Source organism: Haloarcula sp. CBA1129, assembly GCF_008729015.1.
GTDB lineage: Archaea > Halobacteriota > Halobacteria > Halobacteriales > Haloarculaceae > Haloarcula.
The window spans coordinates 1970979-2025110 of record NZ_RKSM01000001.1 but is presented as its reverse complement, the minus strand read 5'-3'; the positions used below and the strand labels follow the sequence as shown (position 1 = coordinate 2025110).

65 protein-coding genes (2 of these 65 running past the window's edge) are annotated in these 54132 nt (G+C 55.6%); 42 read left to right on the top strand and 23 right to left on the bottom strand.

Going from position 1 to position 54132, the window contains the following annotated elements; all coding sequences use genetic code 11:
* Positions 1–236 carry the 5' end (the start) of a Na+/H+ antiporter NhaC family protein gene (locus Har1129_RS10140; protein WP_151100538.1) on the bottom strand. Its footprint begins 1318 nt before the window's first position, so only the first 236 of its 1554 coding nucleotides appear in the window; its start codon is at positions 234–236; the stop codon falls past the left edge of the window.
* Positions 237–566: 330 nt separating this feature from the next.
* Between Har1129_RS10140 and Har1129_RS10135 the strand changes: the two genes are divergently transcribed.
* Positions 567–1319: an IclR family transcriptional regulator gene (locus Har1129_RS10135; protein WP_151100537.1), complete on the top strand. Its 753-nt coding sequence runs from the start codon at positions 567–569 to the stop codon at positions 1317–1319.
* Positions 1320–1425: 106 nt separating this feature from the next.
* On the opposite strand, the gene Har1129_RS10130 is transcribed toward Har1129_RS10135, so the two are convergent.
* Positions 1426–2172: a helix-turn-helix domain-containing protein gene (locus Har1129_RS10130; protein ID WP_151100536.1), complete on the bottom strand. Its 747-nt coding sequence runs from the start codon at positions 2170–2172 to the stop codon at positions 1426–1428.
* 138 nt (positions 2173–2310) lie between these two features.
* Between Har1129_RS10130 and Har1129_RS10125 the strand changes: the two genes are divergently transcribed.
* The gene (locus Har1129_RS10125) at positions 2311–3354 is read left to right on the top strand and encodes a DUF1611 domain-containing protein (protein WP_151100535.1); all 1044 of its coding nucleotides are present in this window, start codon (positions 2311–2313) and stop codon (positions 3352–3354) included.
* Positions 3351–4430 carry a dipeptide epimerase gene (locus Har1129_RS10120; protein WP_151100534.1) on the top strand — a complete coding sequence of 360 codons (1080 nt, stop codon included), beginning with the start codon at positions 3351–3353 and terminating at the stop codon, positions 4428–4430. The genes Har1129_RS10125 and Har1129_RS10120 overlap by 4 nt, the downstream gene beginning before the upstream one ends.
* A gap of 43 nt (positions 4431–4473) precedes the next feature.
* Here the strand turns inward: Har1129_RS10120 and Har1129_RS10115 are convergent, their stop codons facing one another.
* Positions 4474–5592 (bottom strand): polymer-forming cytoskeletal protein, encoded by a 1119-nt coding sequence (locus tag Har1129_RS10115; RefSeq protein WP_191906151.1) that lies wholly within the window; start codon positions 5590–5592, stop codon positions 4474–4476.
* 179 nt (positions 5593–5771) lie between these two features.
* Here Har1129_RS10115 and Har1129_RS10110 point away from each other — a divergent pair, with 179 nt between their 5' ends.
* On the top strand, positions 5772–6617 hold the full coding sequence (locus tag Har1129_RS10110) for a hypothetical protein (RefSeq protein ID WP_151100533.1): 846 nt from the start codon (positions 5772–5774) through the stop codon (positions 6615–6617).
* A gap of 12 nt (positions 6618–6629) precedes the next feature.
* Here the strand turns inward: Har1129_RS10110 and Har1129_RS10105 are convergent, their stop codons facing one another.
* Positions 6630–8090: a trehalose-6-phosphate synthase gene (locus tag Har1129_RS10105; protein WP_151100532.1), complete on the bottom strand. Its 1461-nt coding sequence runs from the start codon at positions 8088–8090 to the stop codon at positions 6630–6632.
* Between the two features lie 329 nt (positions 8091–8419).
* On the opposite strand from Har1129_RS10105, the gene Har1129_RS10100 reads away from it, so the two are divergent.
* On the top strand, positions 8420–9112 hold the full coding sequence (locus Har1129_RS10100; RefSeq protein ID WP_151100531.1) for a 6-hydroxymethylpterin diphosphokinase MptE-like protein: 693 nt from the start codon (positions 8420–8422) through the stop codon (positions 9110–9112).
* 15 nt (positions 9113–9127) lie between these two features.
* Here the strand turns inward: Har1129_RS10100 and Har1129_RS10095 are convergent, their stop codons facing one another.
* Positions 9128–10126 carry a TIGR04024 family LLM class F420-dependent oxidoreductase gene (locus tag Har1129_RS10095; protein WP_151100530.1) on the bottom strand — a complete coding sequence of 333 codons (999 nt, stop codon included), beginning with the start codon at positions 10124–10126 and terminating at the stop codon, positions 9128–9130.
* Between the two features lie 250 nt (positions 10127–10376).
* Between Har1129_RS10095 and Har1129_RS10090 the strand changes: the two genes are divergently transcribed.
* Positions 10377–10709 carry a multidrug efflux SMR transporter gene (locus Har1129_RS10090; RefSeq protein ID WP_151100529.1) on the top strand — a complete coding sequence of 111 codons (333 nt, stop codon included), beginning with the start codon at positions 10377–10379 and terminating at the stop codon, positions 10707–10709.
* 103 nt (positions 10710–10812) lie between these two features.
* The gene (locus Har1129_RS10085; protein WP_151100528.1) at positions 10813–11493 is read left to right on the top strand and encodes a haloacid dehalogenase type II; all 681 of its coding nucleotides are present in this window, start codon (positions 10813–10815) and stop codon (positions 11491–11493) included.
* Between the two features lie 57 nt (positions 11494–11550).
* On the opposite strand, the gene Har1129_RS10080 is transcribed toward Har1129_RS10085, so the two are convergent.
* The 3 genes from Har1129_RS10080 to Har1129_RS10070 all read right to left on the bottom strand — a co-directional run bounded on the left by Har1129_RS10080 (position 11551) and on the right by Har1129_RS10070 (position 14971).
* Positions 11551–13788 (bottom strand): amino acid permease, encoded by a 2238-nt coding sequence (locus tag Har1129_RS10080; protein WP_151100527.1) that lies wholly within the window; start codon positions 13786–13788, stop codon positions 11551–11553.
* On the bottom strand, positions 13785–14216 hold the full coding sequence (locus tag Har1129_RS10075; protein ID WP_151100526.1) for a universal stress protein: 432 nt from the start codon (positions 14214–14216) through the stop codon (positions 13785–13787). Before Har1129_RS10075 ends, Har1129_RS10080 begins: the two co-directional genes overlap by 4 nt.
* Before the next feature lie 101 nt (positions 14217–14317).
* Positions 14318–14971 carry a TrkA family potassium uptake protein gene (locus Har1129_RS10070; protein ID WP_151100525.1) on the bottom strand — a complete coding sequence of 218 codons (654 nt, stop codon included), beginning with the start codon at positions 14969–14971 and terminating at the stop codon, positions 14318–14320.
* Positions 14972–15182: 211 nt separating this feature from the next.
* Here Har1129_RS10070 and Har1129_RS10065 point away from each other — a divergent pair, with 211 nt between their 5' ends.
* Positions 15183–16637 (top strand): APC family permease, encoded by a 1455-nt coding sequence (locus tag Har1129_RS10065; protein ID WP_151100524.1) that lies wholly within the window; start codon positions 15183–15185, stop codon positions 16635–16637.
* Between the two features lie 3 nt (positions 16638–16640).
* Positions 16641–17294 (top strand): TrkA family potassium uptake protein, encoded by a 654-nt coding sequence (locus tag Har1129_RS10060; protein ID WP_151100523.1) that lies wholly within the window; start codon positions 16641–16643, stop codon positions 17292–17294.
* Between the two features lie 128 nt (positions 17295–17422).
* On the opposite strand, the gene Har1129_RS10055 is transcribed toward Har1129_RS10060, so the two are convergent.
* A complete protein-coding gene (locus Har1129_RS10055) occupies positions 17423–18580 on the bottom strand; it encodes a dihydropteroate synthase (protein ID WP_151100522.1) in 1158 nt (385 codons plus the stop codon).
* A 122-nt stretch (positions 18581–18702) separates the two neighbouring features.
* Here Har1129_RS10055 and Har1129_RS10050 point away from each other — a divergent pair, with 122 nt between their 5' ends.
* From Har1129_RS10050 to Har1129_RS10035, 4 genes are all read left to right on the top strand, one after another.
* Positions 18703–19263 carry a GAF domain-containing protein gene (locus Har1129_RS10050; protein WP_225307796.1) on the top strand — a complete coding sequence of 187 codons (561 nt, stop codon included), beginning with the start codon at positions 18703–18705 and terminating at the stop codon, positions 19261–19263.
* A 36-nt stretch (positions 19264–19299) separates the two neighbouring features.
* Positions 19300–20127: an IS5 family transposase gene (locus tag Har1129_RS10045; RefSeq protein WP_151098983.1), complete on the top strand. Its 828-nt coding sequence runs from the start codon at positions 19300–19302 to the stop codon at positions 20125–20127.
* Positions 20128–20161: 34 nt separating this feature from the next.
* The gene (locus Har1129_RS10040; RefSeq protein ID WP_151100521.1) at positions 20162–20401 is read left to right on the top strand and encodes a hypothetical protein; all 240 of its coding nucleotides are present in this window, start codon (positions 20162–20164) and stop codon (positions 20399–20401) included.
* A gap of 858 nt (positions 20402–21259) precedes the next feature.
* Positions 21260–21892: a hypothetical protein gene (locus Har1129_RS10035; protein WP_151100520.1), complete on the top strand. Its 633-nt coding sequence runs from the start codon at positions 21260–21262 to the stop codon at positions 21890–21892.
* 32 nt (positions 21893–21924) lie between these two features.
* Here the strand turns inward: Har1129_RS10035 and Har1129_RS10030 are convergent, their stop codons facing one another.
* Positions 21925–22254: a hypothetical protein gene (locus Har1129_RS10030; protein WP_151100519.1), complete on the bottom strand. Its 330-nt coding sequence runs from the start codon at positions 22252–22254 to the stop codon at positions 21925–21927.
* A gap of 148 nt (positions 22255–22402) precedes the next feature.
* Here Har1129_RS10030 and Har1129_RS10025 point away from each other — a divergent pair, with 148 nt between their 5' ends.
* The 13 genes from Har1129_RS10025 (at position 22403) to Har1129_RS09965 (ending at position 34647) form a co-directional block, all read left to right on the top strand.
* A complete protein-coding gene (locus Har1129_RS10025) occupies positions 22403–24934 on the top strand; it encodes a PKD domain-containing protein (RefSeq protein ID WP_151100518.1) in 2532 nt (843 codons plus the stop codon).
* Between the two features lie 90 nt (positions 24935–25024).
* On the top strand, positions 25025–25231 hold the full coding sequence (locus Har1129_RS10020) for a hypothetical protein (protein ID WP_151100517.1): 207 nt from the start codon (positions 25025–25027) through the stop codon (positions 25229–25231).
* Between the two features lie 111 nt (positions 25232–25342).
* Positions 25343–26098 carry a PKD domain-containing protein gene (locus Har1129_RS10015; protein ID WP_191906106.1) on the top strand — a complete coding sequence of 252 codons (756 nt, stop codon included), beginning with the start codon at positions 25343–25345 and terminating at the stop codon, positions 26096–26098.
* A gap of 105 nt (positions 26099–26203) precedes the next feature.
* On the top strand, positions 26204–27775 hold the full coding sequence (locus tag Har1129_RS10010; protein ID WP_151100515.1) for a hypothetical protein: 1572 nt from the start codon (positions 26204–26206) through the stop codon (positions 27773–27775).
* A 91-nt stretch (positions 27776–27866) separates the two neighbouring features.
* Positions 27867–28598 (top strand): hypothetical protein, encoded by a 732-nt coding sequence (locus Har1129_RS10005; protein ID WP_151100514.1) that lies wholly within the window; start codon positions 27867–27869, stop codon positions 28596–28598.
* Positions 28599–28609: 11 nt separating this feature from the next.
* On the top strand, positions 28610–29425 hold the full coding sequence (locus Har1129_RS10000) for a hypothetical protein (RefSeq protein ID WP_151100513.1): 816 nt from the start codon (positions 28610–28612) through the stop codon (positions 29423–29425).
* Positions 29418–30683, top strand: a complete 1266-nt coding sequence (locus Har1129_RS09995; protein WP_151100512.1) for an ATP-binding protein — start codon at positions 29418–29420, stop codon at positions 30681–30683. Before Har1129_RS10000 ends, Har1129_RS09995 begins: the two co-directional genes overlap by 8 nt.
* A gap of 63 nt (positions 30684–30746) precedes the next feature.
* Positions 30747–31211 (top strand): hypothetical protein, encoded by a 465-nt coding sequence (locus Har1129_RS09990; protein ID WP_151100511.1) that lies wholly within the window; start codon positions 30747–30749, stop codon positions 31209–31211.
* Positions 31212–31407: 196 nt separating this feature from the next.
* Complete coding sequence (locus Har1129_RS09985) at positions 31408–31854, top strand: hypothetical protein (protein WP_151100510.1); 447 nt, start codon at positions 31408–31410, stop codon at positions 31852–31854.
* A 223-nt stretch (positions 31855–32077) separates the two neighbouring features.
* Complete coding sequence (locus Har1129_RS09980; protein WP_151100509.1) at positions 32078–32296, top strand: hypothetical protein; 219 nt, start codon at positions 32078–32080, stop codon at positions 32294–32296.
* 14 nt (positions 32297–32310) lie between these two features.
* Complete coding sequence (locus Har1129_RS09975) at positions 32311–32535, top strand: hypothetical protein (RefSeq protein WP_151100508.1); 225 nt, start codon at positions 32311–32313, stop codon at positions 32533–32535.
* Positions 32535–33035, top strand: a complete 501-nt coding sequence (locus Har1129_RS09970; RefSeq protein ID WP_151100507.1) for a hypothetical protein — start codon at positions 32535–32537, stop codon at positions 33033–33035. Before Har1129_RS09975 ends, Har1129_RS09970 begins: the two co-directional genes overlap by 1 nt.
* An 88-nt stretch (positions 33036–33123) precedes the next feature.
* On the top strand, positions 33124–34647 hold the full coding sequence (locus tag Har1129_RS09965) for a restriction endonuclease (protein WP_191906107.1): 1524 nt from the start codon (positions 33124–33126) through the stop codon (positions 34645–34647).
* Here the strand turns inward: Har1129_RS09965 and Har1129_RS09960 are convergent.
* Entirely contained in the window at positions 34644–35861 is a 1218-nt protein-coding gene (locus tag Har1129_RS09960; RefSeq protein WP_191906108.1) for a site-specific DNA-methyltransferase, read from the bottom strand. The genes Har1129_RS09965 and Har1129_RS09960 overlap by 4 nt on opposite strands.
* A 177-nt stretch (positions 35862–36038) precedes the next feature.
* Here Har1129_RS09960 and Har1129_RS21360 point away from each other — a divergent pair, with 177 nt between their 5' ends.
* The 5 genes from Har1129_RS21360 (at position 36039) to Har1129_RS09935 (ending at position 39033) form a co-directional block, all read left to right on the top strand.
* Positions 36039–36284 carry an Lrp/AsnC family transcriptional regulator gene (locus tag Har1129_RS21360; protein ID WP_151100504.1) on the top strand — a complete coding sequence of 82 codons (246 nt, stop codon included), beginning with the start codon at positions 36039–36041 and terminating at the stop codon, positions 36282–36284.
* A 68-nt stretch (positions 36285–36352) separates the two neighbouring features.
* Positions 36353–38098: a DUF262 domain-containing protein gene (locus tag Har1129_RS09950; protein WP_151100503.1), complete on the top strand. Its 1746-nt coding sequence runs from the start codon at positions 36353–36355 to the stop codon at positions 38096–38098.
* 21 nt (positions 38099–38119) lie between these two features.
* Positions 38120–38341 carry a hypothetical protein gene (locus Har1129_RS09945; protein WP_151100502.1) on the top strand — a complete coding sequence of 74 codons (222 nt, stop codon included), beginning with the start codon at positions 38120–38122 and terminating at the stop codon, positions 38339–38341.
* A complete protein-coding gene (locus Har1129_RS09940; protein WP_151100501.1) occupies positions 38338–38538 on the top strand; it encodes a hypothetical protein in 201 nt (66 codons plus the stop codon). Before Har1129_RS09945 ends, Har1129_RS09940 begins: the two co-directional genes overlap by 4 nt.
* Positions 38539–38586: 48 nt before the next feature.
* Positions 38587–39033, top strand: a complete 447-nt coding sequence (locus Har1129_RS09935; protein ID WP_151100500.1) for a hypothetical protein — start codon at positions 38587–38589, stop codon at positions 39031–39033.
* Here the strand turns inward: Har1129_RS09935 and Har1129_RS09930 are convergent.
* Positions 39030–39605: a hypothetical protein gene (locus Har1129_RS09930; protein ID WP_151100499.1), complete on the bottom strand. Its 576-nt coding sequence runs from the start codon at positions 39603–39605 to the stop codon at positions 39030–39032. The two genes, Har1129_RS09935 and Har1129_RS09930, sit on opposite strands and share 4 nt — an antisense overlap.
* A 186-nt stretch (positions 39606–39791) precedes the next feature.
* Between Har1129_RS09930 and Har1129_RS21200 the strand changes: the two genes are divergently transcribed.
* From Har1129_RS21200 to Har1129_RS20565, 6 genes are all read left to right on the top strand, one after another.
* Positions 39792–39926, top strand: coding sequence for a hypothetical protein (locus tag Har1129_RS21200; RefSeq protein ID WP_255518341.1), 135 nt, complete (start codon positions 39792–39794; stop codon positions 39924–39926).
* A complete protein-coding gene (locus tag Har1129_RS09925) occupies positions 39923–40129 on the top strand; it encodes a hypothetical protein (RefSeq protein WP_151100498.1) in 207 nt (68 codons plus the stop codon). The genes Har1129_RS21200 and Har1129_RS09925 overlap by 4 nt, the downstream gene beginning before the upstream one ends.
* Positions 40130–40325: 196 nt before the next feature.
* A complete protein-coding gene (locus Har1129_RS09920) occupies positions 40326–40625 on the top strand; it encodes a hypothetical protein (RefSeq protein WP_151100497.1) in 300 nt (99 codons plus the stop codon).
* Between the two features lie 251 nt (positions 40626–40876).
* Entirely contained in the window at positions 40877–41185 is a 309-nt protein-coding gene (locus Har1129_RS09915) for a hypothetical protein (RefSeq protein WP_151100496.1), read from the top strand.
* The gene (locus Har1129_RS09910) at positions 41182–41799 is read left to right on the top strand and encodes a tyrosine-type recombinase/integrase (RefSeq protein ID WP_151100495.1); all 618 of its coding nucleotides are present in this window, start codon (positions 41182–41184) and stop codon (positions 41797–41799) included. Before Har1129_RS09915 ends, Har1129_RS09910 begins: the two co-directional genes overlap by 4 nt.
* A gap of 45 nt (positions 41800–41844) precedes the next feature.
* Positions 41845–42000: a hypothetical protein gene (locus tag Har1129_RS20565; RefSeq protein WP_191906110.1), complete on the top strand. Its 156-nt coding sequence runs from the start codon at positions 41845–41847 to the stop codon at positions 41998–42000.
* A 653-nt stretch (positions 42001–42653) separates the two neighbouring features.
* Here Har1129_RS20565 and Har1129_RS09905 read toward each other — a convergent pair.
* Genes Har1129_RS09905 through Har1129_RS09885 form a run of 5 tightly spaced genes read right to left on the bottom strand, consistent with a single transcriptional unit; the run spans position 42654 to position 44562 of the window.
* Positions 42654–43178, bottom strand: coding sequence for a hypothetical protein (locus tag Har1129_RS09905; RefSeq protein ID WP_151100494.1), 525 nt, complete (start codon positions 43176–43178; stop codon positions 42654–42656).
* 2 nt (positions 43179–43180) lie between these two features.
* Positions 43181–43654 (bottom strand): hypothetical protein, encoded by a 474-nt coding sequence (locus Har1129_RS09900; RefSeq protein WP_151100493.1) that lies wholly within the window; start codon positions 43652–43654, stop codon positions 43181–43183.
* Positions 43651–43884, bottom strand: a complete 234-nt coding sequence (locus Har1129_RS09895) for a hypothetical protein (protein WP_151100492.1) — start codon at positions 43882–43884, stop codon at positions 43651–43653. The genes Har1129_RS09900 and Har1129_RS09895 overlap by 4 nt, the downstream gene beginning before the upstream one ends.
* Positions 43871–44290, bottom strand: coding sequence for a hypothetical protein (locus tag Har1129_RS09890; protein ID WP_151100491.1), 420 nt, complete (start codon positions 44288–44290; stop codon positions 43871–43873). The genes Har1129_RS09895 and Har1129_RS09890 overlap by 14 nt, the downstream gene beginning before the upstream one ends.
* Positions 44291–44292: 2 nt before the next feature.
* Positions 44293–44562: a hypothetical protein gene (locus Har1129_RS09885; protein ID WP_151100490.1), complete on the bottom strand. Its 270-nt coding sequence runs from the start codon at positions 44560–44562 to the stop codon at positions 44293–44295.
* Between the two features lie 128 nt (positions 44563–44690).
* Between Har1129_RS09885 and Har1129_RS20560 the strand changes: the two genes are divergently transcribed.
* The 3 genes from Har1129_RS20560 to Har1129_RS09875 all read left to right on the top strand — a co-directional run bounded on the left by Har1129_RS20560 (position 44691) and on the right by Har1129_RS09875 (position 46309).
* A complete protein-coding gene (locus tag Har1129_RS20560) occupies positions 44691–44855 on the top strand; it encodes a hypothetical protein (RefSeq protein WP_153552913.1) in 165 nt (54 codons plus the stop codon).
* A 145-nt stretch (positions 44856–45000) separates the two neighbouring features.
* Positions 45001–45549, top strand: a complete 549-nt coding sequence (locus Har1129_RS09880) for a type IV pilin (RefSeq protein ID WP_151100489.1) — start codon at positions 45001–45003, stop codon at positions 45547–45549.
* Positions 45550–45601: 52 nt separating this feature from the next.
* A complete protein-coding gene (locus Har1129_RS09875; RefSeq protein ID WP_151100488.1) occupies positions 45602–46309 on the top strand; it encodes a helix-turn-helix domain-containing protein in 708 nt (235 codons plus the stop codon).
* Between the two features lie 222 nt (positions 46310–46531).
* On the opposite strand, the gene hmgB is transcribed toward Har1129_RS09875, so the two are convergent.
* Together hmgB and Har1129_RS09865 are read right to left on the bottom strand one after the other, a co-directional pair.
* On the bottom strand, positions 46532–47869 hold the full coding sequence (gene hmgB, locus Har1129_RS09870; protein ID WP_151100487.1) for a hydroxymethylglutaryl-CoA synthase: 1338 nt from the start codon (positions 47867–47869) through the stop codon (positions 46532–46534).
* 97 nt (positions 47870–47966) lie between these two features.
* Complete coding sequence (locus Har1129_RS09865; RefSeq protein WP_151100486.1) at positions 47967–48653, bottom strand: hypothetical protein; 687 nt, start codon at positions 48651–48653, stop codon at positions 47967–47969.
* Between the two features lie 181 nt (positions 48654–48834).
* Between Har1129_RS09865 and Har1129_RS09860 the strand changes: the two genes are divergently transcribed.
* Positions 48835–49584 (top strand): hypothetical protein, encoded by a 750-nt coding sequence (locus Har1129_RS09860; RefSeq protein ID WP_151100485.1) that lies wholly within the window; start codon positions 48835–48837, stop codon positions 49582–49584.
* 14 nt (positions 49585–49598) lie between these two features.
* Here the strand turns inward: Har1129_RS09860 and Har1129_RS09855 are convergent, their stop codons facing one another.
* On the bottom strand, positions 49599–51596 hold the full coding sequence (locus tag Har1129_RS09855; RefSeq protein WP_151100484.1) for an Ig-like domain-containing protein: 1998 nt from the start codon (positions 51594–51596) through the stop codon (positions 49599–49601).
* A 46-nt stretch (positions 51597–51642) separates the two neighbouring features.
* The gene (locus tag Har1129_RS09850) at positions 51643–52224 is read right to left on the bottom strand and encodes a DUF2150 family protein (RefSeq protein ID WP_151100483.1); all 582 of its coding nucleotides are present in this window, start codon (positions 52222–52224) and stop codon (positions 51643–51645) included.
* 215 nt (positions 52225–52439) lie between these two features.
* On the opposite strand from Har1129_RS09850, the gene Har1129_RS09845 reads away from it, so the two are divergent.
* Positions 52440–52748 carry a hypothetical protein gene (locus tag Har1129_RS09845; RefSeq protein WP_151100482.1) on the top strand — a complete coding sequence of 103 codons (309 nt, stop codon included), beginning with the start codon at positions 52440–52442 and terminating at the stop codon, positions 52746–52748.
* On the opposite strand, the gene Har1129_RS09840 is transcribed toward Har1129_RS09845, so the two are convergent.
* The gene (locus tag Har1129_RS09840; protein ID WP_151100481.1) at positions 52749–53972 is read right to left on the bottom strand and encodes a mechanosensitive ion channel family protein; all 1224 of its coding nucleotides are present in this window, start codon (positions 53970–53972) and stop codon (positions 52749–52751) included.
* 92 nt (positions 53973–54064) lie between these two features.
* A protein-coding gene (gene pdxS, locus Har1129_RS09835; protein WP_151100480.1) for a pyridoxal 5'-phosphate synthase lyase subunit PdxS crosses the window boundary here: on the bottom strand, positions 54065–54132 show its 3' portion. 841 nt of this gene lie beyond the right edge of the window; 68 of the gene's 909 nt are visible here — the last part of the coding sequence; its start codon lies off the right edge, out of view — the gene reads right to left on this strand; its stop codon occupies positions 54065–54067.

Here is a 54132-nt window from a genome sequence, read left to right as displayed (position 1 = left end):
TTCTTCCAGTCGCCTTTGGCGAAGAACATCCCGACGATGAGCGCCACGAGCATTCCCGCGACGAGTCCAGTCGTGTCCCCGATACCGAACAGGCCACTCTGGACAATCGCCCACAGGATAAACAACCCTATGGGGATGACACTCATCCACCGTCCACCGTAGAACTCGATTGCTTCGACGTCCGGACCAGAGATCTCCTCGATCTCTGTCCCATCGCCACTAGCCGTGTCTGACATGCATTCTATGCCTCGTCAGATACACACGCAAAAGATCATGATAATGACTGCCTCTCCGGTAACAAATCGCACGAGCCGTCTCTGGTGAAGCCTTGTCTCGCCCCGGCCGCTGTAGCTATATAAAGGTCCACACCTGTCGGATTTCGGAACGCGTACTAACCCGGTATATAGCCCCGATTAGGGCATTATTTAATTATTTCAAAAATAAATATCTGGAATATTTCCCATAGTAATTAACACACCAATAGTTATCAAGATACTATATAAAATTCACCCATTTTATTCCACTATGACCGGACCTTTTTATAGTGGCATCCAGTGAACAGCGGTATGGGTAGCTCTAGCGGTCGCCGTCTCCAGACGACCGAAACCTCCCTCGCGATCATTGACGCGGTAAACGAGATGGGGGAGGCGCGAATGAGTGAGCTTGCGGACCGGTTGGACCTATCGACGAGTACGATTCACGTTCACCTCAAAACACTCTTGGATCAGGAGTATCTGGTCAAACGAGGCGAGCAGTACCGACTCGGAATGAAGCTGTTCCATCTCGGCGAGGGTGCGAGAACCCGAAACGAGTGGTACGAGGTCGCCCGTCGCAAAACACACGAACTCGCCGATAACTGTGGCGAAGAAGTCACGTTCGCCGTCGAAGAGTACGGACGTGCGATAACGCTGTTCAATGTCGTCGCTAACGTCCCCTCGAAAGGATTTCAGGTGGGTCGGTACTACTACCTGCACAACTCGGCAGTCGGCAAAGCGATACTCGCCGCGTTGCCGGAGACCCGAGTCAACGAGATTCTCGACCGGTGGGGATTGCCGGCCGAGACGGAGTACACAATCACCGACCGCGAGACTCTCATGGAGGACATCGCACGCACGAACGAGCGCGGCTACTCGGTGAACGATCAGGAAGCGGTCGAAGGGCTTCGCTCGGTCGGCGTGCCGGTCACCGCTCCACACGGCGGGGTCCTCGGCGCACTGGACATCTCCGGCCCACTGTACCGGCTGCCACCGAACGAAGAACTCGCCGCGATGCTGCAGGACGTCGTCGAGGAACTGGAATCGGAACTCGGGGTACAGTAGGCGCTCAGTCACGCTCTGGATCACAAGCGCGGAACAGGGGCTGGGAAGCCGGCTCTGACAGTACGGACGCGATAACCGAAGCACGGACCGGGATGGGATGCTGTCGTCAGTACCGCTCAGCGTCCCTCGGGCCGAGCAGCGTGGCCTCGACTTTCCGGAGGTGTTCGTGGAACGTCGTCTTCGCGATACCGAGTTCGTCGGCCAACTCGCTCCCGCTTACCTCTCTCGGATAGTCGTAATAGCCACGTTTGCGGGCCAGTTCGAATACTTCCCGCTGCTTGTCCGAAAGCTGCCGGACGGCCAGTCCGTCGCGCTCCCGGCTCCCGGTGGTCGCTGACGTAATCTGGGTGACGGTGATCGTCGCGTCCTTCTGTGTACACACGGCGTCGAGTTTCTCCTGTATCGCCGCCCGCGACTCGTCGATAGCGACCGTCCAGTACTCGGTCCCGTCGCGGATTCGGATCGGTTCCTGATTCATGAACCCGTGTGAGACCAGCGCGTCGTGGATACTCTCTTCGGGGCCGTACTCGACGAGGAGCGTGCTTGTCGCTTTGTTTACCGGGGCCGATATCCCGCCGAAGCTACGACGGGTATCCATCTCGGTAACTGTGTGGGTGTAGTCGGACGCCCGGGTCGCCGCAACGAGCGCCTCGACGGCGGCTGCCGACTCCGCGTAGGCGACAACATGGGCCTTGACCCGCTCCTCGACCAGATACGCAGCGTTGACCAGCAGTCTGGCCGATGTGGCCGCCGTCACTTCCCGCATCCAGCAGTCGGGGTGTTCCAGTTCGAGTGTCAGTTGGAGCCCGCCACTGGCCGGGTCAGCGGTCACATCGGAACCGTCAGCGCCCATTGTTCCCGCTGGGTTCTGAGATGTGGTCTCGCCCGTCTTCGTTTGCTTTCATCACGAGTGGTCGTTCTCCAGTAGGCTTACCGGGTGCCACACATGTAAGGCTCTGGTTTGTCAGTCACGTCGGCGATGTACTCCAGTATGGACTTGCGGCGAAAATACGACGAAGGCACGCCCGCCGTTGTGCTCGCGGAGGGAGAGTTCGGACAACCGGAGGGTAAGACAGCCAACGGTATCGTTATGCACGGAGAGCTGTTCGACGTGCAGGCCGTCGTGGACTCGACGTGTCAGAGTCCCCATGCCGGAACAGCGCTCGATTGGCCGGCTGCCGACGACGTACCGGTCGTCGAAACCGTCACTGAAGCGCTGAATCAAGCTCCGGACGCGGCCGTCCTTCTCATCGGCGTCGCACCTGCAGGTGGCGACCTCCCGGAGGCTTGGGTCGAGGCTATCCAGCGCGCGATGGAACGCGGCTGTGATGTCGTCTCGGGCCTGCACGTCTTCTTGAGCGAGCGGCCGGCGTGGACCGAACGCGCCCAGCAACACGGCGTCGACCTCGTCGATGTCCGGAAACCGCCGGCCGTCGCTGATCTGACACTCGGTGACGGTCGCGGGAGCGAGGCCGATGCGGATGTCGTCCTGACGATGGGGACCGACTGTGCGGTCGGGAAGCGGACGACGACCTTCGAACTGTACCGGGCGGCGACCGATGCCGGACTCGACGCTGGCTGGGTCGCGACGGGACAGACTGGCATCCTCGTCGGCGCGGACCGCGGTGTCGTCATCGACCGGGTGCCGGCCGACTTCGTTTCGGGCGTTGTCGAGGACATGGTGCTTGATGTCGCAGCGGACCACGATATTGTGTTCGTCGAAGGGCAGGCCGCGCTCACGCACACCGCCTACGGCGGGGTGACACTCGGCCTCCTGCACGGAGCGGCCCCCGATGCAGTCGTGTTAGCCGACGACCCCTCCCGAGAGGCCCGCTCGCATTTCGACGACCTCACCGTAGCCGGTGTCGAGGCCGAACGTCGCGCGATTACGGACCTCACAGAGACGACAGTCGCCGCGCTCTCCACGTGGGGCGACCCGGAGGAAGAAACCGCCCGAACGGGCATCCCGGCGGCGAACATCTACGATGACGACGGCACGGAGACACTCCTCACGGCCGTTCTGGAGGCGCTATGACCCGTATCGACCGTGTCTCCGTCAAGGCGCTCGACCACGAACTCCGCGAACCGTTCGAGATCTCGCTCGGGACTCGGGAGAAAGCGCGGAATCTGGTCGTTGCAGTGGAGACGGATTCAGGCGTCGTCGGCCACGGAGAGGGGTCCCCGTTGCCGCCGGTGACCGGTGAAACACAGGCAGGTGCCGTGGAAACCGCGCGGTCGGTAACGTCGATGCTTGAGGGAGCTCCCCTCGCCGACTACCGCGAACTCATCAGTGACCTGCGGGCAGCAGCTCCCGGAGCGGTTTCGGCACTGTTCGCCGTCGAGACGGCATTGCTGGACGCGTACTGTCGCGACCGGGGTATCCCGCTCTCGGAACTGTTCGGCGGTAAACCGACCGCGGTCTCGACTGATATCACCGTCCCGATAGTCCCGTCCGGCGCGGCAGCCGAACGAGCCACGCGCGCTGTGGCTGCCGGCTTCGACCATATCAAGGTCAAAACCGGCGGGACAATCGATACCGATGTGGCCCGGACGGTCGCAGTTGCGGACGCAGCACCCGAGGCGACGATTACGGTGGACGCGAATCAGGGCTGGACGCCGAAGGCCGCAGCGACGTTTGTCGACGAGGTGACCGCAGCCGGGGTTGACCTTGCTATGGTCGAACAGCCGACGCCGAAAGACGATATCCGCGGTCTTGCGAGGGCACGCGACAGGCTCTCGGTCCCCGTTGCCGCGGACGAGGCCGTATTCACGCCGGCAGACGCGACCACTGTGGTTCGCGACGGGGCTGCCGACGTCATTAACATCAAACTCGGGAAATCAGGGCTCCTCGGGGCAGCGGCGATTGCGACCATCGCCGAGGCCGCCTCGCTCGACTGCATGCTCGGCTGTATGCTCGAAGGCGCAACCGGAATCGCGACGAGCGCCCACCTTGCCGCCGGGCTCGGTGCCTTCGACTACGTCGATCTCGACGGCCACCTGTTGCTCGATGAAACTCCGCCGTCGATGTCCTTCGGTCCCCGTATCAATATCGACGGGCCGGGACACGGCGTCTCACCGCCGGCGGCTGTGAGAGATATGACTGACGGCTGAAGCTGTGTGGCACGCTCCGCCACGCAAAATAGTGTCCGAGCGGTTACTCTGCGGACTCCGGCGTCTCTTCGATGTCGGGACTATCCCCTGACGTATCGCTGCCAGTCGTCGCTCCGTCTGCATCCTCGCCGTCGGTTGCCGCACTGTCTGCAGTGGTGGGTTCGTCGCCGGCCGTTGCGTCAGCTACCGGTTCGGTATCGTCAGAATCGCTTCGTTCGTTGGCTGGCTCCGTAGTGTCAGCTTCCAGCGATTCGGCCATCTCCGCCATCGCTGCAGCGGATTCGTCCGGCCGATCCAGCACCGCCTCGGTGTGCATCCGCATCTCCTCGCTGGTCCGAATCGTTCCGTCGACCGTCGCGTTCTCGTGGAGTTCGACGGTCGTCCCCGAGATGTCGCCCCAGATCTTCGCGCCCGGGCCGACGCGGACGGTGCCGCTGCGGGTCGTCACGTCCCCTTTGATCTCCGTGCCTCGGCCGACCACGATATCCTCCTTTGCGCGGAGGCTCCCGAAGACGACCGTGTCACGGCCGACTTCGAGGGCCTTCGCGCGGATGTTGCCGTGGAGTCGGCAGTCGTCGCCGACCGTCGCCGGCGTCGAGACGCGCCAAGCGTCGTCCGAGACACTCGCCCCGCGTGGAATCAGCACCGGGTCGTGCTCGTCGCCGCCGTCGTCTAGCATTTCGTCGATTACTTCCTCAGCCGCGTCTTCCTCGCCGATCCGGAGTAACTGTGAGAGGTACACAAACAGGAAGACGATGGTCGGCATCGGATTGCGGATGACGATCCAGCCGTTGGCTTCGAACCCATTCTCGATGTCGACGTCGTCGCCGATATCCAGATCGCCCGCGACGCGGAGTTCGCCGCCGATGTGTACCCGTTCGCCGATGTAGGCGTCCTCGCCGACCAGCACGTTGTCCGCGACGTCACACCACATATCCAGCCGACAGTCACCTTCGGCTTCGATGTGGCCGCCAAAGCGGACCCGCTCGTCGGCAATGACCGTCCGCCCGCGCACGCCGAACTCCACGGTCGACTGGCCGCCGACGATGACATCACCGTCGGTCACCAGATCGTGTTCCTCGACAGTAGTCCCGTCAGGAATGTCGAGTTCGGACAGCGGGTCGGAGCCAAGAGGCACGGTTACTGTAGCGGTTTCGTTCATATTAAACCCTCATGACGTGCATGACGGGCGTCTGACGCTGGTCGGACGGGAACGCCACCACCCTCGTTTCGCGCCGGTGGCAGTGCAGTCAGCGAGAGTCCGTGTGGCCACTCGACATGGCGAGAACGTGACAGCTGAACGGCCATAACGAACTAGTTCACTGATACAGTGGCTCCGGTATGTTACTCGAACGCCGTCACCTCTCGCTTGCACTCGTGGTGCTACTGACAGCATCCGCTGGCTGTAGCGGGCTGTTGGGCACTGAATCAGGCACAGGCGGCACAGGGGCCGAAGCAACGGCGACATCGACTGACGCCAACGGTCCGGCACCGGGGTCGTCCGGGTTCGACGCGACGGCAATCGAACGCGGACACTTCGAGACGCTGTCGAACTCGTCGTTCACTACCTCGGTGTCGTTCCAGCTCTCGACGGTCCGCGACGGCGAGAACCGATCAGTGTTCATCAACCGGACCGTCGCCATTGACCGAGAGACCGGTCGGGCGTTGTCGATGGGCGAGCTGGTCCAAGCCAGTGGCGACACATTGGCGACGACGACCTACACCGCAGACGGGACCACCGCCGAGCGGCGAGTCCTCACCCGCCGTGACAACACGATGACGGACTACCGCTCCGCATCGCCGCCCTATGACGGCCCGGTCCAGCCGGTCAACGAGAGCAGCGTCATCGACCGCTCGCTGCTCCAATCATTGGGGTCGGACATCAACTGGACCTACACCGGGACCGAGACCGTCGACGGTGACAGCGTGTCGCGGTTCGAAGCCACCGGGAGCGCCGTGACCGGATTCGCGGCCGATGATGCTGTCTCGACGAACGTCTCGGCCAACGGGACGACGGACTCGGCCAGTGCAACTGTCCTCGTCGACGAGGACGGCGTCGTCCGGTCGTTCCAGTACCGCGTGACGACTGTGCGGGATGGCCGGCCGGTGACGGTGACGCTGTCGCTCTCCGTTTCACAGGTCGACGACACCGCTGTCACTGAGCCGGGTTGGCTGTCGAACGCGTAGCCCCGGCAAAAACTACAGCAGCTGCCCGGCGCTGAACTGTCTGGCGACCCACTGTGAACTGTCAAGCTCCGCGACGCTGTGCTGGAGCCGTTCCAGTCGGTCACTTGTTTCTGCTTCGTCCAGTTCCAACGCCTGCTCGATGGCGTCCGCAATCGCCTCGATATCGTGTGGGTTGACCGTCAGCGCGCCGTCAAGGTGTGTCGCTGCGCCGGCCAGTTCGCTCAACACGAGCGCTCCGGAGCCGTCGATGCAAGCTACCGGATACTCGTGGGCGACGAGGTTCATGCCGTCGCGGTGTGGCGTCACCACCGCGACCTCGGCGGCCCGGTACAGGCCGGCGAGCGTCTCGTTGTCGAGTTTGGCCTCAGTGTACACGATGGGCTGCCAGTTATCGGTCCCGAAGCGGTCGTTGACGCGTTCGATGGCCGCCATCACGTCTGTCCGATACCGCCGGTAGGCGGCGATACCCTCCCGCGTTCGGCTCGCCTTCTGGACGTACGTGAATTCGCCTCGCAGGTCCGGCCGCCGGTCCCAGAGGTGTGCCAGCGCCTCGATTCGCTCGGGAATGCCCTTCGAGTAGTCGAGCCGTTCGACGCCGAGCGCGAGGCGGATTGACGTCTCCGACCGACTGCCGCCAAGCACGGTCTCTCGGATACTGCTCACGTCCGCATTCTGTGCCCGGTCCCGAACTGCGCCAACGTCGATACCGAGGGGGTTCGCGACGGCTCGCGTCTCGCTGCCGTTGTAGGTCACGATGCCGCTGTCCGTATCGACGGACGCCGCTGGGAACGCGCTGTCGACGCACCGCAGGAACTGCTCGGCGTACGACGCCGTATGGAAGCCGATGACGTCACAGCCCAGCAGTCCATCAAGCAGCGCGTCGCTATGGGGGCAGTGCCTGAACACCGACGGCGCGGGCCAAGGGATGTGCCAGAACTGCAACAGCGTCGCGTTCGGCCGTCGCTCTCGGACCAGTCTAGGCGCGAGCGCCAGATGGTAGTCCTGAAACCAGACCGACTGGCCCGCGTCGGCGACCGTATCGACGGCCGCGGCGAACTGCTCGTTGACGGCGCGGTACTGCTCCCAGTAGGCGGGTTCGGCCCACATTCGACCGGTGTCCTCGTGGCAGAGCGGCCAGAGTACCTGATTTGCGTAGCCGTAGTAGTAGCCCTGCACTGCCGCTTCGGACAGTGGGACACGTTTCAGGTCGTATGTCGGGTCCGACGGCGGCACTTCGACGATGCCCTCCTCGGCGACAGCCATATCTGCGTCGCCGCTCCCCCAAGCGACCCAAGTGCCGCCCCGGGCCTGCATCACTGGATCGAGCGCGCTCGTCAGCCCACCCGCTGCGGACTGGACCTGTATCTCGCCGTCGTCGTCCCGCTCGTGGCTATATGGCTCGCGGTTCGAGACAACCACCAGTGAGTCCGGAACTACACCGTCTCGGGCGTTTACTGACAGTTCCGGAGCCATTTGCTTCCGGTATGTGCTGCGCAGTCTTGAGACTGTCGTGGACTGCTGTTTCGTGTGTTTAGCGTAACAAGTTCTCTCGCCCTGTGACGCCCAGCATCTATGTCTGACGGTAAGAGAAAACTTATACCGGAGGCCTCGAAAGAAAGGTGTGAAAGCCGAAAGGGCACCCGGGTAGGGGTACACGGACGTGCCATTTCGGCTCAACTCGGTTTATCTGGACACAAATCCGGTAGCGACAGCTACGCTGTGGGGCAGTGAAGTCGGGCTGGTGTCTGACTGGGGAAGTGAACAAGACAGAAGCACGCCCACTGCGTAGTGTCTGATAACAGATGGAATTTCACACCTGGGAACCGGTGTACGAGGACATCATCGACGACTTCGGCTATCCCCGCGATGGCGACGAACGGGCCTGCGACCGGTTCGTCGAACTGCTCAGCGACGACAGGACGTACGACCCGGCGCGGCTCGGACTCGACGGCGCAACGGTTGCCGTCGCCGGGGCCGGCCCGTCGCTCGAAGCCGAGGCCGACCGTGCAGCCGATGCCGACGTGGTGCTCGCGGCGTCCACGGCCGCCGACCGTCTTCAAACGGAAGGCATCGCCATCGACTGTATGGTCACGGATCTGGACAAGAACGCCGACACCGGGCGGGAACTGACTGCCGACGGGACACCAGTCGTTGCCCACGCCCACGGCGACAACATCTCTGCACTGGAGACACACGTTCCGACCTACGACAGCGAGTTCCTCGTGCCGACGACGCAGGCGACGCCCGCCCCGCCGGTCCGCAACTACGGCGGCTTCACCGACGGCGACCGCGCCGCGTTCCTCGCGGATCACTTCGGCGCTGCAACGCTTTTGTTCCCCGGCTGGGACTTCGACGACCCGTCTGTGACCGACGAAAAGCGACAGAAACTCCGCTGGGCCGAACGCCTGCTCCACTGGCTGGAACAGCGCCGCGGCGAGCGCTTCGGCGTGCTTGACGGCAGACGCGATGCCATCGAGCCAGTAGCTACCAACTGAAAACGACTCCTCGATTCAGGGCGCTAACACGTCGATGGTCGTGTCGATAGTGTCCCGTTCAGCAGCTCGGGGGAACGAGATGTTGATTGCGTCCACGCCATCGATGTCTTCGAACTTTGCGATGCGGTCGCGACATTCTTCCGGCGTGCCGGCAACGGCAATGCTGTCAAGTAGCTCGTCGCTGATCGCGTCGACGGCAGCCGCTTTGTCGCCCGACCCCCACTGCTCGGCGATTTCGTAGGCGGTGTCCTCGTACCCCTGTCGGGCCAGCGCGTCGCGGTAGAACGTCCCCATCCCGCCGATGTAGAACGCGACATGCTGGCGGGCCAGTTCGCGGGCCTGCGTCCGGTCGTCCATCGCACAGCACGTCAGCGACAGCGTCACCCGCTGGTCAGCCCGGTCGCGGTCGCCGAGATTCGCCCCGTGCTCGAAGTCTTCCAGCCGGTCCCGCAAGCCATCGGCGGTCAGCATTAGCGCGTGCCAGCCGTCGGCGAAGCGCCCGGCGAGTTCGACTGATTTCGGGCCGAGGCCGCCGGCGTCCACGGGCGGCGCGGGTTCGGGCGGCTCACAGCGCAGTCGGAACCCGGACAGCGAAAAGATGTCCCCGTCGTACTCGACTGTCTCCCCGGAGAGTACCAGTTTCATGATGTCGACAGTCTCCCGCGTGTACTTGAGCGGGCTCTCGAACTCACGGCCGTGCCACCCCTCGATGACGATAGGTCCAGACGGCCCGACGCCAGCGCGGAAGCGGCCGTCCGAGACCTCTTGCAGCGTCGCTGCGGTCTGGCCGAGCAGGGCTGGTGACCGTGAATACACGTTCAGAATCGAGGAGCCAAGGCCGACCGTAGACGTGTGCTCAGCGATGCTGGTCAGTGTCGTCACCGCGTCCCGACCCCACGTCTCCGGGAGCCAGACCCGGTCGTAGCCACTGTCCTCGGCCAGCTGGCTCATCCCGACCAGCGTGTCAACCGACGGCTGTGCCGCAACCGGGAGATACACGTCTCGCGCTGTCATCTGTCGTCCTCCACGCGTCGAGCAGCCACCGGGCAGATGCCTGTTAGAGACTGGAACAGTTGTGTCTGTGACATGGGTCGCAGTGCGGCCGCACGGGAGATAAAGCCACATGAGAGGGGCAGTGTCGCCCGTTGTCCGCGGTTTATTCACAGGCTGGTAACAGCTGACAGTGTCCCGGGTAGGGCTATGCTGGAGTCTTACGATATCCGAAATGTATATTATCTGTCCACAATTCTCCGCGAATGTACCCGTGAATCCGTACGCCCTCCTCGGAGCCGCTATCGTCTCCGAACTGGTCGGTACAACGTCGCTCAAACTCTCTGAGGGGTTCTCACGCCCCCTCCCCAGCCTCGGTGTCGTCGTCGGCTACGGTCTGGCATTCTATCTGGTGTCGCTAACGCTCGAAGACCTGCCTATCGGCGTCGTCTACGGTACTTGGGCCGCACTGGGAATCGTCGGCGTGGCCGCAATCGGGATTGTCGTGTTCGACGAGCCTATCGATATTCCCGGTACTATCGGTATCCTGCTCATCATCATCGGCGTGTACTGTGTCAACGTTCTGTCAGAGATGTCCACGCACTGAGCACCAGTCACGTCACACGCGACGCTGTGAGTGGGCCCGTCCCGGACGGTTGCGAGCTCGACCAGCGACCGGCTATATGAGGCCGCCGGTTCTACGGGTGCTTATGCCGTTCGACCCGGACCGCGTGACGACGATTACTTTTGACTCGTACAGCACAATCGTTGATGTCGAGGCGGCCCAGAAAGCGCTCGCCGACCGAGTAGACGACCCCCGGCCGGTATCCCGACTCTGGCGCTCCCGCTCGCTGGCGTACACCTTCCTCGCCAACCAGATCGACGCCTACAAGCCGTTCTACGAGATGAACCGCGACGCGCTCCAGTACGCGCTAGACGCCCATCGTATCGATATCACGACGGAAGAGCGCGACGAGATTCTCGCAGTCTACCACGAACTCGACGTGTTCGACGACGTTCGCGACGGGATGAACAAGCTCTATGACGCCGGCTACGACCTCTATGTCGTCTCGAACGGCAACCCCGAGATGCTCGAATCGATGGTCGACTTCGCCGGCATCGGCGGTCTCCTCGAAGACACTGTCAGCGCCGACGAGATCCAGACGTTCAAGCCAGCGGCCGAACTGTATCAGCATGCGGCAGAGCGAACGGCGACTGATATCGAGGAGATCGCCCATGTCTCGGCAGGATATTTCGACGTGTACGGCGCGATGCACGCCGGGATGCAGGGCGTCTGGGTCAACCGCGACGACGGGCCGTGGGACGCCTTCGCCGGCGAGCCCGACCTGACTATCGGGTCGTTCCACGACCTCCACGACGACCTACTCTGAACGTTCGTCAAGAGAAACGACGTGGCAAGCGTCGTGGCGAAGATGTGAAATCCGGTCTCAGAACAGTCGCTCAAGCAGGCCGCGGTCGCGGTGTTTCTCTGCCAGCAGGACCGAACACTCCACGTCGTCGACAACATCCAGTACGAGCGACTTGGAGACGAGCCGGCGAAGTAACCCCTCTTCAGTCGCGCCAAGGAGCAAGAGGGTGGCGTCATCAGCGGCATTCACAATCGCTGTCTCGACATCACCGGATTTGACGAGCAGTTCGGCATCCTCTAACTCCTGTTCGACCGCCCACTCTTCGAGGAACTGCTTGCCTGCCTCACGGTCGTCATTAACGTTGAGCAGCGTCACTTTGGAGTCGTATTCGGACTGCAGCAACTTTGCAGTGGCAGCCGACAGCTCAGAGTCCGGCCCGCCAGCCGTTGGGAGCAGGATGTGCGAGGGGTCGAATCCGCGATCACGGAGAACGAGGAAGTCACAGGGGACTGCCTCGGTGAGTTCGTCGATGGCCGATTCTGCACGCCCCGGTGAGCCGTGTGCGTCCGGGCCCCACCCCATCACGACGAGGTCGGCGGTGTGTGTGCGGGCGGCATCGAAGATTGCCTCGTATGATTTGTGCGACAGGATCGTGTGTGTCTCAACGTCGACGCCGAACGTTTCAGCGTCCTCTCGAGCGTTGTCAAGCAGTTGCTGTGAGCTCTTGTCTATGTCGTCGGACCGGTCGGCGGCAGCCGCGAGCGCCGTCTGGTCGGGTACCGTGACGATGTGGGTGGCAATTACACTCCCGCCGCGCTGCTTGGCGATGGCGCTGGCGAGTGTGATGAGTTCCTGTTCGTGTGCGGGATTGGCCAGTGGCACCATCACGCGATACTGACCGCCATCCGGCTGGACGCCGGCAGCCGCGCTGACGGCCGCGTCGGGCATCTCGTCGGACCGTGAAATGATGTGTTTCGAGAGAATACCCTGTTTTTCTGTGCGCGATCTAGCGTAGAACACGTACCACAGTATCGCTGCGGTGGCGATACCGAACGAAAGCAACAGTGCGTCTCCGGCGACGAACACCAGCAACGCGAAAGAGAGCACGACGCCGAGAATCGGGAGCAAGGGATACAGTGGGACGACGAAGTCGGGCGCGTACTCCTCAGGGTTCACGTACCGCATGACGATGAGTGCGACGTTGAGTAGCCCGTAGATGATGAGGTGCAGCCCCGAGGCAGCCCCCGAAAGCAGCGTTAGATCCCCGATGACAATAAACAGGAGAATCAGGCCGCCGGTGATGCCAATCGCCCTGTACGGCGTCCCAAACCGGGGGTGGATCTCGTTGAGGGCCGGCGTAACGATCCGGTCACGTCCCATGGCGAAGTTGATACGCGAGGACGCGAGGATCGAGGCGTTCGCACTGGAGGCGGTCGCGAGCAAGCCGCCAAACAGGAGCGCCCCGCCCATCGCGGCCCCCTGAATGTAGTTCCCGACCTCGACGACAGCGATAGGGTTCTCGGCGTCAGAGCTGATGATGTCCGCGATAAAGCCCTGTGGGACGGCCGCGCTCATGATCACTAAGACAAGTGCATAGATGACAGTCACGATGACGACGCTGCCGATGACCGCCCGCGGGAGGTTCTTGCCGGGGTTTTTGATCTCCTCGGCGACGCTCGTAATCTGGACGAAGCCGAGATAGGAGACGAAGATGAGGCCCGTCGTCTCTAAGGTGGTGACCACGTCCGTCGCAGCCGGGAGGTTCGACGGCTCGGCCCGGAGTGTTCCGAGGAGTGTGAACACAGTGAGGATACCGATCAGCAAGACGACGATGACATTCTGTAACCGTCCGGTCTCCTTCGCGCCGACGTAGTTGATGAGAACGAAGAAGGCGCCGCCGACGAGTGCGATCAGCTTCACGACCGCAATCGATACCGGCCCGACGCCGACGCTGCCGGAGAGTCCGAAGATCCGGGCAATGTACCGGCCGAATCCGACCATGTAGAAGGCGCTGGCGAAGGCCAGCCCGAGCCAGTTGGCCCACCCGGCAATCGACCCGAACATCGGCCCAAGTGCGTGATTGACGTAGTAGTAGGCCCCGCCTGAGCGTGGCATCGCAGTGCCGAGTTCGCTGGCCGACAGTGCTGTGAACATGGCGATGATGCCGCCCAACACGAACGCTACCGACGCGAGCGATCCGGACTTGAGGATAGCCTCACCCGGCAAGACGAAAATGCCGGCACCGATCATCGTACCGACACCGATGGTCAGGGCCGCCAGTGGCCCGAGGTCCTTGGCGAGGTCTTCCTCGCTCATGTCTCAGCCTCGCTGGGGAGGGCGATGACGGGACGGTCAGCCTCCGTTACCAGCGTCATCGAGATATCACCGGAGAGAAACTGCATAAGGCGGTTTCCGCCACGGGATCGATAGGCAATGGCGCTGGCGTCCACCTCGTCAGCCGCCTCGAATATCTCCGCCGCGACATCTCGACCGTAGGCCGTGTGGTCATCTGCATCAGGGAACACGGACCGGACGGCGGCGTACGACTCCTCAGCTAAGTCTTCGGATTGTTCGACCGGCGTCTTGTCCGGGACGCCACCGCCCTTCTCGACAACGTGCAGGGTAGTCACGCTACTCGGCTCGTACGGTTCAAGCGCCTTTGCTGTTGCCAACGCATCGTCTGCAGTGGCAACAGGAAGAACTACGTGGGCGAGGAGATCTCCATCCGCGGACTCACTGCTCATAATGATGGATGTATCCACTCGCTGTTAAGCGTGTGTATCCACTTTTTCACAGATGAATAAATAGCAAGATATGATGTAGAGAAATTTGACAATTCGGACTGCTATCCGCGCATGAGATTCAGTACTTCATCGACGACATCGGTTTCGACGGCGAGGATATAGCGCTCGTCAGGTTTCAGGACCATGTCAGCTCCTGCGAGTTCCGTTCGGTCCGCCGTCGAGATGAGCAGGCTTCCGGACGGAAGCGCGATTTCATCGAGCCGGCGCCCCGCGACGGGGGCTGACGGGGCGACACTCACCTCGATGATATCGAGGGCAGCAGTTGGGTACACGAGCGTCCGGATATCCTCGCCGGTCAGGATATCTGCCGCGTAGTCGCCACCGAGATACTCCGGTAGCAGCGTCGCATCCACCACCTCGTCGTACTCCTGTTCCGTCTCCGTCTTTGCTCTCGCGATGGTCCGAATCGACGGAGCATACTGCTGGGCCTCCATGCAGATGGCGAGGTTTGTGCCCGGTTCGTCAGTGAGTGCGGCGATAGCGTCAGCCTCGGCCAAGTCGGCCTGTTCGAGAATCGACGGGCGGCTAGCGTCGCCGTGGATAACGGGACCGAGATACGCGTCGGATAGCGCCGCAACGCGCTCCTCGTCGGACTCGATCAGTAGTACGTCGTGACCCTGATCACCGAGGTTCTCGGCGGTCTGTTTCCCGACACGGCCACCGCCGGCGATGACGAAGCGCTTTGTCCGGGCCATTACCCTACTGTTGAAAACACGTCATCTTCAATGCCCCGACAGTTCTAATGGACTGATAACACGCCCGATTTTACTGAAGGCTCGTGAGCGGAACCCTTTATGAAATACGGTCACAGTTCCTACAATAGAGGAATTTACCCCGGAACTCAAATGATCGAACAGAGTACAGACAGCGTACGATGGATAGCATGCCGAATCGAAACAGGGTGCAATGAGTAAGAGCCAGACTCGGTCACCCGAGGCTGAACTCGGGTTGCTTGACGCGACGATGATCGGGATGGGGGCGATGATTGGGGCCGGTATCTTCGTGCTGACAGGGCTGGCCGCCGAGATCGCTGGTCCAGCCGCGATACTCGTCTTCGCACTGAACGGCGTGGTTACGGCGTTCACAGGACTCTCGTATGCAGAACTCGCTGCCTCGATTCCGAAAAGCGGCGGTGGATACGCCTTCGTGCGAGAGATATTCGACGACTTTGCCTCGTTCATCATGGGCTGGATGCTCTGGTTCGCCTACATGATTGCGGGAGCGCTGTACGCGCTGGGCTTTGCACCGAACTTTCTCGAACTGCTGCACGTCTACGGCGTGGTTCCGCCGCCGGAGCAGGTGGGTGCCGTTGTGGTTCCAGTCATCGACGTGGCGCTCCCGCTGGCCTTCCTGCTGGCGTTCGTGGCGGTACTCGGCCTCGTCGCGCTCAACGCCGTTTCGACGGCCGCGAGCGGCAGCGTGGAGACTATTTTCACCATCATCAAAGTCTCTATTCTGGTTGTGTTCGTCGCGTTCGGGCTCACCTCACCGATGTTCTCCGGGGCCGAGTTCCAGCCGCTGTTTCCGCAGGGCAGCGGGGCGGCCGCGGTCCTGCCGGCGATGGGACTTACCTTCATCGCCTTCGAGGGGTACGACCTCATCACCACTGTCACGGAGGAAGTGCAGAACCCGCGTGAAAACATCCCGAAAGCGATATTTATCAGCCTCGCTGTGACTGTCGTCGTCTATCTCGCAGTTGTGACGGTCGCTATCGGGACGCTTGGGGCAAAGGGCCTTGCTGACGCTGGCGAGGCAGGTATCGCAACGGCAGCGACATCGTTCATGCCGACCGGCTTACCGATCATCCAGAACGGCGGGGCACTCATCGTCTTTGGAGCCGTGTTCTCGACGCTCACCGCCCTCAACGCGGTCGTCATCGCGTCATCGCGCGTGGCGTTCTCGATGGGACGTGAAGGGCAGTTGCTCCCGTCGATCGGCCAGATCCACCACCGCTACGGGACGCCGTTCGTCGCAATCCTCGCTAGCGCCGTCGTGATGCTTGGCTCAGTGGCACTGCCGACCCAGAGTGCCGGCAACATGTCGAGCCTGTTCTTTCTCCTATCGTTCATCATCGTCAACGTCGCCGTCATCAGACTCCGGCGAGAGCGGCCGAACATGAATCGGCCGTACGAGATGCCGTTCTACCCGGCACCGCCGATAATCGGTATCGCGCTCAATCTGCTTTTGACGGGCGTGCTGATAGAGTTCCTGCTCCGAACGGACCCGTTGGCGCTGACACTCAGTGCGGCATGGATTCTGCTCGGAGCTATCGCGTATTTCGCTCTCAACCGGGCGAAAAAGCGGTCGGAAAGCGAACCGACGACTGACGACACTGAAATAACACAAGGAGTTGAAGAGTAACCTATGACTAGCACTCTCGACATTATCATCGCTGGCGGTGGACGCGTCGGCTTCCAAACAGCTGAGATACTCGCCGACCGCGGTCACAATGTGACCATTATTGAACGCGATGAGCGGATGGTCTCGGATATCGCTGATCAGTGGATCGCGACGGTTATCCACGGTGACGCAACGAATCCGGATATCATCGAACAGGCAGGCATTGAGCGAGCGGACGCCGTTGCCGCGCTTACCGGTGAGACCGGGCTGAATCTCGCAGTCTGTTTAGCTGCTGCGGAGTTGACGCCCGAGATCCGGACAGTAGCGCGTATCGACCGCACAGGGGGCGAGGCATACACCCGGTTTGTCGACGCGGTAGTCTTCCCGGAACGGGCCGGTTCGAGAGTGGCAGCAAACGAAATCTTGGGGAGCGATGTCCAGACGCTTGCCGACGTGACTGGCACTCTCGATATCATGCACATCCGCGTCGCTGATGGCGCTCCAGCCGCCGGAAAAGCCCTCTCAGACGTACGGTTCCCCGAAGGGGCCCTCGTCGTGTCCGACGATAACGGCGAGCGAATCGCCCGTGCAGACACGACACTGACACCCGGCAGTAGATATGTCGTCGCTGTTGAACCCGACGTCGTCGATGAGGTGCTGAATCTGATGCGCGGCTAGCGATTCGTAGTCTCCTGTCTCAGCGTAGAAATCGCCGCGTGATTTGCTCGCGAATAGCTACCAGCGGACAGTAGTGTTCTCCGGGTTGTGTGAAAATTCGCCGCTGCGGTACGGACCAGTCGCGACCCCTACACGCGACGGGACAGGGACGCTCGCAGTTCGCCGGCGAGGTCCCGATGGCCATCCTCGGCGAGGCTGTCGGTGACGACTTTCAGCGCAGCCGCGGAACCGCCGACGTAGAGACTACCGCTGTCTTTCTCGACGACGACCACGTCAGTCACCTCGGCGACAGCTCGGAGGCTCGCACGGGCATCGTCGGTCAGGTCGCCAAGCAGGAACGTGAGCGTCGCGGCGTCGTCGGTGCCGCCGGCGACCGTCTCGCCGAGGGACTGATGGCGGGCCACCTCGCGCAGCGTCACGTCGGTCAACTCTGCGACGGTCGGGCCGGGTTCAGTTTCAGCGCGGGTCGTCCGTTCGTCGCCGAGCGCGTCGGCGACCTTGACCACGTCGTGGGTCTCGCGGGTGTCGTGTGTGCGGATGATGTGGGCCCCGCGTTCGACCTCCATCGTTGCGGCGGCCAGCGACACCGCGAGCTGGTTCTCCGTCTCGGGCTGGTCGGCCAGATCGCCGAGGAAGTCCTCGCGGTTGGTCGCGGTGAGCATCGGTCGGTCGAAGGCGCGGAACTCCCGGAGGCGGCGGAACATCTCCCAGTTGTCCTCGAACTCCTTGCCGTCGTACCAGCCGCCGAAGGCCGGGTCGATGATGGTCTTGTCCGTGAACCCGTCCCGCTGGAGCGCCTCGAAGAGGTCGTCGATAGTCTTCAGCGCGCCGGGCCGTGAGAGGTCCGGTGGGCTGGCCATCTTGACGACCGGCATGTCGTGGTCCTCGACGACGCCTTTCATCTCCGGGTCGGCGAAGCCACAGACGTCGTTGATGAGGTCGAAGCCGTGGCCAATAGCTTCCTCGGCGACCTCGGCGTAGCGGGTTTCGAGCGAGAGCGGCACGTCGGCGTCGAGTTCGTCGACGAGCGGCGCGACCGCTTCGAGCCGGTCTTTCTCCATCTCGACCGGCTTGGACTCGTATTTGGGGTTCGCCGACTGGAGACCGACATCGATGATGTCCGCACCGGCGGGGACGAGGTTCTCCTCGATAGCGTCGGCGGCTTCCACGGGGTCCAGATACACGCTCGGCTTGTACCCGGAGTTCGAACTCATGTTCAGCACGCTCATGACGCGTGTCGGGTGGCCATCACCCACCGGGAGGCCGTCGATTTCGACCGTTCGCATACCGCTTTCTGAGGGCTGTGGATACAAAGGTCCCGCGACATTGGCGGGGCGGCGACGTCACGCACGTATCACTGATACGAGACCACCGAGATTTATATACACTGTTGCATGAATTATACGGGATGGGTGGGGAGTTAACAGTCGCATTCGACCTCGATTCGTTCGAGGCCGTCACACAGCAGTTGATGACTGCGGAGTCTGAGCGTGAGATCTGCGAGATCGCAATGTCGGGTATCTCGTCTGTGTTCGACGTGCCACTCGGAGCGCTGTGGCTGTACGACAGCGACGCTTCGGAACTGCAGTTGGCGGCGTCGACGGAGCGGGCGGACGAGGTATTCGACTGGCCGGTTACCTACCGACCCGGCAACAGCCTCTCGTGGGAGGCGTTCGAGCAAGACGAAGTTCGGACGTACTCCGAACTCAACGATGAGCAGCGCCAGTACAACGAGAACTCGCCCGTCAGCAGCGAGATTATCCTGCCACTTGCTGAGTACGGTGTCATCAACATCGGCTCGCTTACCCCCGTTACGTTTGACGGCGAAACGGTTCGACTCGCCCGGATGTACGCGACGCACGTTCAGGCGGCACTGCAGAAGGCCGAGCGCGAACACGACCTCCGCGTCCAGCGCGACCGGATGGAAGGCTCTGGTGAATCGCTGGAAAGCGTCGACTTCGACCGTTAGAACTAGTGGAATGAAGCGGGAAACCGCCGATGGTTCATGTCGAAAATTTCCCGCTTCACGAGCAATGTCGTTCAGTTAGCTAAAAATGCTGTTGGTGAGCGAGGCGAAGTCGCCGCCCCCGAAGGGGGTGGCGGCTTCGCCGAGTATGCGGTGGTGTCGCTGCACTGTCTGCGGGTTTACCTAGGAAAGTCCTACCGAGAAGCACTTGATTTGCTGAGCGAGATGCCACAAATACTTGGGAAGATCGGCCTTGACGCGGCCGATCTCCCCGATCACTCCACGCTAGTCAAGTGGTTTGACAGAATCAAAACCGAACTCTGGCGAGTGCTGCTGCGCCTGTCGGCGCAGCTGCACGAGCCAAGCGATCACGCCGCTATCGATGCGACGTTTTTCGACCGCGAAAACGCTAGCAAACACTACTGTCGGCGGACGAATTACCGGGTTCAGACGCTCAAAGCGACAGCTCTCGTCGACACAGAAAGCCAAGCGATTCTAGACGTTCACTGTACGACTGAGAAACGCCACGACACACAGCTCGGCTGGCAGGTCGCCCGACGCAACGCGGGCGACCTCGCCAGCCTCGCTGCGGACAAAGGCTATGACTGGATGGATTTACGCGAAAAACTCCGCGAAGAGGGCGTAAGACCGTTGATCAAACATCGTGAGTTCCAGCCCATCGATCACGCGCATAACGCGCGGATCGATGGACCTCAATACCGCCAACGAGCGATGTGTGAGACCGTTTTCTCCACGATTAAGCGCACGCTCGGCGACACCGTGCGTGCGCGAACTTGGTACGGCGAATTTCGTGAACTCGTCTTGATGTGTGTCGTTCACAACATCAAGCAGTCTCTGAAACCGTGAAATCAAGCTACGTCTGCTGATTCACCACGGCCGGATGTCTGAATTCTTCGAGCGGGTCATCGACGACGTGGACGAGAAACGAGAACGGCTGATCCAAGCTCATGAAGAATTGACTGGTGAGGAGATCGTGAGAGTACAGAATATGGATACGGGCGAGTACGACTATACCCCGGTCTGGGTAGCTTCTCCGTCGATTATTGAATCAGCTCTCTACGAGGACTGCGATCAGGTATCGTTGATAGACGAGGTTCAGTATCTAAGTGAAGATATCTAAATTCCTTCTCTCATCAAATATCGGGTTGACTGGCGGTACATCTTTAGGATTGTTGATACTACTATTGAATGAGCTGGGAACGTTGCCTCGCTTTATTTGAGAGTGTGCCCGAGTGGTCAAAGGGAGCTGGCTTAGGACCAGCTGGCTGAGGCCTTTACGGAGGTTCGAATCCTTCCATTCTCATTTGGGGTCGATGGAACAACAGGAATCAAATAAAAACTGTTGTGAGGACCCAAATAGAACCCGTGAAGCCTCTGTGTATGCTGTTAGGGGACTTTCAATAGGGCTATTAGCCTGAATAGGGCGAATGCCACCAGAGAGTGTGTCCGAGCTTGGTCAAAGGAGGTTGACTTAAGATCAACTGGTTCAGTCCTACGGAGGTTCGAGTCCTCTCACTCTCACTCACATCACACACGTTGCTTGACTACTTCTTTTGAGCTATATGCGGGCACGTATTGGTGTCCAGAACAGACTAACCAATGTTCTGTGAGTATTCCATTGTCTTCAGAAAGGAAGTCGCTTAGAAAGCGTCTCAGTCAATTCAGGTAGTAGATCTTCCCGTGCTTCTCATGACTCATCAAACCCGATTCAACTGCTGACTTGAACACACGTCTCACCGTACTCTCGTGTACGTCTTGTTCAATCCTCTCTTGCATTTGCTGAACTGTCCACGCTCGTTGGTCATATCGCATCAATTCAATCCAAACTAAATCTCGTTTACTTGATACCATATGCGTGTCTATGAGGATAATATAGTAAAGATATTTCGGCGTTTGTAATCTTATTTGCTGAGTTCGTAGTCAAATGTGGTCAAAACACCCTAACACTAATAAAGGGTAAGTGACAATATATTTAGATATGAGTGTGGATCTAACTCAGGAGAAAGAATGGACGTACAGAAAGAGGGAGTGTGCCCGGTATTCCGTTGAGATAGACGATCTCGACTTCGAATTAGAGGTAGAGGTCGAAGGAGCAATGGTAAAATGCACGAGTGTTCCAAAACCAGTCTCGTATGGGGCAGAGGACGCAATTGACTGGGACAATAATAGAAAGACATGGTGGGTAGCATCTCAGCCTGCCTCAGCTGGAGGAGACAACTTCGCTACGGTGGTGCGAATAGATGAGAAGGTAGACGCTGAGACGAATAAGATCTCGGAGAAATACGTCATCTCGACGCTACAACATGAGGATGGATTTGAGGATGAAATCGAACTGGTCCTTTGGAACAACGAGATCGACGCTGAGGAAGGCGACAGAGTGTATGTCTCTGCTGTAGGCCTGTCTTCATTCAAAGGCGAAAAGTACCTCTCTGTGGCTGGTTACTCTGATATCTGTATTCTCGATGAGTCAATGACTGCGGAGAGGATATCTGAGTACTGTAGAGACGCAGAGAAGGCGGTTGAAGATGATTTTGACCGTGATACGAACGATGCTTCGGATGATGACGAGCAAGAGGGCTTAGATGCCTTCACGCCAACGTCTGTTTCTTAAGCGGTACTGATTTTCTTGCGGTCGTTACGTGATTATTTCAGCGAGTCGTATGCTACCTTGCCGATCTTGGCGAGTCCTTTCCCTATTCCTCTGAGGATCGTCGCTATACCGGAGCCGACCCATACCACGAAGTTTCTCGTGTGCCGTCGATCCGAGTGCCAGAGGTCACTGAGGACACCGATGACGAACTCTGAAAGGATGGCGTAGATCCCGAACAGGACGGTATGGAGAAGGGAGTAGAGGGCGGATGATCCTCGTAGGAAGAGTGTCTGAGCAACCTCCATCCTTCCGCTCACCCACTGGCCATTGGTGGGATGTTGTTTCGAGTTTCCTCGACGCCACCAGCTGAAGAGGTTGGTCACTTTACCCCATGTACCTCGAATTCGGCTAATCATAGTCCATATGTGAGAGAGAATAACCTTCAAGCTTAGGAGTCATTTGGAAAAATTCCACAGTATTATCTTCCGCAATATATTTAGAACACTATAAGAATTTTTATATGTATATAAAATGAAATATAGCAAAACGAAATATGCCACAATAGGTGCAGCTCTCATCCTCGCCGCCGTGGTGATGGTTGCACCTGTTGCTGCTGCGACTACAGTGTTCACATGGGACACAGGAACAGAATTCGAAAACAACGCTTCATCTACCTCTGGGACGGTGAATTACACTTCTACTGGAATAGAACTGGTTGAAGACACTGGCACTATGACTGGTGCTACATACACGTCTCAAACGGTATCTGTAGGCCCTGAGTCTGGTCAAGAACTCTCCTATACATTCGACCAAGTAGAGACTGCGACTACTATAACGGTATATGACGCTTCTGACGATACTGTAATCACGTCTAAAGAGATAGGGATTTACAGCAATCTCTCTGGCTCTATCACGTGGACAGGCACATCCGATATCTATGTTGAAGTGGATATGCCTCATGGCGATAGTAATGATACAGCAGAGTCAAGTACTCTGGATTCGCTCGAACTCGTCTCGTCTTCCACTAACTCTGCACCTACGGCGGATTTCCAAGATTCAGATAACGCCTCTACGGTAACGACTGACACTTCTGTTACCATCGACGCTTCGGCCAGTAGTGATCCTGATGGAGATAGCCTGACCTACGCATGGGACACCAATAATGATGGAACCTATGGAGACGAGTCTGGTGGTAGCTCGATCACGGTCTCTGAGTCTTCAGCTGGGACATACAACTACTCGGTTCAGGTGAGTGATGGCAATGGAGGTACTGATACGGCAACGTACACCCTGACGGTTAATGAAACAGGCTCCATGAAGCTCTCACTCTCCGACTATACTTCTGGAGATACCCCGAAGGGCGATACGACTATAGAGCTTACTCAGACGGACTCTAACGGATCTACAACAGTTGTAGGGACGAAAACGATGTCGGACTCGGACGCCGATAACTCCGTTACGTTTAGTGGGTACGCAAGTGGTGAGGATTACTCGTTCAACGTCCAGAATCCGAATTACGACAACGTAGTGGTCGGTCCAGTGACGAACACAGCAGGAACGACTGATACCCGGTCTTACAGTCTTGATCGAACAATGGGTTCAATCGAAGTTAACGCTACGACGAGTGCAGAAGGCGACGTTAGCCACGCAGATATGGAAGTCGTGAATACTGATACTGGATCTACGGTTGATGATCCAATCGCCGCCCAGATGCCGTACACTAAGAGTGATATCTGGGTTGGTTACACCTACGATGTTACTGTGACGGCACAAGGGGGATTTACTGGCTACTCGACCGATGAGAAGACTAAGACGTTCAGTCCATCTTCGAGTACAACGTCTAAAACCTACAACCTAACCGTCCAGAATTACTTCCCTACAGCGGATTTCCAAGACAGCGACAATGCGTCCACAGTAGAAACGGGAACGACTGTAACATTAGACGCCTCCGCCTCTACAGATCCCGATGGAGATAGCTTGACCTACGCATGGGATCTCGATGGCGACGGTAACTACGACGAGGCCACTGGAGAAACTGTGACGGTCTCTGAATCCAGTAGTGGAACGTACAAATACGAGGTAGAAGTAGAAGACGGCAATGGTGGATATGACTACGCAACCTACACGCTTACCGTCAATGAACCACCGACTGGAACACTTGAAATCAGTGGTGTGACGGACTCTAATGGTGACTCTCTAAGTAGTTTCGACTACACAGTTACGAGAGTTTCAGACGGTACAGAGGTGGCCTCTGTGACGGGAGCATCTGCACCAGTTACGGAAACTGTAGAATCCCAGTACGACTACGATGTAAGTGTCTCCAAGAGCGGGTATGATTCAGTCACGAAGACGTACACGATCTCGGAAAACAGCACGACTTCCAATAGTTTCACTCTATCGCAGATTTCAGGAAGTGCTGAGATCACCGTCGAGGACTGGAACGGCGACCTTCTCGCTGATGGTGATGCTACTGTCGGGCTGTGGGATGGTGAACAAATAGCGAGTCAGTCTGCTGGTTCTGACGGTGTAGCGACGTTCTCGGATATACCTACAGGAACATACGATGTAGAAATCACTCATCCTGACCGACCAGATTCATTCGGTACAGTAACCATCTCAGAAAATACGACTGCCACGAAAACGATTCAGTTCGAGACCCCCATGAAGTCATTCGATATTGTGGTTGAAGATAGCAGTGGGTCGGAACTCGATTCCTTCGACTACACAGTATCGCAAGACGGTACGGCGTACACGAGCGGGATTAGCGAGAATGGTGCTGCTGTAAAGTTAGCTGATATAGAATATGGCACGTACACATTTGAGGCGTCATCAGACGGCTATGAAACCAGTACTAAGACTGCTACAGTAGACGAGGATAAATATGAGGTCGTCTTAACCCTATCCGAGTCCACTACTGACGACACAAGTGGAGATGGTTCTGACAATACAGGTGGAGGATCTGGGAGTGCTTCATCGAATAATATTCTCGTTGTAATTGGGGTGTTCGTCTTAGTATTCGTCATAATAATGTTATTCCTCGCAGTTCGAGATCAGGAAGAGTAGACACATTCACGTTATCTTGCCTCAGTAATTTATTATAAATTGTAATCTGCGTAATATATTTACCATTTAATTTAAAATTATTTATGTGCTATGGCAGACAAATACTTAGAAAAAGGCGTATCGGCAGGATCGGGTCTATTCTCCGGAGTATACGGTGTAGATCTGGTTCTTCAAAATCATCAACTAATTGGCAGCCTTGGCGATCCATGGGCTCCTATTCTCGGGATCGTTCTTGTCCTACTCGCAACTTCGACAATCAAGGCTTCACTATTTGATGCCATTTTCAACAAAGAGTGATGAATTATGTTAGGAACAAACTCATCAACGGCAAAACTCGGTGTGGTAGCATTAGGGCTACTAATGCTGGTCGCTGCACCGGTTATGGCAGCACAGGCCACTCTCGTTACTATGGACGCTGGATCTGATTTCAGCGGGAACGAGAGTTCAGCAACTACAGTTAGCTACAACAGCACAGGAGCGCAGATCACGGAGGGTGGATCGTACACATCCACAGCCTTCAGTCTGAACGAATCTGCTGACACATTCGAATACAATGTGTCCTCGCTTGGGGCGAACGCTACACTGGAACTTTACGATGCATCTGACGACTCGCTGATTAACAGCAAGGAGGTCAGTGCAACTGGTAGTGGTTCCTTCGATGTGTCCTCGTCCTCAGCTACATCCGTGTACGTTGTAATCGACGTACCTGATGATGGAGACACAACCTCCGGCGAGACTACAACAGTTGACTCTGTTTCCCTCGTCGCAGCCAATGACGCTCCTACAGCTGACTTCTCTGACAGCGATAATCAGGCGTCTGCTGGTGTAAGCGAGTCCGTCACCCTCGACGCTTCGGCGTCCAGTGATCCCGACGACGCTGATACGATCAGCTACGAATGGGATCTCGATGGCGACGGAACCTTCGATGACGCTACAGGCTCCACAGCAACTGTCTCAGAGTCCAGCACAGGTACTTACGAATACGATGTTCGGGTCAGTGACGGAAACGGAGCTACTGACTCTGCCACCTTTACTCTCACAGTTGAAGAGAATACTGGAGGTGGAGGATCTGGTAGCGTTCCGTCGAACGGCGTTCTCGCAATCATCGGTGCATTCGCTGCTGTCTTCATTGTGATAAGCACTCTCCTCGCAGTTCAGGATTAGAGGCTTATCTTTCTATTTTCCCGAAATCACAGTATTTAACGATATTTTTCATAGTCGCTACTGTCGAAATATATTTACCTATTGTTTGACAATTTTATAACAGATATGAGTGATACAGCAAAACGAATCGGTAGTATAGTTCTCCTTTCTCTGGTTCTGCTTTCGTCAGTGGGTGCGCCTCTGATGGCGTCTCCTGTTCAGGCACAATCAGATTCAAATTATGAAGACTCGTGGGATGAAAATCTAAAAGAAGCATCCTGCGCCAGTGGTGGGATTATAGTTACCTTCTTCACGAAATGTTCGGCTGAATACGGCGACGTAGACGGATCTACTCCTGAACAGGTACACTGGGATATCTATGGTGATTCTGTATTCATGCAAGATCACCGCCGACAGACGGTGAAAGAGAAGATATCCTATATCGAGCAGACACAGGGTATTGCTCTCGCTCACGCAAAAATAGAGATAATTGAGTGTATGAATAACGGAAATTCGCAGTCACAGTGTGAAGATCAAGCACGGCAAGAAGTGGATTCTGTGTTCAGTACAGTCCAGAAATCTCTATACACGTCACAAAACCGCCAGATGCAGCACTGGCAGATGATGGATCAGAAATTCACTCAAACGGATAACCTCAAATTCGAGACTATATATCCATATTCGCTCGATGGCGGTGAGGACGATTATCAAACGAAATTCGAGCTACGTACTGTAACTCTGTATAATGGCGAGCAGATGGAGGTTCTCACGGGGTCGATGACTTACCATGCTCCAGATGGTTATGAGACGATAGCTCCGTACCACTACACTGGAAATCTTGAAGCTCCTGTAGATGAGTCGATCTATGATTCAGATAATTTCCTGAACGTCGTCGCTCCAGATGGATCGACAGCAATACCGCTTGATGGAGGGAGTTTCAAGACTGCTCTCACAACGCTGGAGGATAAACATAGTTCGGCCAATTCTGCGGTAGGTAGTATGGCTGATTCCATCTATTCGAACTATGAACCCGGTGAAGTATCTGTATCTGATGCAGCTGGCCCGCTTGAGGTTATGCTAACGAGCAGTGGGAATAATGATTCCCTCACATACCGTCTTCTATCAGCTCAGTCCGCAGGATATGCTGTGAATGATGCTGGGAAGACCGTTGATGTGAAAGCTGATTTCAACGGAGATGGCTCTATGACGACCAAATCGGGCGTGATATACGCTAATGATGATGCTTTCCCGAATAATGAAGTCAAGACTGGAACGACCTATGTACAGTCAGATGACGGCGATAGCAGTACTGTACAGGTCTCTGATTCGGTTACATTCGTTAGTAACCCAGAGGACTCAGAGCCAGAGGATTACCCTCTTGATGGCGAATTCACAGTAGTTCAGGTGTACGATGACGAAGGAAATGAAGTCGATTCCATGACGTTGACCGGAAACGATTTCGCTACAACAGATACCTCGAACCTCAATAGCCAAATCTCTGAACTCATCAACAAGATGGAGGCTCTCGAAGACAAATATGAGGCCAATCAGTCGAGTGGTGGCGGATCTGGGATCTCGCAAGACGCTATCAAGAGCTTCCTCCAGAACCTTGGAATCGGTGTAGCTGGTGGTCTCATGATTGTTGCAGTCATTGTTGTGATGATTCTGTTCGCCTACATCAAGATACTCAGAATCTAATCAGCAAGCCTTCTTCTCTGCGTTTTCCTATAGTCGTCGCAACATATTTACCCGAGTTTTGACATTTGTTAATATATAATATATGAAACAAATGAGTAGTATTGCTGTATTATTGGCTGTTCTTCTTCTGGGGTCTGCGGTTCTCCCTGCTACTGTCGCTGCACAGGAGGATACACAGTCTAACCCGATTCCAGAGGAAATCCGGTCGATAATACAGTCGGACATGAGTACAGTCACGCAAGAGCAATTACGGACGGTTCAGGAGTGGTATTCAGATAATTCCGATTCATTACCCGAACCTGCTCAAGAACGGGTTCTGGACTGGATTGTGGAGGCTGAAAACGCCGATCTACAGTCATCGGAAGACAATTCTCGGCAGTATACTGGCCAAAGGTGGGATTCGACGGCCCAGACTACGTACCCGTTCCCTGATCGGTGGGATGGAAATGTTCGAGTCTACCACGTTGAGTATGACCTTGAAGACGGCGTTGCGAGAGTCTACGTCGAGACAGATGAACCGACAACAGTAGTCGTGGCTGATGGGACTCAGACGCAATCTGGCGCTCAGCTGAAGACGATTTCTCAGGTTGATGGGCGGAATATACTGTCCGTCCAAATGCGAAATCCATCGAGGAAACACATCTCTGTGACGGCAGACCGTGGTACGTGGCTTGCGTTTGGTGAGGACAATTTCAACTTCCTCCCTGCTGCCGAGTATAGGATCATCATCCTCTTGCTCGGAATCCTCGTTTCGATGGGGACGATTCTCGCCCTTGAACAGTTCGCTAATCGACACGATCAGGAACCAATTCGAGAAGTTTGAGGTGATATACTATGTCAATTATACAACGAAACCAGAAAGAACAGAACGACTCAGACGGTGAATCGACACGAAAACGACTCTCATACGGTCGGATCAAGACCGATCTGAAGAGAGGATATCGAAGAGCGAAGCAGATCATCAAGAGCTACTTCCTTCTCATCTTCATCCTATTCACAGGAGTTTTCGGTATCCTCGAAGCCGTAGGATTGAATTCAGGTGTTCCTGAGCATATGGTCCCGTACTCTGTATACTGGAGCTATGGTGTGTATGTCGGTCTCGTACCCGCAGAACTCCTACGACAGTACGTTAGCGATGATACCAGAGAACGCCTGTACGCCTACAATGCCAAAGCATCCAAACTGGCGAAGTGGGCTATTCCTTCTCAGTTGATACACAAAATCGACTTCAGAAATCCTGATGGTGAGCCGATGGACTGGGACGATGTAGACCAAATTCATACTGCTGAACACGGGCTTGCCTACCTCGTTACCGACTTCGATAAGGAATCGATGGAGGCAGAGGTAACGTGGCTCGCCGGGAAGAATCAGATCGACCTTCGAGCGGAGAAAGAGCAACTGAATGAAGCAGTCACAGTCACATGGAAGATGGCTGAATCTGCTATTCAAGTCCTCTCTCAACGAGAGAATATCTCCCGTGAAGCGGCTCTCAAAGAGATTCAAACCAACATCGAAAATCGAGAGAACATCAATCTGGAGAGTGACACACGGCAGACTGATATTGAGAGTGTCCTGAAGGATAACGACGTACTACAGGACGATATTATCCAAGATATTCAGGAGGAGATCGGAGGTGGTGACGATGAGTAGTGACGATCTCTCTGCGGCTTATCTGAGCGAGCATATAGGGAATGAAGGCGAAGTTCCACAGTGGGTGACGTATGTATCGTCCGAGAGATTACAGTACCTTCTACGGATGGAACAGGCGCTTCCTGTACCAGAAGAAAGTGACACCTTCAATCAGCTACTGAAGAACGTCAAGTCCAACGCTATCAATACCGCAATAGAGGAAGACGATCTCACGAAGGTCTCTGCGATTAAGGGCGTCTCGGACAACTCTGTGGATGCGACAGGGTACGGAATGCTTCTGGAGAGACTGGAACCAGCTGCTCAAACTCTGATACTCAAAGGTCCGAAGGGATCTGGGAAATCGACCAAGATGTCCGATCTCGCTTGGAAGGCGATGGACGAGGATATCGTAGAGAAGTGTATGACCAATCTTGCCTTAGAGGGCTTCAAAGACGGAAAATTTGAGGAAGCTGACTACGACGTTCGCTACTCAGAACTAATCTCTGACTTCCTCGAATTCGCTAAAGAACCCGGTGAGAAGGTCATGTTGCTGGACGAGCTGTCCACGGTGGCGAATATGCTCACGTCCTCGAACGATGCTCAGGATATTTTCGTCCGAGTTATCAACGCTCTGCGGAAATCTGAGGGTGGTTCTTGTAGGATTATAGCGATTGGCCACCAGAATCCGACCGATATCCTTCCTGCACTTAGAAACAACGCTGACGGTGTAATAGAGGCACCCAACAAAGCTGGGGAAGGGATTGATCGAGCGAACTACTACAAGTCATACGATGAGTACCAGAGTGGAGATCCTGAATTCCGTGTTCGAGGGATGCAGGACGTTTCTGACCACTCTCTCTGGGGATTCGATGACAAGACGTTCGCTACTCTGGAATTGAACCTTGACGACCCTGAGAATCAGATCAAACGAGGACAGCTAATCGACGATTGGGAGAAGTATCAGGATGGCGGTGGTGAGCCTGACGACACGAGAGTATACTGTTCTCACGGTGGAGAGGGCTCACAGAATGGTTGTGGGGCTTCGAGTCAGCAATACCCCGAACTACTCCAAGATGACATAGATTGCTGTCCATACCACCGAGACGACGATGGTGGTTCGAGTATCAAAGAGTCCATAGAAGCCGAGCGAGAGCGGGCTGAGGAGTATTTAGATGAAAAAGAAGGCGAAGAGGACGGTGGGAAACAAAACGAGTTCATGGACGATTCAGACGAGAATGTAGATCCGAATGCGGGTCATACCGACGACTACAAATGGTGAATCCTTTTCTTTCAAACAAACATCACAACATATATAGGAAGTTAAACACATTTTCTTACTATAATGTCACATAATCACGGTCGTAATAATGGACAGGATAGAACAGTTGTCCCTCCTGAGATACTTCAGGTAGGAAAGAAATATTCCAGCGAGAATCCGCCTACTTCTGCTTTTGGTGACTTACAGAAGATACATAGCAATGGACGGTACGATATTGGAGTCAATCTCAACTGGTTCGTTGTTATTCAGGAGTCGCAGGATTCGATGAGCGGATGGAACTGGAAACCCGTATTCGTCGCTCGTTTTTCCGAACTGAATGTCGCAGATGCAAGAGACATAGATAGTTTTGACTCAGATGGTTTCGCTGTGTGGGCGAAGCACGACACCGGGGCTTTCTTCGACTACCTGAGCGACTCTGATGGTCGAGATCCAGAGATCGAGGAGATTAGCCGAGTGGACGGCAATCAAGTGCAGATGGTAGTATATAGCTCAGATCTTGGACGAGCAGAAGTCACACTCACAAAGTAAGTGATACTCATGTTATTCGATGAATTGGTCTCTGAGAACCAGAATTCGCTGGATAAGAACGACACGAAGACTGATTTTGTTATCTCGAAGGCGGATAAGTTGCTGGTTGACTCGGATGAACTAACGGTAGCGGTGAAGCACCATCAAGGGCGGAATATTGTTGCTGTAGATCGACGTTCAGAGGTCGGTTTTACTGTTGTACTCAACGATACCGATCTCCAGCGATTCAAGCAGAAAGTTCTCTGATATTCATACAAACATCAAAAATGCTTTAGGAAATGATATAAGAATAATTATTATGGTTTATCAATTCAAGAAAAGAGCCCGAGAATCGATGCGTAGTGATAATACTGCTGACTTTGATCACAGAATAGGTCAAGAGCAACGAGAGTTCCTGTTGAGTGTAGTCTTCGGAGAAGGGGCATACCCAGAAGAGGTATGGGAGCGTGGTAGTGATAGTAGCGACGAACAGAGGAAGATATTCAGACCATTACGAGATAGAGGGCTTCTGGCAGGCGGTTTTAGTTCTCCAAGGCCGACCCAAGAAGGACAGCGGGTTGCTTACGAGATATTGACCGAATCTCGAATAGATGATTACGAACTGGAAAAAGCTCAGAGTGAAATAGTAGCTGGCAATATCTGACCTTCTCTTTTTTCGAGTGAGTACTATATTCTCGTGGTATTCTGGGTTCCAGTTTGAGATTTTAGACGCCGAAATATATTTAGGAAATGAAAATTACACGCACGCACCTGCTCGCCCATTATGTCGGTGAGGGGGTGGGGGTGGTGAGGATAGGGATATGAGCCACCTATTGGAGGAGTCAAATAGCCAAACCATTATCACACTCTGTTTTTAAATACGGTCTATGTCTGTTGAGACTCGTATCAAAGCCGCATTCAAGAATAAGCGGTACAAGCCGAATGAGAACGGAAAGTACACTGAGGAAGTGGATATTCCCGGTTCTGGGCTGAATTTAGATGAGGTCAAGGACCACAAATGGGTTGAGGATGCCTTTATGAAAGACGACGGGTCATTCCATGTGTATGTCTCAGCGGAATCGGAGCAGCGAGTCTTCAGCACCTGAGGAGAACACAGAAAATGTCTGTTGAAGTCCGAATCAAGTCGGCGCTACAGGATACGAAGTACAAACCCGACCCAAACGGCGACTATACCACTGAAATCGATATTCCCAGTTCTGGACTGAATATAGACGAGACGAAGGAACACGAACTCGTGGAAGATGCCTTCGTACAGGACGACGAAACATTCCATCTCTACGTGTCTACTGATCGGAAGCAGCAGGTTTCGTTTGAGGTTATCTGATGAGTGCTGCTCTCGACACTCTACGAGATCTCTTTCCAGACTTCGGTAAGGCGAGACGAGAGCGTAATAGGATACGGAAGCGATATCGAGACAACCTGAACGCTCTCGACAGAGACGACGCAGTATTCACGATCTCTTCAAGAGATTACAGCCCGGAGTACCTCGGCAACAGAACCGAGAAGAAATTATCTGACGCTGACCATCTAATCCAGAAGCACGGATCGCAGTCAGATCCTCATTCCTACCAAGTCACCAGCAACGAAGATGAGGTAGAGGAAGCGATGGCAGATGTGGTCACGTCGATCACCCGAAGGAACTACCTCAATATCTTCGCAGAGATCGTCTTCATCGTGTTCACCGTCGTCTGTATCAGCTTAGCCATCCTTCTGGCGATTGCTGGAATTGGTACTGTCGTGTCTCAAATTACTGGTCTGGAGCAAACCTCCAACGCAAGTGCGACGGTGATATCCTCTACGGGTTCTATTCTGGGGGTAGAATAAGCTCAGTTCTATATTGGGGCTATAATCAGACATTCTCACTAACCACAGCTTTATGTGCCCGGCCTTGAAGAGCTGTTTTAGAGCTACTATGGCCCGTCACGACACCGACCTCCCATTCGGAGATGCGTTCTCTCCAGCGCAACTCCACACTGACGATGACCGAACGGAGCTTTCTGTCGTTCTGGAAATGGCGAAGGAGTACGAAGGACAGGAAGACGAATTCGATGAAGCAATTCGAGAGACCTTCTTCCCCGGTGATGTTGATACGACCCGAGCGAAGAACGTCAGGCTCGGAATGAAGGATAGAGGGTACAAAATTACTGATGAGGACTTCTACTTCACCGAACTGGGCGACGAACTCCACGAGCTTCGAGACGACCCAGATGCCCTATACGACAGGTTTGCCAAACACATCCTACGAAACCTTCATGGACTGAAGGGAATCGAGATCGTCGAGGATCTGGAGGCTGAAGGACGGAAGACAGTCAACGATAACGTCAAAGAGGAATTCAAACAGCAGTACGATTTCCACATTGACGAGACCTCGAACCACTGGAGCCAAATGCGGGCGTGGATGTCCGAGGCGGGCGTTGTAAACAAAGGAACGCACCGCTACGATATTGACCGCACTCGGATTGAGGAACTGATTGGCGTCGATTCGGAGGATATTGTAGAGCTTGATGGATTAACCGAGCAACAGCAGGCATTCCTCCGTGCATTGGCTCTAATCGACCCACCGGGAGAAGTGAAGAGTCGGACAGTCAAACGAATCGCTGAACACGCCTACGGAGTCAACATCAGCCAATCCAATATCAGTCGGAGGACGCTCGATCCACTCGAAGAAGCAGGATACATTGAGTGGGAACACGTCTCCGGCAAGCCAAACCTGATTGAGACAACCGACAAGTTCGATGCTGAGATACTGAAACCCGTCCTTGATGATCTCTCAGAGCGTGTCGGTGTTCCTCGCCACGTTCTCAGGCTCTCGTTCGATGAAGTGATGGAGGAACTGGATTCGGACTCGACTCACGAGAAAGGGGTTGCACTCGAAACACTCACGGTAAAGACTGGCCGACTACTCGGATTGGAGTTCGTCGGTTGGCGTGTTCGAGGACGAAAGACAGGCGGTTCCGAAGTGGACGTGGTGATGGACGAGATCGATACCACATTCAATCGCTGGCAGATCCAGTGTAAGAACACTAAGAGCCAGTTGGAGTCAAAACAAATCTCCCGTGAAGTAGGGATCGCCCGGATTCTACAAACGAATACCATCCTCATGATCGCCCGAGGCGGTATCTCTCAGGATGCTAAGCAGTACGCCAACCAAGTGATGAGACACGAGAATATCGCAATCATGTTCCTCACAGGAGATGATATCGAGGAGTTTGACGATAACACCGACCACCTGCTTACGGTCCTGAGAGGCGAAGCCCGCAGAATTCACAATATCAAACGACTCGATAGGCGAGAGGTGGAGCAGGAAGATGGTATGGATCTCATCGACAGAGAGGACGAAGCATTGGAAGAGTTCGAGGACGAGTTAGATTTCGACCAAGATCAACCGTCACTGGACGATTACACCCCTGATGAAGACGAAGATTCAGAGGATTAGTCGTCACCAACTTCAGCGAAATCTCCGAAGTCGGACTGGTCTTCGTCTAACCGCTTCTTGATCTCGTCTTCCGTCAGGAAGCGGAACTGAGAGGTCTCAAGATACTTTTCTTCCTGTTCAAACGCCATCCAGTAACGCCCTTTCTGTTGCGCAATACTGCCCGTGAGGTTCGACCCGCCGAAGATATCGAGGACGACGGGCCGATCAAGATAACTTCGGTCCCAGTCGTCGTAGGGCGGGTTCGGCGTCAGGTAGTCGATGAAGAATTCGGGGATCTGGCGAGGGAAGCGAGCAGGGTGAGAATCGAATCCGAACTTCCGGCACATCGAGAGATAGTGCGTATTGCTCGCCGTGTTCGACGCCTCAATCACGTTGTCTGCTGTTCGACCACCCATCCCGAGCCTTCGAAGTAGATCTCCAGCAGAAGCGTCCTCGAATTCATCCGACCCCATAATCCATTCCAAGAATTCCTCAGCAGAAACTTCGTCAAGCCTATTCAGAATGGCTTCAGCGTCGGCTCCTGCGAGGAAGTTGTCAGGGATCGACCCCTCGTTTTCATTTGCGAAGGACTCCGAATCGATGTTCCATCCAGAACTACGCTTGCCGTCGTTGTACTCTCCAGTCTCCATCAGCTCCTTCTGGGAATCGGAGTATTCCTGTAGGACACGCTGGTTGTTCGCTTCTGGATGAGGATGTTCGCCCTCCTCGACGGCGGATTCCTTGTTGATCTCCGGCGTGAGCCACCAGATGTGAGTCACTGCATCCGTAACCCGAATCTTTCGGACGTTGACCCATTCAATCGGATTCGGAAGTTTGGCCGGGTTATACCAGTAAAAATCTTGAGCCAAATGCATCTGGCCTTCATCCTCGTCAACGAGCCGATTCAGTAGCTCGAATTGATATGGAGACCGCTCAGGCCATCCTCGTTTGAATGCGCCCCCGATTTCGACTACAAAGCTCCCGTGGGGCTGGAGTACACGACGAACTTCAGGAATAAACTCCATGAACCAATCGTTGTACCCTTCCTGATCCTCGTTGCCGTACTCCTTCTGGTGCTGAAGAGCAAAGGGAGGCGAGGTAACGATCAGGTCGATGCTGTTGTCAGGGAGTTCTTTTAGAAGCTCCTTGCTATTCCCATGGAAAGCCGACCCTCCTTCTGCATTGTAGTAAGGGTCAGAGTCCATCAGTTCCGTTACGGCAGAGTCCTCAGTCATTATATCACGTTCGGGGGCGCTGGTTGTGAGTTTCATTGGTGGCGGTGTTGATTACTCTGTTGCTCTCTCGCCCGACTCCTGCTAATCGGGTGACTGTATCCATCCTACATCACGTAGTATGGACACTAAATGTTTACTATCTGAGCTGCTGGTTCGAGGGTTATATTGTATCAGAGCATGAACCCGAAACCAGTGACCCGACGAAGGAACGACGAATCGGGGCGATATCAGGAGGTCTACTCGGATGAGGAGATTCTATCTCTTCTCCAAGGTACTCGACTCTCTACAAGTGAGGTCGCAGATCGATTGGACTGTCACCGAACGACTGCCCATGACCGTCTATCTGAACTTGAGGATGAAGGGAAGGTCACGTCGAACCCAGCAGGAAATACACTGATCTGGGAGACAGAGGGTGGCGCTTGAATTATCGTAGGTCCTGACAGTCACTATCTACCCATAAAAACAAGTGGCGGTGAGGCACAGAGGACAGTATGTCGGAAGAACTGGTCAGCTCTGTCTCAGAATCAAACATCAGTGGAGTGCTGGATCAAAAAGTACTGTTTTCAGTTCCGGACTACCAGCGATTGTACTCGTGGGGCGAAGATCAGTGGGATGAATTCTGGCGAGACCTTACTGGATTAGAAGAAGGAGAGAGTCATTTTCTCGGTTCAATTGTCGTTATAGAGCGAACCGGCGGATTTGGAAAGTTGGATGAGTACGAGTTGGTAGACGGTCAACAGCGATTGACTACGATTTCTCTACTCCTGAAGGCCATACAGACTCATTTCAAGGAGAACGACGACCCGAATGACATCAGTGGTATGATTCGTACTGATTACCTCTATGAATCTGATCCAGATAACATAGAGCATGTCAAATTAAGTCTGAGCCAGTTCGAGGACGGGGATTACCAAAACATAATCGAGGAGAATATCTCCAGTGTCAATGAAGACAGCCAACTACTCAAAGCCTACAGACACTTCCAAGAACTGTTAGAAGGCCTTGATAGCGACGAAATCAACGATATACGGAAACGGTTGGTTCTCTCAATGAATATGGTTGTAATCCAATGTAGCGGAACTGCGTCTGCGTTCCGTCTATTCGAGACTCTGAATGATCGGGGATTAGAACTCTCTGCCGTTGATTTGATGAAAAACTCTCTGCTACAAGTCGCATCAACCAAATTCGGGACTCACGAGTACGAGTCAATTCGAAACAAGTGGGAAACGGTCCTTGAGAAAGTCGTTTACGAGATCGACAATCCAGATCGTTTCTTCAGGCACTATATCATGTCTCGCCCCGAACCTGACATTTCGGGAAGCGTCACGTCTCGGCGTCTATATGAGGAATTCAACGATATAATCAAAAATAAGCTTCCATCGAATGGCGTAGACCTAATCGACTATGTAGATGGTATGGTCCAAGAAGCGGATCTATACGTAGGACTCACGCAGGCGAAAGTTGACGAATTCCAAGGTAGACAACAGCAGAAAATCAACAATCGTCTACAGAATCTGAATGATATCGGGTCGTCTCACTCTCGAACACTACTGCTGCGAGCCTTTGACGAATTCGACGAGTATGGCGAGATCAATCAGACTCTAAAGTACGTGGAAGTCTTTATGATCCGCTGGAAGCTGGCCAACTATCAGAGTGGAACAGGACTCGACAAGATATTCTCTGATCTCTGTTCTAATGCCTTCAGCAGTGGTGAACCGCTACCTCAAGACCCACTCGATGCAATAAAAGAAAAACTGAGCGAAGAAGCACCAAGTAACGAGGAAGTTTATGCCGGTCTCGCTAACGACGACTTCAGCCGAACTGCTCAAACGAAGTATATTCTGGACATGATTGAGAGACACCACTATATGCCCGCTGAGGGGAGTGGTGCAAAGTCTTACAACAGGGCAACCGTCGATATTGAGCATATTGCTCCGAGAGCGACGTTCTCGGCTAAGAAGTACAGCCCATGGAGAGATGTTCTGGGTGTTGATGAAGATGGGTTCAGCCAATACAAGAACCGTCTGGGGAATCTAACACTCCTTGAAGATCGCCTAAACGAATCTGCATCCGATAATCCGTTCCAGCAGAAAAAAGACCAGTATAAGCTCTCAGACTTCGAGATGACCCAAGAGATCCGAGAGAAATACGATATCTGGACTCATAATGAGATACAGGACCGGTCTGAGGACTTAGCAGAAATCGGAGTGGAGATCTGGGACTTCGATACGTTCTGATAGCTATCCGGGGTTCAAAGAATGGTAGACAAACAACTCGTTATGATCGCTGGTTCCGTGGCTGGGGCTTTAGCGGTCAGCGTGACCCTCATAGGTCGGGTATATGGAGTATTTCTCGACAGTATTGGTGCAACTGGCGCAATAGTCGTCTCTACTATGGCATTAGCTATCTTCGCACTGCTGGTGCTATCCATCGACAACCGAATCAAAATTAATCGAATGAACGGAGGTGACGACGAATGAACCCCGACGACGTGGTAGAAGCGTTTGTTACGACAATCATCTTAGTCGTGATGTTGGTCGTCGCAATTACGATCTGGAATCAGGACATTGGGATGGTCTTAGTTGATCTCCTCCCGAACTTCGTAGAGATATTGGTCTGGCTGTTTGTCGGGGCGATTATAGCGGCTTTACTGGTACAGCTCGTAGAGGAATTCTGAATCAGACAAGCGACCACCTACTATAATTCAGAGCGAGACAGCATTCCCATGGGAGATCAATACAAGATAGAATGGCTTCTCGATACAGACGAGAAGCTGTCCAGTGAAGAGAGTGAGCAGTTAGTACAAGAACTTGCAGAGGAGATCGACGCTGAAGACGAAGTTGAGTTTGGAGGACAAGTCATACGAAAATCTGTAACTGAGGTCGCCTCAGTTGGAATTCTAATTGTAAGCAGTATCAGCACCCTCATACAGGTCTATCAATTTCTACAGGACCGAGACGACTCTAATGTAGGGGTTAGGCAGGTGAACAACGAGATGTTCTATGTCGATGAAGTGAACCCGACCGTTATCGAGGATAACGGAGGAACGGTAATTGCGAATGTGGAAGGTGATGTGTATTTCTTCACTCTACCTGAAGACATGGATCAGCACGTCGAACTAATGGCGGAACTGAGAGAATCGGAAGAAGAGAGCGGCGAGGAACAAAATTAGAACATCTGAGCAATGTTGATGAAGTCCTCGATGGGCTTCAGGTGATTTGGCGTACACTCCGCCTTCTTGGATTCGTAGTGGTCGTAGAGTTTGACCGGCTGGCTCACTTCTTCGAATTCCTCGTTGCTGATGTAGCCCAAGAACTCAACCGCAGTAATTCGATTCCGATCTACTGGATGGTAGTGGACGTTGCACAGGAAATAGAAATCGACTGTATCTGAATTGCTCATACAGTAGTCCTTGATCAGATTTCTGTACTCACACTTGCTCGCTCGTGTCTTCACATCGATAGTCTTCCCGTGAACAACCAGATCATCTGCTCCTTCGCTCCCATCCCATTCATGTTCGATTCCAGCCTGCTCGAACAGTTGGGAGAGAGCAGCTTCAGCGATGAATCCTTGTTTGGCGTTCCCGATTGCTTCTTCCTCCGGTCGGCCTATGTCATCCCACTCGATACAGAAACCGTCTCGAACGTCGTTCTCTGAGAAATCGTCACCCAGAACGTGTCTATACATCTTTTCTCGTAGATCGTCGTCCACTGCGAGAGTGAACGATGAGTTGTCTGTCGCCATCTTATCATATATATTATAATTTCTCCCCAAAGGTGTTCGTGAGTTTTGGAGTCTACTAACAGAAACCAAAACTCAACCCGATTTGAGCGGTCTATAGGTAGGGTTCGAGCGGAAAAATCGGACTCATATGCAAACTCCAAAACTCGCAGAAGTTTTTTACCATACCATTTACATTATAATATTGTTATGTCAAATAACAATACAGAATATGATGAAGAAGATATCATCGTATTCGATGATGAATTCGACGCATCAGACGTAGATGTACAGAAACTCAGAGAGATTCGCAAAGGAGGCGACGATGCCGGTGATTCTGTATGAGCGCCACTGGAGCAGTCAAAAATCTACTCAAGGGGATATTGATCCTCTTTTTCGGTCAAATCGTAGGGGGCGTCATCGCTGGGATATTGACTGGATTTGGAGTCATTCCGTTTGATCTTGCGATGAACCCAGCTGGACAGCTCATATTCAGTATCGTCGGGATATCAATCATTCTCGGAGTCTACAGCAAGGTGAGTGGGTGATCACAATGAGTGGTGAATTACCTCAAGAAGGTCCTGCTCGGTTGCTCCTCGTCGTAGGGTCATTCCTCCTCATCGGATTCATAGCCAGCGTCCTCTGGTTCACTACAGGCTACTTTGATCTACCTCAGATAGTCAGAATAGTTGGTACAATCGTTGGTACTCTACTCATCCTACAAATCCTCGGAGGTGGTTCTGCATGAAAGTCACAAGTGTTGAGGAACGAGATTTCAGAGATCTCGATTCTGACGAACAAGTAGAGTACATCAAAAACGGAATTAGAGAATTCGCAGCTCGGGTTGTGATTTTAGTAGGGATGGTTGCAGGAGCTATCTGGTACACGACAACACAACCAGATCCGCTGAAGACGTATGAGATTATCATTATCGCCCACTTGACTATCTTCCCTTCACTGTGGATAGGATATTACGTATACAAGCAAGAATCGCACGTATTGGATGCTATTCGAGCGATACAGAACGGAGGTGATGCAGAATGACTCTTCGTTGCGCTCAATCGGAAGATTACGTCATCCTGTTCGAGGACGGTCGATACGAGTATGCCTGCGAGGACTGTGTTGAAGCAGACAAAGAACTCTCCGGAGTAGTTGGAGTTGTAGAGGTTGACGAGTCTGGAGGTGATGGCTCATGATCGAGCTATATCCACTTCTAAAGGTCATACTTGGTGGCCTATTCATCGCTGCCTTCCTGATCTCTGCTGCTAAGAACAGCGGCGAGGACGACGAAGACGATGAGAACGACCGAAAGAGCCGACAGGCTCGTGATCGAGATGAGTGAAGACGCTGAGTTAGAAGACTGGGTAGACTATTTGATTGCAGGATTTGGCGTACTGATCATTATAGCAGGTACGATAGTCGTTGGTGGTGGAATAGTATGGGTGCTTTCCAGAATATTAGCGACGATACCAGATATTCTGATGGGAGCGCACAGGTTCGCATACACGCTTACAGATCCACTATACGTCGGGTTCGTGTACGGAATCGTTCTCTCATATATTGTATACAGAGGTCGAGAAAGATGGGGTGATAGAAGAATATGAGCGAGCAAACAATCCACCGACGAGTCACAGTCGATCAAATCGACCAGATGAGAGACGCCGCCCACGATATCGGAGGAAACCTCGCTGACCGAAACGAAGTACTGGTCGTTGCAGCATCTGACTTTGGGCTTCGAGTTGGAGAACTGAATCAGCTGAAGCGCAGTCACTTCCGGTTCGATGAAGGACACCTACTCCTTCCAGCTGATATCCAGAAGAAGTACCCAACAGACGCCTCTCCGAGTTCTGCTCGTATGGAGATCGATCCCTACGGCCTATTCGGAACCGAACGACTGCTCAAGAGGTACTTCAACAGCGACTGGTGGCAGGCTCAGGATAGTGAATATGTATTCCCATCGAGGCAGTCAGAACAGATGACTACAGAATCCATCAGGAACGTTATTAGAAGGCTTGCCGTGGAAGCCGACGTATCTCCTCGACGTTCGGATGGAGAGCCAGCAGACCCATCAGAGATGCACCCTCACGCACTCAGGCACAGCCTCGCCTCATACATGCTCCAAGATCCTGATACTCGATTGATTGACGTTCGGAACCGACTCCGACACCGTTCAATTGCAACAACGGAACGGATCTATGAACACTACCAAGAACGGTAGCGGGCTAACTCCTTTACTCTATTCTAACGTTGTATTTGACAAGCTATGAACAATATGGAAATTATCGAAGATACGTCTTTCATCGTATCTAACGAGGGTGACGTACTGGTAATACATCACGAAGAAGCCGGAGAAATAGCACGCTTAGAAGGCGACTTCTCTGCTGAGGATGTAGAAGAGGTGGTAGAAGATTATGACTGAATCTGTTGATGTAGAACGAGACAAAGACTAATCGACAACAGACGGACTCACGAGACCCCGTTGTGCGACCAGAAGTCTATCCTCCTCTGTGATCAAGTTGAAGTACACGTCGTATTCCAAGTGATCGAATTCTACAGGCGGGAGTAGCTCTGTAGCATCTACAGACGACTCTTTTCTGATGGCGACATACACTACACGATCTACTTCATTTTCATCGGAGGTGCGCTCTGAATGCCCGTTCGAATTGATAGTGTACCAGTAATCAGTAGAAATGAATTGATCGTGGTTGCGTGCAGGCGGGCACATTTTCCGAGTCTCTATGAGATTCCGGTTCGTGGTCAGATTAGATAAAACTGGAACCAGAGGCAGCGAAGCGACTGAAGAGAGGTAGCTACGCCTACGCATTGATCCGCTCCGTTTCAAGGTCTTTTCTCGCATGTTCAGCGTAGTAGTGAGCCAGCACAGTTACTGTGTGAACACAGTACGACGACTCCCAAGACCACGTTTTGTAGCCCCACTCGTTGACTTCTATTTCTTCACTCAGATTGCTCTTAGGACACGGGCAGCGGGCGAATAAAGCGATTCCGTGACGGAGACCGACAACTACTCGATACTCACCACAAGTCCACATCTGGTATTCGTTGACCAACGATTCAGTCACGGATGAATTCACCAACCTCGGAGATCACTTCTTCTATCGAATCCGCACCACCATCGACGCCCCGAAGAGCTTCATCATCGTGCTTCTCTACGGAATAGACATACTCATCCTCGGAATACTTGCCTTGCTGGATATGGGCCTCGCTGGATTCTCCACGGAATGTAACCGAGAAATACGGAGGATCGACGTAGATCTCGTGGATATTCATCGAAAACAGGTCAGCGACATACTCCGTCTGCTGGTTTCCACTGTCAGCGACGAAACGAGAGTTGAGGAGAGTAGCCTTTCGCCACATCTCGTAGTCTTCATACTTCCATCGGTGTTCGACCTCGCCATTCTTCACGAGAGTCAGATCGCCATGATCGTGCTTCTGAAACCACGCCGAAGAGATCTCCCAGAATTCATCCTCTTCACCGTGGGTTCGAGAGTCTTTTTCAGGTTCGTTCTTACCAAAACTCGGTACTGAAGGGGCGACCGGGAGCGATGCAACTGCTTTGGTGAATTCCCTTCGTTCCATATTCATAGATACTCGTCACGCTCCTGCATCGCCTTATTAGCGATAGCAATCTGGCTGTCAGAAGCGTAGTGCCGGTGTTCTTCCCACTTTTCAGCTACGTGAGTAACGACCATCTCGTATCCCACTTCTTCAGTCGTATCCTCACGAATAGTAGCTTCAAGACCGCAATCGTGCGCCCAATGGCTGCGCCACCTGTCTTCGTCCGTCTGAATCGAAATCAATTCGAAATCGAATAGGGTCGCAATCAGATTATGACTGGACTGCCGAGCCTCAGAAGCAGCTGCTCGACGCCATTCAGTGTACGTCTGATACTCTTTCTCTCCTTCTGTGGTGATTACTATGCCCTCGTCAACTCGGCGCTTCCACACACCGCTCATCCCTTCCTTGGAATCAGGCTCGTTCTTACCAAACTCAGGGACGAGGGTAGGAGTGAACGGTACAGCGGCCATCGACTTGAGGTAATTTCGGCGGTTCATTGGGTTTCGTAGTTGATTTCCAGCAGGTAGTTCCTGAGCCTGTTCAGTTTCTGCATCCTCTCCGGGTGAGTCGTGTTCTCTTTCGCTCGCTCGATCTGGTTCATGCGCTCATCAATCGCTTCCCGAGTGGGATTGGTCAGAGGATTCAGATGGACACCAGCACTGTGGAGGACGTTCTGATATGCTGAAATCCCGTCATTGAAGTTCTGAATAGCATCAGACCGAGGCACTGGGAACACCTCCTTCGTCGTCAGAACCAGCAGACGACTCTTCCACAGGCTCAGTGATCTGATCGAAATAGAGATAGAAGTCGATCAACTCCTGAACGGACTGACGGGCACGGATGATCCGACGCCGTTCAGTAGTGTCCAGCGGGCGCTGTTCAGAGACCTTGTTGTACAACCGACGAAGATCCTCGTCAATCTCCCTCAACTGACCCAGAGTAGGGATTTGATCTTCACCGGGAACAGGGAGGCGGTAGACCTGCCAATCATACTCGTGATTGAGTATATCGATGTTCTCGTTAGCCTCCTTCACATCTCGCTCGATCAGCATCGTAGTCACCTGAATCGGCAGATTCAGACACTCATCTTCCTCTTCTTCTTGGGTATCGTCGGAGTCTCTAAGCCCGAACATTGTTAATCACCGAAAAGCTGCGAGTGGAGACCTTCTCGCTCCAATTCCTGATACTCTCCCACGAGCGCACGCTTCGAGATACGATCCATCTCATCACTACAGAGATCCATCAACTCCTCCATACTCGCCTCCTCGCTACTGGCTTGAACACTCAGATCATGGGAGCTAATCTCGATCTGGTTCTTCCCGTTCGTCCGATCCTCCAACCGTTCTACTTTGTTCTCCAACTCTTCCACCTTCTCCTCTACGTCCTCGGTGGTGCTATCGGGCAATCTGGAAAACCTCTACCGTACTATAGTGCCGAAGCATACGTATATCTTTTGACCCCACAGCGTATATACATTCGATACCCAGAAAGCGGTCATAAGATATACGCCTCTACTAATACGCACGCTATACGATGAGCAGTCCTACGATCAGCCTCAGAATAGACGACGAGCAAAAAGAGAGATGGGAACAGGCGCTGGAAAACGAACCACGAGTACAGAACCTCAGCGACTTCATACGATTATCTGTTGAGGACTACATCGACCGGAACGATCTCGTGACTGATGATGACGAGTAGTGGCATAATATGGGTGTGATTTTAACTATTTCTCCGTCCAATCCATTGGGTCCTGATTGGCGCGACCGGCGTTTAGGGATTGCGGAGCGGTATCGGTCCACTGCTGGGGTTTTTGAGACAAGGCGGGACATAGAGCGTGACACCAGTGGTCCTACAGAGCCCCGATCAGCACTGTCGCGGCGTCAGTCCCGTCATCGGCGTGGTCCTCATGCTCTCGATCACCGTCCTCTTGGCTGCGACAGTCGGCGGGGTTGCGCTCAGTGCGACCCCTGATCTGGGCCATCAGACGCCGACCGTCGCCCGCTCGACAGGAAAGTTCGTGACTGGCCCGTCGGGTGGATGCGGCGCGAACACGGTGACGATTCGACACGCCGGCGGCGACCCGGTCCCAGCCGACGAACTGGAAGTCGCTGTTGCACTGCCGGACAGCGACGCCCGCGTCGTCGACCTACCAGTTTCCGGCACGGCACTGTCAGCGAGCAATACCGACGACCCGGACAACGTCGTCTACGACTACTGTGTCGGCGGCGTCATCGCCAACGGCGGCCAGCGGTGGTCGGCGGGCCGGGTCATCACTTTCCAGTTGAACGCCGGCGGTGGCACTGTCGACCCGGGCGATCCCATCGCAGTGCGTGTCATTCACACCCCTTCGAACGGCGTCCTTGCTGCGGTCGAACTGACCGCTCGGCGGTAAGTGCCCGTGGTTCCGATACCCTTTTATTCGCGACCCTCCAGCGTGTGAACTAATGGCAGGGGGCGCACGCGATGACCTCGCGGAAAAAATGGCGGGTGAGGTGGCACTGAGCGACGACCCAGGGGCGACCCTGCGGAAGTGGCGCACTGACTTCGACGTTGCACAGACCGAGCTCGCTGACGAACTTGACGTCTCTCCGTCTGTCGTCTCCGACTACGAGAGCGGCCGCCGTGACAACCCCGGTATCGGCGTTGTCAGACGTCTCGTCGTCGCACTGCTCGACATCGACGAGAACCGTGGCGGCGACCACATCCGCCAGCACGCCCGCGTGCTCTCCGCCGGGTTCGACAGCGACGTGGTCCATGACCTCCGAGAATACTCCGCCAACGTCGGCGTCGAGCGCGTCTACGACGCTATCGGTGCCGAAGAGCTATTCCGGGGCAGTCAGGACACCGTCGCGGGTCACACCGTCATCAACTCCATCGCCGCCATCACGCGCCTCTCTTCGGACGAGTTCTACCAGCTATACGGCCAGTCGACAAACCGCGCGCTCGTGTTCACCAACGTCACCCGCGGCGAGTCCCCGCTGGTCGCGCTCCGCGTCGTCTCACCGACGCCCAACGCGGTTATCCTGCATGGGCTTGACGATGAAGCCGTCTGGGAGCACGCACAGGACCTCGCCCGCATCGACGACTTTTCGCTGGCGATTACCGATACCGATCTGGAGGAACTGCTGGGCGGTCTTCGAAACCTTCCCTGACTGTCGAGTGCACGCTCGTATTGACGCCTGTCTCAAAAGTAACGCGCCCGCCCCTTCGATCCGAGAGGCCGAGTGAAACGAAGCCTCTCACTACTCACGGGTCGCTACGCTCCCCGTTCGCTATCCGAGAGCCCTCGCTTTGCTCGGGCTCTCGCTATTCTCCACGGCTCCCTTCGGTCGCCGCTTCGGTTCGAGGGCCGCTCACTTCGTTCGCGCCCCTCGCTATTCCACGTACCGATACTTCCGCTCACCCATCCGCCCCCAGCCGTCGAAGGCGAACTCGTTTTCGGGTGCGGTGAACTCCTCGACATCGGTCTCAGTCTCGTGATTATGGACGTCGTGGACCTGTTCGTACTCCGCAAAGGTGAGTTCGTAGCGGTTCCGGATCTGCTCGTCAATGTTGAGCGCGCCGATTTCTTCCTCCCAACCGGGGACAATAGTCTCGGCGTGGACCTCTGCCTGTGCGCCGGACCCGTAGGAGGCAACTAACAATCGGGCCTCGTCCAGATCTAGTCCGTTCTCGCGGGCGTGTTTCAGGCCTGCAGCGCGGGCGATGTGGACGGAGCCAGTGTACCAGTTCCCGACCTCGCGTGAAATCGCAAGCGTCGGGTCGATGCTGTTGGCGTACCAGTCCTGATAGCGCTCGGTTTCAGTGAGCGCATCCGTGTACTCCTTGATAGCCGCGTGGAACTCGTCGTCGGTCTCGAAATCCGCGCGCATTGGCTGGTGGCCGATTTCCTCGGCCATCAGATCGCCCACGTCGGTACCGCGGATGATGTGGCGGTAGCCAAGCGCGGCGGCCTTCCGGACCATGCCCGGGAACGGCGTGTGGAACGGAATCATCTCGTAGTCGCCGGGGTGGATGTCGCCGGCCACCTCAGCGAAGTCCTCAAGCGCCTCGCGCATGCGAGCGAGGTAGACGTTCACCGAGCGCTTCCCGTCAACGGACGGGAACTGCTGGTTCGGTTTGAGGAAGTCTGTCTCGTCGGCACTGCCGTATCCCTGCTCGGTCGACAACTCGACCAGATTCGGGTCTTCGTCAACGAGCATCGCCACCGCGCCGGCCCCCTGCGTGGCCTCGCCGGGGTCGTCACGGGCATACAGTGCGGTGTCGGTCGCGATGACGAGCGCGGCCCGACCGCGGTTCCGTCCGGCACGGATCCAGTTGTAGGCGTCGTCGAGGCTCTGTGTCCCGGAGATACAGGCGAACTTCCGCTCGCCCTTGTTGGCGTGGTGGAAGTTCTCATCGTACACCTGTTCGAGACAGCCCGCGATGTACGTCGAGACGGGCTTTGAGTTGTCGAAAGCACTCTCAGTCGCCACGTCAATGCGGCCGATGTCTTCGGGTGTCAGCCCCTTGCGCTCCATCAGGCGATGGGCCGCGTTCGCCCCCATCGTGACGATGTCCTCGTACACGTCCGGGAACGACGACGCGCGCAGGCCAAGGCCCTTCGTGTACTTGCCCGGATCATCTCCCTGAGCCGGCGCGAACGTCTCAGCGAGGTCGAGTTTGAGCTTCCCGGTCCAGATCTCCATGGCGTCGATACCGACAGCAGTCATGACTCTAGCGTCAGTGTGGATGTATATGGGTTTGTCGACTGGTCTTTCGACGATTGTCTATTATCCTCCGATGGGACGCGAACTCTCTGTAAGACCGCTACTCGCTGGTCGCCGGTTCCGTACTAAACGAGAAATCGACCATGCATTCGCCTTCGAGACTGTCGTACGGTTCACTCGGTGACGGAACGGCACGCGACCAGTCGGTGTTGTTCACCACGAGTCGATACGTTCCCGGCCCGATGGTAATCCGGTTGTCGGGGATGTTCGTCTCGTGGAACCGCGACACCTCATCAGCGTACCGGGCCCGGTAGCGGCTCTGGAACGCCCGGTACTCTTCTTCGGTGAACAGGATGACATCCACAGCCGGGCCACGCCGAACGATGAGGTCGTAAGTAAGCGTCGTCTGGCCAGTCGCGTCAACTGTGAAATCTTCGTACTCGTTTTCCTCCAGCCGGAATGTCGTATCGACCGACCGGTGGTTCGGCTCGGGCGTCGGCGTCGGTGTCTCGGTTTCGACCTGCAGACGTGCCGACGTTTCCGTAGAGTTGTTCGTCTGCGACGCCTCGGCGCGCTGTGCTGTTGAAGTGTTCGCCGGAGTAGCAGCACCATCTGCCGCTGGCGTCGAGGTAGTATCGACACGGTCAGTTGCAACAGTCCGTCGTGACGCTGTCAGTTCCGGGACTGGTGTCGTCTCGGCTTCCTGTTCAGGTCGACTCCCGAGACAGCCGGCGGAGAGCGCGGCGAGAATCGAGGCCCCGAAGCCGCGCCGCGACAGGTCACCCATATCTCAGCACACTCACCCACAGTAAAGATGTTTACGGGCGGGTTTTCGTCGCTGGTAATCGGACCACCGATACCGTCCAAACATATTTGTGGGGAGAGAGCCGAATCTACGCCGTTCGAGTCAGTTCCGAGAGAAGTATACCTCAGATATCAGTTCTCGGAACGGTACAGGAACGTTTCATATGAACAGATCGGTCATCACATTCGGATTGGTAGTGCTGGCGGCACTCAGTGTCTCGGGACTCGCAGGTGTCGCCGTCGAGGGGACACTTGGCGCAGACGCGACCCAGCCAGCGCCGATGGAATCCGCGGAAGCGTCGCCGGCAGCGACGCCTCACGCAGACAGTGCGTCGCCCGACACGCCACATGGTGAGAAGACTGCGGCCGGAGTGACGCAGTCCGTGGAACCTACCCCGACGCCGGACGCGGTACAGACTCCACCGGGGGACTCGGGCCCAGTTGTCGATACGGAGCGCCTCGAAAACCGGCTTGTCGCGGCAATCAACGACCGACGCGGCAACCCAGTTGCCAGCGACGCCTTCGACGGCTCCCTCTCGGATGAGACCAAAACAGGACAGAAGCTGTCAGCCATGGCCGGCAACCACAGCGTGCGCATGGCCGCACAGGGGCTTGCCTCCCCGATTGCAAATGGGTCAGACACGACAGACCGGTACGCGGCCGCCGGACTGTCCGAACAGTGTCGCCTCCGCCACGAAGGGAATGCGTACATCCGTCCGGTGACCGACCTCGAACTCGTCACGAGCATCGACCCCAACGGCGCGAACGCGACCCGGACGGCCAACGCCGTCGCCGACCACTGGTTTGACCTCTCCGGCCCCCGCGATACGCTGTACATAGCGAACGCGAACCACATCGGCGTCGGCGCGGCGACCGCTAACGGTGTCGTCTATATCACTGTGAATCTCTGCTGAGGGACTGGGCGCAGTTACGGCACCTCTTTTCGGATGGTGTCGGCGTTCCCTTCCGAGTCGACGACGCGGAGCGACACTATCGTGCCAGAGGACACGGTTCTCTTCTCTAATCTCTGGCCGCTCCCATCGTCGAAGATACCGTCGCCATCGAGGTCCCACTCGTAGACAGCGATGTCTCCCTGCGGGTCACTGGACGGGCTAGCGTCGAAGTCCCACTTGTCGTTTGATTCCCCCCCGTTGGAGGTTATCGTGAAGTCGGCGTTCGGTTGCGCGTTCGTGTTCGCGCCGCCGGGAGTGACCGTGAACATCTTCGAGTCGGTACCGCCACTCGACAGTTCGTAGGTCACGGTTATGGTGACGCTTTCCCCGTCCATGTTCACCTCGTCGACGCCGTTACCAAACTCGAACAAGTGAAACGTCGCAACCGAGCCGTCGGCCATGACCGGATTCGGTCCGGACACGGAACGACTCTCGTCATCGACATCGATGATGCGTGGAACGTCTGTCCCACCACCGAAGTCAGTGTAGCCGTCAGTATCCGCTTCAATGTACAGTTCGTTCTCCTGTGGCGCCGGGTCGCGGTCATTGCTGTACGTGTCGCTCAGATAGTCTATATTTTCGTCCACTGGATCGACTGTCACTGTCGTTATTGTGATAGTCTCGCCTAGTTCGTTGGTGGCACTAAATTGGACGCCGCCATCGATGTCTCCGTTACTGTCGAGGGCAACGGCGTCCTCGTTGTAGATGAGGCCACTGTTGCCGGACCCGCCACCGGACCCTTGATTCGCTTCCGTCACCGTCACCGGCACTGAGACGTCTTCTGGGGTCTCGCCGTCGAACGAACCGTTGATCTCATCGAGGCTGAACTGGACAGTGGCTGTTCCAGTTGCCGTCGACTGGCTTGCCTCGTAGACGAACTTGACGCGACCGTCATTGTCGGACGATTCTGTGTCTGTGGTAAGCGACCCCGCGTTATTCCCGTCAACTGAACCGTTGACTGTGACGCCGCTTACGGGGTTGTTGTACGCGTCCCGGACCTCCAGCACTATCTCTTCACTGTCACCCTTTGCGACCGTAATATTCTCACTGCCGACAGTGGTGAGGTACGCCTCACTCTCAGAAGTCACACGAGTGCCGACGCCCGCTTTCGCCATCTTCAGGCGGTACGTCGATCCCCGCTCGAAAACGATAGTGACGTTGTAGAGCGAGCCGGGTCCCTCGGCCTCTATGACGTTCGCAACATACCGGTCGTTGCTCTTGTCACCCGGGTTCGGGTCGATTTGATCTTCGAGAAGTACTTCCCATTCCGACGCCGGAAGTCTGGTGAGAAACGACACTGAGACGTTCGCTGTTCCAGTCGCGTTCGTGACACGGACCGTTCGGGACGACTGCGATGTCGGCTTCACATCAACCGTAACCGAATCGCTTGCTGAGCGGCTCATCGACCCATTGACTGTGACCAGTGTGATGTCGCGGCCGTCGACCATCGCCTGTTCCGAGAGCGTGATGTTGCCCTCACGGAACTGGTTGTAGACGACCGAATGCTCGTAGACGGTTTCTGGGGCCTCCCCGTAGACGTTGTATTCCGGCTTGTAGGCGATAGCTCCCGTGTTGTAGTGCTGCGGTGTGGTCCCGCTCCAGTAATCTGCCGTCTCGGGGTTGCGCGCTTCGGCGTTACGAACCGTGAGGTTCTGCGATTCGTTGCTGGTTCCGTCCGTGTACAGCAACCCCGACGGCGGCCCGGGATTCGTCGCCACCAGCCGACTCGGATACCGCGCTCCCAACTGGACCGAGACGGCTTGCCGACTCGACTGTCCCGGAACAGAGACGATGGCGTTTCGCAGGTCCTGTAGCTGTGTCTGGACCTGCTGGTTGTGGTTGAACTCCACCTCTCGGTTTTGCTCTGGGACGGCAAACGCCTGATACGAAGAGAAGGCGATGATAAGCACACCGAACAGCAGCACAGCTCCGACCTGTACTGACTGCGCACGCTCATCGCCCGTGAAAGTCATGCCGATGAGTTGCGGAGACGGCGGTAAAAACCTGACTGCCGAATTATCAACTCTCGTCTTCTTCGACGACTTCCGGGTCGCTCATCGCGGTCTGTAGACTATCGAGTCCATTGACCCACTCGGAGACGAGCCCGTATTCGAGGTCCTCGGCGACCTCCATCGGGAGCTCCGACCCGCCGATGATCTGCGTGCCGGCCTGCACACAGTAGCCCAGCGCCGCATCGAGGTCTTCTTCCGCCTCTGCGTCCGCGGCGGCCTCGATGTAGTCCGTGATGGTCGCGTCGTCTGCGGCCCCTTCAGCAACGAACTCCTCGGCCGCGTAGAACACGCACAGCAGCGAGGTCTGGACGCCGTCGATCAGCATCACGGTCTCCTCGTCGTTGATGTCGATGTCGTCGAGAACGATTTCCCGGACGCCGGTGAGTTCGTCGATGGTCGTCTCCTCGTCGAGGTCACCGTCCTCGTAGTCGGTGAGAATCTTCGCGACCGCAATCGCGGCATCGTCTTGGAGGTTCAACAGGAGTCGCGCCGAATCCTCGTCTTCAGGGTCGACTTCCTCTTCCTCGATACGGTCTAGCCAGTTCTGCCAGCGTTCTTCGGTGTAATACTCCCCCGGCGGAGTGCTCATATCACTCCGTTCGTCCCGTTGGGGATAGTAGTTTCGACCGGCGACCGCTCCGCCACGATGTCCCTACCGCCCAAACAAAACAGCGAACGCCCCTTTTAGCACCCAAAACTGCTGTTCTGTAGTGATTGTCGAATTGCCTATGCGCTGCGAACACACGTCACAGTCCCGGTCGGGGGAACGCACTTTTATGCCAGCTTCCTATGTTATGAACTAGCATGTCACAGCGACAGCCGGTCCCGACGTACGGCCGATCCCTCGACCCGGCTACAGTCGCCGCGCTGGCCGAACGTGCCGGTCTGGCGATTGTCACCATGCTGCTGCCTGTCGCCATCGGTGCATTCGTCGGTATGGTTTTCATCGCCGGGTCGCTCCCGGCCGCGACCGACTCCGCGACCGCAGCGATGAACGGGGGACTGACAGCAGGACAGGGGCTTTCCCGGCTGTTCTACGTCAGCACGCTCGGAACCGCACTGGGATGCTGGGTTCTCGGGCTGGGACTCCTGCTCGACGGCCTCGACCTGTAGTCAGCCGTCGCCGTCCGGACGCATCTCCACGCCGTGCTCCGGCGACTCGCCATCCGCTGTGTCCACACGGTTCGAGAGAGTCCGCTGGGGGAACGGAATCGAGATGCCTTCCTCGTCGAAGGTGGCTTTCACACCCCGGACGACCGCCGAGATAGCGCGCCACTTCCGCGGTGGCGTCGGGTGGTCGATCCAGAACCGGAGTTCCATCACTACAGCGGAGTCGCCGAAGTCTTTCGGGACGACGTCCGGCGTCGGCGAATCGACGACGTGTTCGATGTCGGCCATCGCCTCGCGAGCGAGATCCATCGCCCGGTCTACGTCGGTGTCGTAGTCCACACCGATGTCGACTGTGAGGCGCAACAGCCCCTTTCGGCTGCGGTTTGTCACCGCGCGGTCGCTCACGCGGTCGTTCGGAATGATGACAAACTCGCCGTCGAAGTTCTCCAGCCGCGTATTGAAGATAGTGATATCCGTCACGATACCCTCCTGCTCGCCGATGAGTACCCAGTCGCCGATAGTGAACGGGCGGGAGAACATCAGGACGAAGCCGGCAATAAGCGACCCGAGCGTCTGTCTGGCGGCCAGACCGACGACGATACCGAGGAACCCGGCCCCGACAAGCAGGCCACTGAGGTCGATACCCCAGACGGCGAACACTGTCGCGCCGATGGTGACGAACACAGTGACCTGCCCCAGTCGGAGGAGAATCTCCTCCTGATGCTCAGTGAAGCCAGTAACGGCTTGGCTGAACCGGCTGATCCATCGCTGCATCTGGTCGGACAGGACAAAGGCCAGCATGACGAGGACGACCGTTTGTATCGTCGCCAGTACTGACTGATCGCTCCCGTCGAGGTACGGGCCCACCGTCTGGACGACATCGAAGATCCCCCAGACGATGAGAAACGAAATGACGACGAGAACGACCATCGAGAACTGGGCGATCCGGAGAAACACGCCCCGGATGGTCGTCGGCGTGTAGTCCGCCATAACCTGCACCCAGTCGCCGGTCCGGTCCGCGGCGACGGCCCGCAACCGGGAGAGGGCCGCGGGAACGGCGACGACGCTGAAAAGCAGGACGACCAAGAGGATGACCGTCGCGACGAGTCGCCCCTGCGTCGCGACCAACTGTTCCAGCGACCGCTGTAACACGGTAAAGAGTTCCAGAAGCCCTTCACCGGTGTCGCTGGCCGCTGGCGTGGGCGTAGCCGTCCCCTGCACAGCCACCTATCGCCACCGTAGGAACTTGTGTCTTCGTCTTTGAACGGTCGTCTGTAAGGTGTCTGATACCGAAGCAAAAAGGACTGGCGCGGCCCCTGTTAGACGCCGCGGCCCTGCAGTTGCTCTTCGTCATCTAGGTCCGCGTTCGCCTGCCCCTTCATCCCTT

What these genes read in the sequence shown, in the direction of transcription:
- Har1129_RS20565 (WP_191906110.1), top strand. Translation starts at nt 41,845, where the DNA reads ATGAACAATATGGAAATTATCGAAGATACGTCTTTCATCGTATCTAAC.
- Har1129_RS09975 (WP_151100508.1), top strand. Translation starts at nt 32,311, where the DNA reads ATGTCTGTTGAAGTCCGAATCAAGTCGGCGCTACAGGATACGAAGTAC.
- Har1129_RS09995 (WP_151100512.1), top strand. Translation starts at nt 29,418, where the DNA reads ATGAGTAGTGACGATCTCTCTGCGGCTTATCTGAGCGAGCATATAGGG.
- Har1129_RS10050 (WP_225307796.1), top strand. Translation starts at nt 18,703, where the DNA reads ATGGGTGGGGAGTTAACAGTCGCATTCGACCTCGATTCGTTCGAGGCC.
- Har1129_RS09875 (WP_151100488.1), top strand. Translation starts at nt 45,602, where the DNA reads ATGGCAGGGGGCGCACGCGATGACCTCGCGGAAAAAATGGCGGGTGAG.
- Har1129_RS10125 (WP_151100535.1), top strand. Translation starts at nt 2,311, where the DNA reads ATGGACTTGCGGCGAAAATACGACGAAGGCACGCCCGCCGTTGTGCTC.
- Har1129_RS09950 (WP_151100503.1), top strand. Translation starts at nt 36,353, where the DNA reads ATGTCGGAAGAACTGGTCAGCTCTGTCTCAGAATCAAACATCAGTGGA.
- Har1129_RS20560 (WP_153552913.1), top strand. Translation starts at nt 44,691, where the DNA reads ATGAGCAGTCCTACGATCAGCCTCAGAATAGACGACGAGCAAAAAGAG.
- Har1129_RS10075 (WP_151100526.1), bottom strand. Translation starts at nt 14,216, where the DNA reads ATGAGCAGTGAGTCCGCGGATGGAGATCTCCTCGCCCACGTAGTTCTT.
- Har1129_RS09860 (WP_151100485.1), top strand. Translation starts at nt 48,835, where the DNA reads ATGAACAGATCGGTCATCACATTCGGATTGGTAGTGCTGGCGGCACTC.
- Har1129_RS09865 (WP_151100486.1), bottom strand. Translation starts at nt 48,653, where the DNA reads ATGGGTGACCTGTCGCGGCGCGGCTTCGGGGCCTCGATTCTCGCCGCG.
- Har1129_RS10135 (WP_151100537.1), top strand. Translation starts at nt 567, where the DNA reads ATGGGTAGCTCTAGCGGTCGCCGTCTCCAGACGACCGAAACCTCCCTC.
- Har1129_RS10055 (WP_151100522.1), bottom strand. Translation starts at nt 18,580, where the DNA reads ATGCGAACGGTCGAAATCGACGGCCTCCCGGTGGGTGATGGCCACCCG.
- Har1129_RS10095 (WP_151100530.1), bottom strand. Translation starts at nt 10,126, where the DNA reads ATGACAGCGCGAGACGTGTATCTCCCGGTTGCGGCACAGCCGTCGGTT.
- Har1129_RS09850 (WP_151100483.1), bottom strand. Translation starts at nt 52,224, where the DNA reads ATGAGCACTCCGCCGGGGGAGTATTACACCGAAGAACGCTGGCAGAAC.
- Har1129_RS10040 (WP_151100521.1), top strand. Translation starts at nt 20,162, where the DNA reads ATGTCTGAATTCTTCGAGCGGGTCATCGACGACGTGGACGAGAAACGA.
- Har1129_RS10005 (WP_151100514.1), top strand. Translation starts at nt 27,867, where the DNA reads ATGAGTAGTATTGCTGTATTATTGGCTGTTCTTCTTCTGGGGTCTGCG.
- Har1129_RS09920 (WP_151100497.1), top strand. Translation starts at nt 40,326, where the DNA reads ATGAAAGTCACAAGTGTTGAGGAACGAGATTTCAGAGATCTCGATTCT.
- Har1129_RS10080 (WP_151100527.1), bottom strand. Translation starts at nt 13,788, where the DNA reads ATGAGCGAGGAAGACCTCGCCAAGGACCTCGGGCCACTGGCGGCCCTG.
- Har1129_RS10010 (WP_151100515.1), top strand. Translation starts at nt 26,204, where the DNA reads ATGAGTGATACAGCAAAACGAATCGGTAGTATAGTTCTCCTTTCTCTG.
- Har1129_RS09945 (WP_151100502.1), top strand. Translation starts at nt 38,120, where the DNA reads ATGGTAGACAAACAACTCGTTATGATCGCTGGTTCCGTGGCTGGGGCT.
- Har1129_RS10060 (WP_151100523.1), top strand. Translation starts at nt 16,641, where the DNA reads ATGACTAGCACTCTCGACATTATCATCGCTGGCGGTGGACGCGTCGGC.
- Har1129_RS09935 (WP_151100500.1), top strand. Translation starts at nt 38,587, where the DNA reads ATGGGAGATCAATACAAGATAGAATGGCTTCTCGATACAGACGAGAAG.
- Har1129_RS10085 (WP_151100528.1), top strand. Translation starts at nt 10,813, where the DNA reads ATGCCGTTCGACCCGGACCGCGTGACGACGATTACTTTTGACTCGTAC.
- Har1129_RS09990 (WP_151100511.1), top strand. Translation starts at nt 30,747, where the DNA reads ATGTCACATAATCACGGTCGTAATAATGGACAGGATAGAACAGTTGTC.
- Har1129_RS10100 (WP_151100531.1), top strand. Translation starts at nt 8,420, where the DNA reads ATGGAATTTCACACCTGGGAACCGGTGTACGAGGACATCATCGACGAC.
- Har1129_RS10035 (WP_151100520.1), top strand. Translation starts at nt 21,260, where the DNA reads ATGAGTGTGGATCTAACTCAGGAGAAAGAATGGACGTACAGAAAGAGG.
- Har1129_RS10020 (WP_151100517.1), top strand. Translation starts at nt 25,025, where the DNA reads ATGGCAGACAAATACTTAGAAAAAGGCGTATCGGCAGGATCGGGTCTA.
- Har1129_RS10015 (WP_191906106.1), top strand. Translation starts at nt 25,343, where the DNA reads ATGGACGCTGGATCTGATTTCAGCGGGAACGAGAGTTCAGCAACTACA.
- Har1129_RS10130 (WP_151100536.1), bottom strand. Translation starts at nt 2,172, where the DNA reads ATGGGCGCTGACGGTTCCGATGTGACCGCTGACCCGGCCAGTGGCGGG.
- Har1129_RS09910 (WP_151100495.1), top strand. Translation starts at nt 41,182, where the DNA reads ATGAGCGAGCAAACAATCCACCGACGAGTCACAGTCGATCAAATCGAC.
- Har1129_RS09970 (WP_151100507.1), top strand. Translation starts at nt 32,535, where the DNA reads ATGAGTGCTGCTCTCGACACTCTACGAGATCTCTTTCCAGACTTCGGT.
- Har1129_RS09960 (WP_191906108.1), bottom strand. Translation starts at nt 35,861, where the DNA reads ATGACTGAGGACTCTGCCGTAACGGAACTGATGGACTCTGACCCTTAC.
- Har1129_RS21200 (WP_255518341.1), top strand. Translation starts at nt 39,792, where the DNA reads ATGTCAAATAACAATACAGAATATGATGAAGAAGATATCATCGTATTC.
- Har1129_RS09900 (WP_151100493.1), bottom strand. Translation starts at nt 43,654, where the DNA reads ATGAACCGCCGAAATTACCTCAAGTCGATGGCCGCTGTACCGTTCACT.
- Har1129_RS09905 (WP_151100494.1), bottom strand. Translation starts at nt 43,178, where the DNA reads ATGGAACGAAGGGAATTCACCAAAGCAGTTGCATCGCTCCCGGTCGCC.
- Har1129_RS10120 (WP_151100534.1), top strand. Translation starts at nt 3,351, where the DNA reads ATGACCCGTATCGACCGTGTCTCCGTCAAGGCGCTCGACCACGAACTC.
- Har1129_RS09890 (WP_151100491.1), bottom strand. Translation starts at nt 44,290, where the DNA reads ATGTTCGGGCTTAGAGACTCCGACGATACCCAAGAAGAAGAGGAAGAT.
- hmgB (WP_151100487.1), bottom strand. Translation starts at nt 47,869, where the DNA reads ATGACTGCTGTCGGTATCGACGCCATGGAGATCTGGACCGGGAAGCTC.
- Har1129_RS10000 (WP_151100513.1), top strand. Translation starts at nt 28,610, where the DNA reads ATGTCAATTATACAACGAAACCAGAAAGAACAGAACGACTCAGACGGT.
- Har1129_RS10070 (WP_151100525.1), bottom strand. Translation starts at nt 14,971, where the DNA reads ATGGCCCGGACAAAGCGCTTCGTCATCGCCGGCGGTGGCCGTGTCGGG.
- Har1129_RS09965 (WP_191906107.1), top strand. Translation starts at nt 33,124, where the DNA reads ATGGCCCGTCACGACACCGACCTCCCATTCGGAGATGCGTTCTCTCCA.
- Har1129_RS09980 (WP_151100509.1), top strand. Translation starts at nt 32,078, where the DNA reads ATGTCTGTTGAGACTCGTATCAAAGCCGCATTCAAGAATAAGCGGTAC.
- Har1129_RS09930 (WP_151100499.1), bottom strand. Translation starts at nt 39,605, where the DNA reads ATGGCGACAGACAACTCATCGTTCACTCTCGCAGTGGACGACGATCTA.
- Har1129_RS09940 (WP_151100501.1), top strand. Translation starts at nt 38,338, where the DNA reads ATGAACCCCGACGACGTGGTAGAAGCGTTTGTTACGACAATCATCTTA.
- Har1129_RS10045 (WP_151098983.1), top strand. Translation starts at nt 19,300, where the DNA reads ATGTCGAAAATTTCCCGCTTCACGAGCAATGTCGTTCAGTTAGCTAAA.
- Har1129_RS09845 (WP_151100482.1), top strand. Translation starts at nt 52,440, where the DNA reads ATGTCACAGCGACAGCCGGTCCCGACGTACGGCCGATCCCTCGACCCG.
- Har1129_RS10105 (WP_151100532.1), bottom strand. Translation starts at nt 8,090, where the DNA reads ATGGCTCCGGAACTGTCAGTAAACGCCCGAGACGGTGTAGTTCCGGAC.
- Har1129_RS10065 (WP_151100524.1), top strand. Translation starts at nt 15,183, where the DNA reads ATGAGTAAGAGCCAGACTCGGTCACCCGAGGCTGAACTCGGGTTGCTT.
- Har1129_RS10115 (WP_191906151.1), bottom strand. Translation starts at nt 5,592, where the DNA reads ATGAACGAAACCGCTACAGTAACCGTGCCTCTTGGCTCCGACCCGCTG.
- Har1129_RS09925 (WP_151100498.1), top strand. Translation starts at nt 39,923, where the DNA reads ATGAGCGCCACTGGAGCAGTCAAAAATCTACTCAAGGGGATATTGATC.
- Har1129_RS09855 (WP_151100484.1), bottom strand. Translation starts at nt 51,596, where the DNA reads ATGACTTTCACGGGCGATGAGCGTGCGCAGTCAGTACAGGTCGGAGCT.
- Har1129_RS21360 (WP_151100504.1), top strand. Translation starts at nt 36,039, where the DNA reads ATGAACCCGAAACCAGTGACCCGACGAAGGAACGACGAATCGGGGCGA.
- Har1129_RS09915 (WP_151100496.1), top strand. Translation starts at nt 40,877, where the DNA reads ATGAGAACGACCGAAAGAGCCGACAGGCTCGTGATCGAGATGAGTGAA.
- Har1129_RS10110 (WP_151100533.1), top strand. Translation starts at nt 5,772, where the DNA reads ATGTTACTCGAACGCCGTCACCTCTCGCTTGCACTCGTGGTGCTACTG.
- Har1129_RS10025 (WP_151100518.1), top strand. Translation starts at nt 22,403, where the DNA reads ATGAAATATAGCAAAACGAAATATGCCACAATAGGTGCAGCTCTCATC.